General features: G+C 71.7%; 49 protein-coding genes (1 of these 49 only partly in view). 28 read left to right on the top strand and 21 right to left on the bottom strand.

Annotation, left to right across the window (positions count from 1 at the left end):
• Positions 1-7 precede the first annotated feature (7 nt).
• Positions 8-910: an aminoglycoside phosphotransferase family protein gene (locus ACFUJY_RS24645; protein WP_383303347.1), complete on the top strand. Its 903-nt coding sequence runs from the start codon at positions 8-10 to the stop codon at positions 908-910.
• Here the strand turns inward: ACFUJY_RS24645 and ACFUJY_RS24650 are convergent.
• Positions 907-1,293 (bottom strand): PLD nuclease N-terminal domain-containing protein, encoded by a 387-nt coding sequence (locus tag ACFUJY_RS24650; RefSeq protein WP_383303350.1) that lies wholly within the window; start codon positions 1,291-1,293, stop codon positions 907-909. The two genes, ACFUJY_RS24645 and ACFUJY_RS24650, sit on opposite strands and share 4 nt — an antisense overlap.
• Before the next feature lie 89 nt (positions 1,294-1,382).
• Here ACFUJY_RS24650 and ACFUJY_RS24655 point away from each other — a divergent pair, with 89 nt between their 5' ends.
• From ACFUJY_RS24655 to ACFUJY_RS24665, 3 genes are all read left to right on the top strand, one after another.
• Positions 1,383-2,840: a menaquinone biosynthesis decarboxylase gene (locus ACFUJY_RS24655; protein ID WP_383303353.1), complete on the top strand. Its 1,458-nt coding sequence runs from the start codon at positions 1,383-1,385 to the stop codon at positions 2,838-2,840.
• Positions 2,837-3,754, top strand: coding sequence for a menaquinone biosynthesis prenyltransferase MqnP (gene mqnP, locus ACFUJY_RS24660; protein ID WP_383303355.1), 918 nt, complete (start codon positions 2,837-2,839; stop codon positions 3,752-3,754). Before ACFUJY_RS24655 ends, mqnP begins: the two co-directional genes overlap by 4 nt.
• Positions 3,755-3,874: 120 nt before the next feature.
• Entirely contained in the window at positions 3,875-4,531 is a 657-nt protein-coding gene (locus tag ACFUJY_RS24665; RefSeq protein WP_383303357.1) for a UbiX family flavin prenyltransferase, read from the top strand.
• A gap of 197 nt (positions 4,532-4,728) precedes the next feature.
• Here the strand turns inward: ACFUJY_RS24665 and ACFUJY_RS24670 are convergent, their stop codons facing one another.
• A complete protein-coding gene (locus tag ACFUJY_RS24670; protein WP_199879188.1) occupies positions 4,729-4,866 on the bottom strand; it encodes a hypothetical protein in 138 nt (45 codons plus the stop codon).
• A gap of 132 nt (positions 4,867-4,998) precedes the next feature.
• Here ACFUJY_RS24670 and ACFUJY_RS24675 point away from each other — a divergent pair, with 132 nt between their 5' ends.
• The 6 genes from ACFUJY_RS24675 (at position 4,999) to ACFUJY_RS24700 (ending at position 10,339) form a co-directional block, all read left to right on the top strand.
• Complete coding sequence (locus tag ACFUJY_RS24675) at positions 4,999-5,454, top strand: Lrp/AsnC family transcriptional regulator (protein ID WP_383303360.1); 456 nt, start codon at positions 4,999-5,001, stop codon at positions 5,452-5,454.
• Between the two features lie 150 nt (positions 5,455-5,604).
• The gene (gene mqnE, locus ACFUJY_RS24680) at positions 5,605-6,768 is read left to right on the top strand and encodes an aminofutalosine synthase MqnE (RefSeq protein WP_383303363.1); all 1,164 of its coding nucleotides are present in this window, start codon (positions 5,605-5,607) and stop codon (positions 6,766-6,768) included.
• Positions 6,769-6,891: 123 nt separating this feature from the next.
• Entirely contained in the window at positions 6,892-7,416 is a 525-nt protein-coding gene (locus ACFUJY_RS24685) for a GNAT family N-acetyltransferase (RefSeq protein ID WP_383303365.1), read from the top strand.
• Between the two features lie 132 nt (positions 7,417-7,548).
• Positions 7,549-7,803, top strand: coding sequence for a DUF4229 domain-containing protein (locus ACFUJY_RS24690; protein ID WP_383303368.1), 255 nt, complete (start codon positions 7,549-7,551; stop codon positions 7,801-7,803).
• 412 nt (positions 7,804-8,215) lie between these two features.
• Positions 8,216-9,562 (top strand): dicarboxylate/amino acid:cation symporter, encoded by a 1,347-nt coding sequence (locus ACFUJY_RS24695; RefSeq protein WP_383303371.1) that lies wholly within the window; start codon positions 8,216-8,218, stop codon positions 9,560-9,562.
• Positions 9,563-9,718: 156 nt separating this feature from the next.
• The gene (locus tag ACFUJY_RS24700; RefSeq protein WP_383303713.1) at positions 9,719-10,339 is read left to right on the top strand and encodes a TetR/AcrR family transcriptional regulator; all 621 of its coding nucleotides are present in this window, start codon (positions 9,719-9,721) and stop codon (positions 10,337-10,339) included.
• Here the strand turns inward: ACFUJY_RS24700 and ACFUJY_RS24705 are convergent.
• Entirely contained in the window at positions 10,329-11,138 is an 810-nt protein-coding gene (locus ACFUJY_RS24705; RefSeq protein ID WP_383303374.1) for a MaoC/PaaZ C-terminal domain-containing protein, read from the bottom strand. The two genes, ACFUJY_RS24700 and ACFUJY_RS24705, sit on opposite strands and share 11 nt — an antisense overlap.
• 4 nt (positions 11,139-11,142) lie before the next feature.
• Positions 11,143-12,462 carry a 3-oxoacyl-ACP reductase gene (locus tag ACFUJY_RS24710; protein WP_383303376.1) on the bottom strand — a complete coding sequence of 440 codons (1,320 nt, stop codon included), beginning with the start codon at positions 12,460-12,462 and terminating at the stop codon, positions 11,143-11,145.
• A gap of 77 nt (positions 12,463-12,539) precedes the next feature.
• Between ACFUJY_RS24710 and ACFUJY_RS24715 the strand changes: the two genes are divergently transcribed.
• Both ACFUJY_RS24715 and ACFUJY_RS24720 read left to right on the top strand, forming a co-directional pair.
• Positions 12,540-13,817, top strand: coding sequence for an acetyl-CoA C-acetyltransferase (locus ACFUJY_RS24715; protein ID WP_383303377.1), 1,278 nt, complete (start codon positions 12,540-12,542; stop codon positions 13,815-13,817).
• Positions 13,818-13,992: 175 nt separating this feature from the next.
• Positions 13,993-15,900, top strand: a complete 1,908-nt coding sequence (locus ACFUJY_RS24720) for an AMP-dependent synthetase/ligase (RefSeq protein WP_383303379.1) — start codon at positions 13,993-13,995, stop codon at positions 15,898-15,900.
• A gap of 7 nt (positions 15,901-15,907) precedes the next feature.
• Here the strand turns inward: ACFUJY_RS24720 and ACFUJY_RS24725 are convergent, their stop codons facing one another.
• The gene (locus tag ACFUJY_RS24725; RefSeq protein ID WP_383303382.1) at positions 15,908-16,630 is read right to left on the bottom strand and encodes a helix-turn-helix domain-containing protein; all 723 of its coding nucleotides are present in this window, start codon (positions 16,628-16,630) and stop codon (positions 15,908-15,910) included.
• A gap of 262 nt (positions 16,631-16,892) precedes the next feature.
• Here ACFUJY_RS24725 and ACFUJY_RS24730 point away from each other — a divergent pair, with 262 nt between their 5' ends.
• The 3 genes from ACFUJY_RS24730 to ACFUJY_RS24740 are packed head-to-tail and all read left to right on the top strand — an operon-like array spanning position 16,893 to position 19,354.
• The gene (locus ACFUJY_RS24730; RefSeq protein ID WP_383303385.1) at positions 16,893-17,561 is read left to right on the top strand and encodes a hypothetical protein; all 669 of its coding nucleotides are present in this window, start codon (positions 16,893-16,895) and stop codon (positions 17,559-17,561) included.
• Positions 17,562-17,612: 51 nt separating this feature from the next.
• On the top strand, positions 17,613-18,581 hold the full coding sequence (locus tag ACFUJY_RS24735) for an ATP-binding cassette domain-containing protein (RefSeq protein WP_383303388.1): 969 nt from the start codon (positions 17,613-17,615) through the stop codon (positions 18,579-18,581).
• Entirely contained in the window at positions 18,578-19,354 is a 777-nt protein-coding gene (locus ACFUJY_RS24740) for an ABC transporter permease (protein WP_383303391.1), read from the top strand. Before ACFUJY_RS24735 ends, ACFUJY_RS24740 begins: the two co-directional genes overlap by 4 nt.
• Positions 19,355-19,378: 24 nt before the next feature.
• Here the strand turns inward: ACFUJY_RS24740 and ACFUJY_RS24745 are convergent, their stop codons facing one another.
• From ACFUJY_RS24745 to ACFUJY_RS24755, 3 genes are read right to left on the bottom strand one after another with little or no spacing between them, the layout of a single operon-like run.
• The gene (locus tag ACFUJY_RS24745) at positions 19,379-19,867 is read right to left on the bottom strand and encodes a hypothetical protein (RefSeq protein ID WP_383303394.1); all 489 of its coding nucleotides are present in this window, start codon (positions 19,865-19,867) and stop codon (positions 19,379-19,381) included.
• Positions 19,864-20,376, bottom strand: a complete 513-nt coding sequence (locus ACFUJY_RS24750) for an RNA polymerase sigma factor (protein ID WP_383303397.1) — start codon at positions 20,374-20,376, stop codon at positions 19,864-19,866. Before ACFUJY_RS24750 ends, ACFUJY_RS24745 begins: the two co-directional genes overlap by 4 nt.
• A complete protein-coding gene (locus tag ACFUJY_RS24755) occupies positions 20,366-20,869 on the bottom strand; it encodes a DUF3995 domain-containing protein (protein WP_383303400.1) in 504 nt (167 codons plus the stop codon). The genes ACFUJY_RS24750 and ACFUJY_RS24755 overlap by 11 nt, the downstream gene beginning before the upstream one ends.
• 285 nt (positions 20,870-21,154) lie before the next feature.
• Here ACFUJY_RS24755 and ACFUJY_RS24760 point away from each other — a divergent pair, with 285 nt between their 5' ends.
• The 3 genes from ACFUJY_RS24760 to ACFUJY_RS24770 all read left to right on the top strand — a co-directional run bounded on the left by ACFUJY_RS24760 (position 21,155) and on the right by ACFUJY_RS24770 (position 24,000).
• On the top strand, positions 21,155-22,357 hold the full coding sequence (locus ACFUJY_RS24760) for an MFS transporter (protein WP_383303403.1): 1,203 nt from the start codon (positions 21,155-21,157) through the stop codon (positions 22,355-22,357).
• 148 nt (positions 22,358-22,505) lie between these two features.
• Positions 22,506-23,336 (top strand): LLM class F420-dependent oxidoreductase, encoded by an 831-nt coding sequence (locus ACFUJY_RS24765; protein WP_383303406.1) that lies wholly within the window; start codon positions 22,506-22,508, stop codon positions 23,334-23,336.
• A gap of 67 nt (positions 23,337-23,403) precedes the next feature.
• Positions 23,404-24,000 carry a hypothetical protein gene (locus tag ACFUJY_RS24770; protein WP_383303408.1) on the top strand — a complete coding sequence of 199 codons (597 nt, stop codon included), beginning with the start codon at positions 23,404-23,406 and terminating at the stop codon, positions 23,998-24,000.
• Between the two features lie 11 nt (positions 24,001-24,011).
• Here the strand turns inward: ACFUJY_RS24770 and ACFUJY_RS24775 are convergent, their stop codons facing one another.
• Complete coding sequence (locus tag ACFUJY_RS24775; RefSeq protein ID WP_383303411.1) at positions 24,012-25,484, bottom strand: hypothetical protein; 1,473 nt, start codon at positions 25,482-25,484, stop codon at positions 24,012-24,014.
• A gap of 163 nt (positions 25,485-25,647) precedes the next feature.
• Here ACFUJY_RS24775 and ACFUJY_RS24780 point away from each other — a divergent pair, with 163 nt between their 5' ends.
• Both ACFUJY_RS24780 and ACFUJY_RS24785 read left to right on the top strand, forming a co-directional pair.
• The gene (locus tag ACFUJY_RS24780; protein WP_383303414.1) at positions 25,648-26,112 is read left to right on the top strand and encodes a hypothetical protein; all 465 of its coding nucleotides are present in this window, start codon (positions 25,648-25,650) and stop codon (positions 26,110-26,112) included.
• Between the two features lie 91 nt (positions 26,113-26,203).
• On the top strand, positions 26,204-26,644 hold the full coding sequence (locus tag ACFUJY_RS24785; protein ID WP_383303417.1) for a DUF4333 domain-containing protein: 441 nt from the start codon (positions 26,204-26,206) through the stop codon (positions 26,642-26,644).
• Positions 26,645-26,893: 249 nt separating this feature from the next.
• On the opposite strand, the gene ACFUJY_RS24790 is transcribed toward ACFUJY_RS24785, so the two are convergent.
• Together ACFUJY_RS24790 and ACFUJY_RS24795 are read right to left on the bottom strand one after the other, a co-directional pair.
• The gene (locus ACFUJY_RS24790) at positions 26,894-27,139 is read right to left on the bottom strand and encodes a DUF397 domain-containing protein (protein ID WP_383303419.1); all 246 of its coding nucleotides are present in this window, start codon (positions 27,137-27,139) and stop codon (positions 26,894-26,896) included.
• Complete coding sequence (locus tag ACFUJY_RS24795) at positions 27,136-28,002, bottom strand: Scr1 family TA system antitoxin-like transcriptional regulator (RefSeq protein ID WP_383303422.1); 867 nt, start codon at positions 28,000-28,002, stop codon at positions 27,136-27,138. The genes ACFUJY_RS24790 and ACFUJY_RS24795 overlap by 4 nt, the downstream gene beginning before the upstream one ends.
• Positions 28,003-28,134: 132 nt before the next feature.
• Here ACFUJY_RS24795 and ACFUJY_RS24800 point away from each other — a divergent pair, with 132 nt between their 5' ends.
• Positions 28,135-28,557, top strand: a complete 423-nt coding sequence (locus tag ACFUJY_RS24800) for an ATP-binding protein (protein WP_383303425.1) — start codon at positions 28,135-28,137, stop codon at positions 28,555-28,557.
• Positions 28,558-28,561: 4 nt separating this feature from the next.
• Here the strand turns inward: ACFUJY_RS24800 and helR are convergent, their stop codons facing one another.
• Entirely contained in the window at positions 28,562-30,748 is a 2,187-nt protein-coding gene (gene helR, locus ACFUJY_RS24805) for an RNA polymerase recycling motor ATPase HelR (RefSeq protein WP_383303428.1), read from the bottom strand.
• A gap of 257 nt (positions 30,749-31,005) precedes the next feature.
• On the opposite strand from helR, the gene ACFUJY_RS24810 reads away from it, so the two are divergent.
• The 3 genes from ACFUJY_RS24810 to ACFUJY_RS24820 all read left to right on the top strand — a co-directional run bounded on the left by ACFUJY_RS24810 (position 31,006) and on the right by ACFUJY_RS24820 (position 36,378).
• On the top strand, positions 31,006-32,385 hold the full coding sequence (locus ACFUJY_RS24810) for a serine/threonine-protein kinase (RefSeq protein WP_383303430.1): 1,380 nt from the start codon (positions 31,006-31,008) through the stop codon (positions 32,383-32,385).
• 36 nt (positions 32,386-32,421) lie between these two features.
• Positions 32,422-35,004 carry a bifunctional FO biosynthesis protein CofGH gene (locus ACFUJY_RS24815; RefSeq protein WP_383303433.1) on the top strand — a complete coding sequence of 861 codons (2,583 nt, stop codon included), beginning with the start codon at positions 32,422-32,424 and terminating at the stop codon, positions 35,002-35,004.
• 258 nt (positions 35,005-35,262) lie between these two features.
• A complete protein-coding gene (locus tag ACFUJY_RS24820) occupies positions 35,263-36,378 on the top strand; it encodes an ADP-ribosylglycohydrolase family protein (protein WP_383303436.1) in 1,116 nt (371 codons plus the stop codon).
• A gap of 12 nt (positions 36,379-36,390) precedes the next feature.
• Here ACFUJY_RS24820 and ACFUJY_RS24825 read toward each other — a convergent pair whose 3' ends face one another.
• From ACFUJY_RS24825 to ACFUJY_RS24840, 4 genes are all read right to left on the bottom strand, one after another.
• Positions 36,391-37,950 (bottom strand): sodium:solute symporter family protein, encoded by a 1,560-nt coding sequence (locus ACFUJY_RS24825; protein WP_383303439.1) that lies wholly within the window; start codon positions 37,948-37,950, stop codon positions 36,391-36,393.
• Positions 37,951-38,381: 431 nt separating this feature from the next.
• Positions 38,382-38,582: a DUF397 domain-containing protein gene (locus ACFUJY_RS24830; RefSeq protein WP_383303442.1), complete on the bottom strand. Its 201-nt coding sequence runs from the start codon at positions 38,580-38,582 to the stop codon at positions 38,382-38,384.
• A gap of 209 nt (positions 38,583-38,791) precedes the next feature.
• Complete coding sequence (locus tag ACFUJY_RS24835) at positions 38,792-39,649, bottom strand: helix-turn-helix domain-containing protein (RefSeq protein ID WP_383303444.1); 858 nt, start codon at positions 39,647-39,649, stop codon at positions 38,792-38,794.
• 246 nt (positions 39,650-39,895) lie between these two features.
• Complete coding sequence (locus ACFUJY_RS24840) at positions 39,896-40,618, bottom strand: GPP34 family phosphoprotein (protein WP_383303447.1); 723 nt, start codon at positions 40,616-40,618, stop codon at positions 39,896-39,898.
• Positions 40,619-40,796: 178 nt separating this feature from the next.
• Between ACFUJY_RS24840 and ACFUJY_RS24845 the strand changes: the two genes are divergently transcribed.
• The 3 genes from ACFUJY_RS24845 (at position 40,797) to ACFUJY_RS24855 (ending at position 45,976) form a co-directional block, all read left to right on the top strand.
• Entirely contained in the window at positions 40,797-43,352 is a 2,556-nt protein-coding gene (locus ACFUJY_RS24845) for a serine hydrolase (RefSeq protein WP_383303450.1), read from the top strand.
• Positions 43,353-43,553: 201 nt separating this feature from the next.
• Complete coding sequence (locus tag ACFUJY_RS24850) at positions 43,554-45,380, top strand: MFS transporter (RefSeq protein WP_383303453.1); 1,827 nt, start codon at positions 43,554-43,556, stop codon at positions 45,378-45,380.
• Entirely contained in the window at positions 45,377-45,976 is a 600-nt protein-coding gene (locus ACFUJY_RS24855; protein WP_383303455.1) for an ATP-binding protein, read from the top strand. The genes ACFUJY_RS24850 and ACFUJY_RS24855 overlap by 4 nt, the downstream gene beginning before the upstream one ends.
• A gap of 13 nt (positions 45,977-45,989) precedes the next feature.
• Here the strand turns inward: ACFUJY_RS24855 and ACFUJY_RS24860 are convergent, their stop codons facing one another.
• Together ACFUJY_RS24860 and ACFUJY_RS24865 are read right to left on the bottom strand one after the other, a co-directional pair.
• Positions 45,990-46,868 carry a GNAT family N-acetyltransferase gene (locus tag ACFUJY_RS24860; RefSeq protein ID WP_383303457.1) on the bottom strand — a complete coding sequence of 293 codons (879 nt, stop codon included), beginning with the start codon at positions 46,866-46,868 and terminating at the stop codon, positions 45,990-45,992.
• A gap of 50 nt (positions 46,869-46,918) precedes the next feature.
• Positions 46,919-49,030 (bottom strand): restriction endonuclease, encoded by a 2,112-nt coding sequence (locus tag ACFUJY_RS24865; protein ID WP_383303460.1) that lies wholly within the window; start codon positions 49,028-49,030, stop codon positions 46,919-46,921.
• A 162-nt stretch (positions 49,031-49,192) separates the two neighbouring features.
• Between ACFUJY_RS24865 and ACFUJY_RS24870 the strand changes: the two genes are divergently transcribed.
• On the top strand, positions 49,193-49,690 hold the full coding sequence (locus ACFUJY_RS24870) for an SRPBCC family protein (RefSeq protein ID WP_383303463.1): 498 nt from the start codon (positions 49,193-49,195) through the stop codon (positions 49,688-49,690).
• 344 nt (positions 49,691-50,034) lie between these two features.
• Here the strand turns inward: ACFUJY_RS24870 and ACFUJY_RS24875 are convergent, their stop codons facing one another.
• The 3 genes from ACFUJY_RS24875 to ACFUJY_RS24885 all read right to left on the bottom strand — a co-directional run.
• The gene (locus ACFUJY_RS24875) at positions 50,035-51,012 is read right to left on the bottom strand and encodes a hypothetical protein (RefSeq protein WP_383303466.1); all 978 of its coding nucleotides are present in this window, start codon (positions 51,010-51,012) and stop codon (positions 50,035-50,037) included.
• A 188-nt stretch (positions 51,013-51,200) separates the two neighbouring features.
• Positions 51,201-55,238 carry a hypothetical protein gene (locus ACFUJY_RS24880; protein WP_383303469.1) on the bottom strand — a complete coding sequence of 1,346 codons (4,038 nt, stop codon included), beginning with the start codon at positions 55,236-55,238 and terminating at the stop codon, positions 51,201-51,203.
• A 127-nt stretch (positions 55,239-55,365) separates the two neighbouring features.
• Positions 55,366-57,023, bottom strand: partial view of a hypothetical protein gene (locus tag ACFUJY_RS24885; RefSeq protein ID WP_383303470.1) — the 3' portion only. The gene runs 313 nt beyond the window's last position; 1,658 of the gene's 1,971 nt are visible here — the last part of the coding sequence; its start codon lies beyond the right edge, outside the window — the gene reads right to left on this strand; it ends in the stop codon at positions 55,366-55,368.

Here is a 57,023-nt window from a genome sequence, read left to right on the forward strand (position 1 = left end):
GCCGCACGTGACCATGCACGACGACCAAGTCGACGTGACCGCCGAGACCGTCGCGGCCCTGATCCGCGACCAGTTCCCCCAGTGGGCCGGCGAGGCCGTCCGCCCCCTGGCCTCCACCGGCACGATGAACACCATCTTCCGCATCGGCGACGGCCTCTCCGCCCGCTTCCCCCTGCACCGGGCCGGCCCCGCCGAAGCGCTGGCGGCCCTGGAACAAGAGACCCGGGCGGCCGCGGAGCTGGCACGGGCCACCCGCTTCCCCGTCCCGCAACCGGTCGCCCTGGGTGCGCCCGGGGCCGGTTACCCCATGCCCTGGGCCGTCCAGACCTGGCTGCCCGGGACCAACGCCTTCGACGCCGACCCGGCCGCGTCCGACGCCTTCGCCCGGGACCTCGCGGACTTCGTCGCCGGCCTCCGGGACGCCGGCACGGGGGGCCGCTCCTTCGGCGGCCGGGGGCGCGGCGGGGCGATCACCGACCACGACGGCTGGATGGCCACGTGCTTCGAGGAGAGCGAGGGCCTGCTCGACGCGGCCCCGCTGCGCGCGCTGTGGGCCGGCTTCCGGGAGCTGCCGCGCACGAGCCCCGACGTGATGAGCCACGGCGACCTGATCCCCGGCAACGTCCTGGTCCTGGGCGGCCGGCTCGGCGGCGTGCTCGACACCGGCGGCTTCGGCCCGGCCGACCCGGCGCTCGACCTGGTGGGCGCCTGGCACCTGCTGGGCCCGGGCCCGCGCGAGGTGTTCCGGCGGGCGCTGGGCTGCGACGACCTCGACTGGGAGCGCGGCAGGGCGTGGGCGTTCGAGCAGGCGATGGGCCTGGTCTGGTACTACGCGAAGAGCAATCCGCCGATGAGCGCCCTGGGCCGCCGCACGCTCGCCCGCCTCCTGGACCCGGCGGGCGCCGCCTAGGAGGCTTCCTCCGTGCCGTTCTCGCGGCGCTTCAGCTCCTCCTCGCGGCGGCGCAGGTCCGCCTCCCAGTCCTTGAGGAGCGCCTCGTCCTTCTTGTTCTCCTCCTTCAGCGACTTCAGGAAGTCCGGATTGTCGTCCGGAGCCACCCACTGCGAGCGGTGGTTGCTGTGCCACTCGGAGGGCGTACGGCCTCCGGCGGGCGGCTGCCGGACCTTGCCGGCGGCCAGCCACACGATCGGGCCGACGATCCAGAACAGCAGGATGATGAAGACCCAGGCGATCTTCGGCAGGTGCCTGGCCTCGTCCTCCGGGGTGTTCAGGCAGTCGATGAACGCGAAGATCGTCAGCGCCAGCGGCAGAAGGTAGATCAGGGCCCGGAGCATGGTGGAAAAGTCCCCCCGAGGAGAGTTGGCGGGGCATTCCCCCGCCCCGGTGACGGGCCCAGGGTAGCGGGTGGCCGATACTGGTCTTCATGGCTTACGACGATCTTCGATCCCTCCTCCGGGCTCTGGAGCGCGAGGGCGAGCTCAAGCGCATCAAGGCCGAGGTCGACCCGTATCTGGAGGTCGGTGAGATCGTCGACCGGGTGAACAAGGCCGGCGGGCCCGCGCTGCTCTTCGAGAACGTCAAGGGGTCCTCGATGCCCCTGGCCATGAACGTCTTCGGCACCGACAAGCGGCTGCTCAAGGCGCTCGGGCTGAAGTCCTACGGGGAGATCAGCGAGAAGATCGGCGGGCTGCTCAGGCCCGAGCTGCCGCACGGGTTCGTCGGGGTGCGGGAAGCCTTCGGGAAGCTCGGATCGATGGTGCACGTGCCGCCGAAGAAGGTGAAGGGCGAGAACGCGCCCGTCCAGGAGGTCGTCCTCACCGGCGACGACGTGGACCTGGACCGGCTGCCCGCGCTGTTCACCTGGCCCAAGGACGGCGGTTCCTTCTTCAACCTGGGGCTCACCCACACCAAGCACCCCGAGACCGGCATCCGCAACCTCGGGCTCTACCGGCTCCAGCGCCACGACCGGCGCACCATCGGGATGCACTGGCAGATCCACAAGGACAGCCGCAACCACTACCAGGTCGCCGCCCGGCGCGGGGAGCGGCTGCCCGTCGCCATCGCGTTCGGTGCGCCGCCCGCCGTCACGTACGCCTCCACCGCACCGCTGCCCGAGGACATCGACGAGTACATGTTCGCCGGGTTCCTCCAGGGCAAGCGGATCGAGATGGTCGACTGCAAGACCGTGCCGCTCCAGGTGCCGGCCCACGCCGAGGTGGTCATCGAAGGCTGGCTGGAGCCCGGCAAGACGCTGCCCGAGGGGCCGTTCGGCGACCACACCGGGTTCTACACCCCGCAGGAACCGTTCCCCGCGCTGACGATCGACTGCGTGACCATGCGGAAGCGGCCGCTGCTCCAGTCCATCGTGGTCGGCCGGCCGCCGACCGAGGACGGGCCGCTCGGGCGGGCCACCGAACGGTTCTTCCTGCCGCTGCTCAAGATCATCGTCCCGGACATCGTGGACTACCACCTGCCGGAGTCCGGCGGCTTCCACAACTGCGCGATCGTCTCGATCGACAAGAAGTACCCGAAGCACGCGCAGAAGGTGATGAGCGCGATCTGGGGCGCGCACATGATGTCGCTGACGAAGCTGATCGTCGTGGTGGACTCCGACTGCGACGTCCACGACCTGCACGAGGTGTCCTGGCGGGCCCTCGGCAACACGGACTACGCCCGCGACCTGGTGGTCACCGAGGGCCCCGTCGACCACCTCGACCACGCCTCGTACCAGCAGTTCTGGGGCGGCAAGGCGGGCATCGACGCGACGCGGAAGTGGCCCGAGGAGGGGTACACGCGGGACGGGGGCTGGCCGGACATGGTCGAGTCGGACCCGGAGACGGCGGCCCTGGTGGACCGCCGGTGGAAGGAGTACGGGCTGTGAGCGCAGCGGAAGCGACCCTGGGTCCGGGGCCCGCGCAACCCAGCAGCAGGGTGAAGGCGTTCCTGCGGCTCGTGATGATCGAGCACTCCGTCTTCGCGCTGCCCTTCGCGTACATCGCCGCCCTGACCGCGATGTTCCTCGACGGCGGGGAGATCCAGTGGGTCACGCTGCTGCTGGTCACGGTCGCGATGGTCGGGCTGCGGACGTTCGCGATGGCCGCGAACCGGATCATCGACCGCGAGATCGACGCCCGCAATCCGCGCACGGCCGGCCGTGAGCTGGTGACCGGCGCGGTGTCGGTGAAGTCGGCGTGGACGGGGGCGCTCGTCGCCGTCGTCGTGTTCCTCGGGGCCGCCGCCCTGCTGAACCCGCTGTGCCTGGCGCTGGCGCCGGTCGCGGTGGTCCCGATGGTGGTCTACCCGTACGGCAAGCGGTTCACGAACTTCCCGCACGCGATCCTGGGGCTCGCCCAGGCGATGGGCCCGGTCGGGGCCTGGCTCGCGGTGACCGGCAGCTGGTCGGGGGACGCGGTCATCCTGGGGCTCGCCGTCGGCATCTGGATCGGCGGCTTCGACCTGATCTTCGCCTGCCAGGACGTGCAGGCCGACCGGGCGCACGGGGTGCTGTCCTTCCCGGCGCGCTTCGGCATCCCGGCCGCCCTCTGGGGCGCGCGGGTGTGCCACGTGGTGACGACGGGCCTGCTGGTCTGGTTCGGCCTCGCCACGGACGCGGAGGTCTTCTACTGGATCGGCATGGTGATCGTCTCGGTCGCCTTCGTGTACGAGCACCGGGTGGTGCGGCCGCACGACCTGTCGCGGCTGAACCGGGCGTTCTTCTCGGTCAACGGCTTCATCGGCATAGCGCTGTTCGTGTGCGCGCTGCTGGACCTGTTGGTGCGCGGGCTCACGGTGTGAGCGCGCGCGGGGTGGTGGGGCGGCGCAGCGCGAAGGCCGCCACCACCCCGCCCACGGCCCTCGGACAGTTCCGGGTCCGGTGTGCCGGATAGGCTCGGGGGTGTGGATTCCCGGTCTTCAGTGAGTCAGCAGCAGCGTATGCCTTGGATTGTCGGGGTTTCCGGCGCTTCGGGCACGCCTTTCGCCGCCGCGGTGCTGCGTGGGCTGCTGGCGGCGGGGGAGAGCGTGGACCTGGTCGTGAGCCGGGCGTCGCGGCTGACGCTCCTGGACGAGACCGGGATCGCCTACCGGGACGCGCACTGGCGCGAGGACCTGGCGGCCTGGCTGGCGCGGGGTGCGGACGGCAAGCCGGAGACCTTCGACGTGGACCTGTCGGGGGTACGCCACTGGGCGGCCGGGGATCTGGCCGCGGGGCCGTCCTCGGGGTCGTACCCGGCGAAGGGGATGCTGATCGTCCCGGCCTCGACGGCGTGCGTGGCGGGGGTGGCGCTCGGGCTGTCGAAGGACCTGTTGCAGCGGGCGGCGAGCGTGACGCTCAAGGAGCGGCGGAGGCTGGTGGTCGCGGTCCGGGAGACGCCGCTGAGCGGGCAGACGCTGAAGCAGTTGGTGGCCCTGGACGAGGCGGGCGCGGTCGTGCTGCCCGCCTCGCCGGGCTTCTACGCGGGGGCGACGCACATCCAGGATCTGGTGGACTTCGTCGCGGGGCGGGTGCTGGACGCGGCGGGTGTGCCGCACCGGCTGTACCGCCGTTGGGAGGGGGAGCTAGGGGGTGGCTGACGAATCCCCGCGGCGTCGCGGCGTCTGGCACGCACGCTCGCCGCGTTGCCGAAAAGCCCTAGTAGCTCCGCTACGAGGACTTCCCGGCGCCTTGCGATCGCACGCACCAGACGCCGCTCCTTCTTCCACGGGGATTCGTCAGCCACCCCCTTGGCGGCTCCCCGGGCTGACCGGGCTCGACCGGGTGGTCCGGCGGGTCAGCGCTTCTTGGGCGCGCGCCGGGGGCCGCGGGTGCGGTCGACCCGGAGGGCGGCGGCGGGGTGGTGGGCACGCGAGCGGTTGGCCAGGTCCTGAAGCTCGCGCATTCGGGCGTAGGCCATCTCGATCGTGTACACGGTGTCGTCACTCCTGAAGATTCGTAAGCGATTTTTGGTTGTGCGAGAAGATTTGCAGGCTTCAATGCCCGCACGCCTTAGATTCTACACGTAGACTTGCGGTACTGCTGAACAATGGAAGGTTTCAGTCACATGGACGCGGTGGACAGGCAGCTCATCCAGGCCCTCCGGGAGAACGGCAGGGCCTCGTACGCCGAGCTCGGGCGGCTCGTCGGGCTCTCCGGGCCCAGCGTCACGGACCGCATCAACCGGCTGGAATCCGCCGGTGTCATCACGGGCTACCGCGCCACCGTCGACGCGGCCTCGCTCGGCCTCGGGGTCACGGCCCTCATCGGCATCTCGCTCTCCGACGCCGCCGACCACGAGGACGTGGCGCACCGGCTGAAGGACCTCGCGGAGATCGAGGACGCCTGGTTCATCGCGGGCGACGACTCGTACATGCTCAAGGTCCGCGTGGGCGACGTGGACGGGCTGGAGAAGACGATCCGCCGCCTCAGCTCCACCAAGGGCGTCTCGCGCACCCGTACCACCATCGTGCTCTCCACCAAGTGGGAGAACCGGGTCGGAGACCTCCCCGAGGAGGGCTAGCCCCCCTCCCGGCGAGCTTTGCCCCGTCGCGCCGCCCAGCACGCACGCTCGCCGCGTTGGACGACGCTCCTTGCGGGGCAAACATCGACGGTCGCGGCGCTAGGCGTACGGTGGGCGGGGTTCGGTACGGCGAGGAATTGAGGAGCACTGGTGGACGCGGGACTCAAGCGCGAACTGGAGCAGAAGGTCGAAGCCGGTGAGCGGCTGACCCGCGAGGACGGGATCGCGCTCTACGAGTCCGACGACCTGGCGTGGCTCGGCGGGCTGGCCCACCAGGTGCGGACGCGCAAGAACGGTGACGTCGTCCACTTCAACGTCAACCGCCACCTCAACATGACCAACGTGTGCACCGCCTCGTGCGCGTACTGCTCCTTCCAGCGCAAGCCGGGGGAGAAGGACGCGTACACGATGCGCATCGAGGAGGCGGTGAAGCTCGCCAAGGCGATGGAGGGCGAGAACCTCACCGAGCTGCACATCGTCAACGGGCTGCACCCCTCCCTGCCGTGGCGCTACTACCCCCGTTCGCTGAGCGCGCTCAAGGAGGCGCTGCCGCAGGTCTCCCTGAAGGCGTTCACCGCCACCGAGATCCACCACTTCGAGACCATCTCCAAGCTCTCCGCCTCGGAGATCCTGGACGAGCTGATCGAGGCCGGTCTCGAATCGCTGACCGGTGGCGGCGCGGAGATCTTCGACTGGGAGGTCCGTCAGCACATCGTGGACCACAACACCCACTGGGAGGACTGGTCGCGCATCCACCGGCTCGCCCACGAGAAGGGGCTGAAGACGCCGGCGACGATGCTGTACGGGCACATCGAGGAGCCCCGGCACCGCGTCGACCACGTGCTGCGGCTGCGTGAGCTCCAGGACGAGACCGGTGGCTTCCAGGTCTTCATCCCGCTGCGCTACCAGCACGACTTCGTGGACATGAAGGACGGCAAGGTCCGCAACAAGCTCCAGGCGCGGACCACGATGGCGACCGGCGCCGAGGCGCTGAAGACGTTCGCCGTCTCCCGGCTGCTGTTCGACAACGTCCCGCACGTCAAGGTGTTCTGGGTGATGCACGGCGTGCAGACCGCCCAGCTCGCGCTCCAGCACGGTGCGGACGACATGGACGGCTCGGTCGTGGAGTACAAGATCACGCACGACGCGGACAACTACGGCACGCCGAACAAGCTGACCCGTGAGGACCTGCTCGACCTGATCCGCGACGCGGGCTTCCGGCCGGTGGAGCGCAACACCCGGTACGAGATCATCCGCGAGTACCCGGGCCCGGACGCGGAGCGGCGCGAGTCGCCGCAGCCGATGCGGGTCTGACCCGGCGCGCGCCGCGCGCGCGACGCTGCACGTACGAAAGCTCCGGCCACCGTCCCCGGCCGGAGCTTTCTCGCGTTCCGGACAAGGGTTGAGCCCGCTGGCTGTAATGGTTAATCTGCGCCTATGGCTCTTACATTCGAGGTGGACCCGGCGTTCGACCGCCCGGTGCGCGACGGCATCGTCACGCTCTGGGCCGATGTCTCCAACGCGGGCGGCGCGGTGGGCTTCGTGCCGCCCGTGTCGGAGGACGACATCCGGCCGGAACTGCTCAAGCACCAGGTGGCCCTGACCGAGGGGCGGACCCGGCTGGTCGTCGGCTACGACGAGGAGGGGCGCGTCGCCGCCACCGCGTTCCTCACGCTCAACACGCACCGGCTGATGCGGCACTGGCTGTGGGCGTACACCGTGATGGTCCACCCCCGCCACCAGGGCAAGGGCTACGGCCGCGACCTGATGGCCGTCGTCGCGGACGCGGCGCGCGCGACCGAGGGCATCGAGGCCGTCCGGCTCACCTGCCGGGGCGGTACCGGCGCCGACCGCTTCTACGCCGCCTGCGGCTACAAGGAGGTCGGGCGCGTCCCCGGGGCGATCCGGGTGGCCGAGGGGGACGACCGGGACGACATCTTCATGCTGCTGCCGCTGGGCTGAGCGCCCGGGGCACGGCCCAGCGAATCGATCGATTGCGGGGCATGCTTCACTGGTCGGGCAGGACTGTCGTACGTAGAGAGAAGGCCAGCTGTGTCCGCTGCCAAGCCGAGCGCAACGATCCGGTACACCGCGATGCGTCTCAGCATCTTCGTCGGCTGCTTCGTCGTCGCCGCCATCGCCGTCCACTTCGGAGTGGTGCCGGCCGGGGTCGGCGGGTCGAACGTCGTCTGGGTCATCCTGCTCGCCCTGGTGCTGTCCGCGCCGCTGAGCTTCGTGCTGCTGCGCAAGCAGCGCGACGAGATGTCCCAGCAGATCGTCTCCTCCGTCGACCGTGCCAAGGCCCGCCTGGAGGCCAACCGCACGCGCGAGGACGGCGTGACCTCCTAAGGGGAACGTAAGCTTCCTCACACCCCGCACCTTTCTCCGCCGAACCCCAGCGCGGGAGCAGCCGCTCCTGTACTGGGGTTTTTCGTGTTCCCGGGCGGAGTTGGGGATTCCGGGCCGGCCGGGGGCGGGTGGGGAGCGCCCGGTCGTACCAAAGAAGACCTTTGAGGTTCTCAAAGTTCAAGTGTTAACGTGTTCGGCATGAAGACTGATGTGCGCCTCCGATCTGCCACGAGCATCCCGCTCGTGGAGCGCCTTCACGTCGATCTCTGCCGCTGTATGTCCGCGGTCTGTTGCCGCAACGTCTGATACCGGCACCATGCAGCGGCGCCGCCCCTGACGCGGGCGCCGCACCCCCGTCCCCCTCCGCACACCGTCCCCGTGCGTCCCGATGCGTCACATCTGGAGTGTGTCCGTGTCCGCGAACCCCGCGTCCACCGCCGAGAAGCCCGCAGGCTCCGGCTTCCGCATACCCAAGGTCCCGTTCTGGGCCCAGATCGTCGCCGGTCTGATCCTCGGCGTCCTGCTCGGCTGGCTCGCCCGCAGCCAGGACATCGACTGGCTGTACACCACGCTCGACAAGGTCGGCCACATCTTCGTCCAGCTGCTGAAGCTGGCCGTCGCGCCCCTCGTCTTCTTCGCGATCGTGGTGTCGATCACCAACCTGCGCAAGGTGAACAACGCCGCCCGGCTGGCCGGCCGCACCGTGCTCTGGTTCATGATCACCTCGCTGATCGCAGTGGCCATCGGCCTCGCGATCGGCCTGATCACCAACCCGGGCTCCGGCACCGGCCTCACCCCGAAGGACGGCAAGCTCCCCGAGCACGCCGGCTCCTGGCTCGACTTCCTGACCGGCATCATCCCGGACAACGTCATCACGCCGTTCGCCGAGCTGAACGTCCTCCAGATCGTCTTCATGGCCGCCGTCGCCGGTATCGCCGCCCTCAAGCTCGGTGAGAAGGCCCAGCCGATCCTCACCCTCAGCGAAGCCGTCCTGGAACTCCTCCAGAAGGCCCTGTGGTGGGTCATCCGCCTCGCACCCCTCGGCACCGTCGGCCTCATCGGCTACGCGATCGCCGACTACGGCTGGGACCTGATCGGCAAGTACGCGACGTTCACCGCCGACGTCTACATCGGCTGCGCCCTGGTGCTGTTCGTCGTCTACCCCGTGCTGCTCGCCACCGTCGCCAAGCTGAGCCCGCTCCAGTTCTTCAAGGGCGCCTGGCCCGCGATCCAGCTGGCGTTCGTCTCGCGCTCCTCGGTCGGCACCATGCCGGTCACCCAGAAGGTCACCGAGCGCCTGGGCGTCCCGAAGGAGTACGCCTCCTTCTCCGTCCCCTTCGGCGCCACCACCAAGATGGACGGCTGCGCCGCGATCTACCCGGCGCTGGCCGCGATCTTCATCGCCCAGATCTTCGACGTGCAGCTGGGCGTCGGTGACTACATCCTGATCGCGTTCGTCTCGGTCATCGGTTCGGCGGCCACCGCCGGTCTGACCGGCGCCACGGTCATGCTGACGCTGACCCTGTCGACCCTGGGCCTCCCGCTGGAGGGCGTCGGCCTGCTGATGGCCATCGACCCGATCCTGGACATGATGAGGACGGCGACGAACGTGGCCGGCCAGGCGCTCGTCCCGGTGCTCGTCTCGGCCCGGGAGAAGATCCTGGACCACGACGCGTACAACTCGGCGTCCGCCTCCCCGGTGGACGAGGACGAGGAGATCCGCGACACCGAGCCCGAGCGCGTCCCGGTCGCCGCCTGATCACACCCGGCATCACCCGAGGGCCCCTTCTCCCGTGCGGAGGAGGGGCCCTCGGCATGCGCGTACGACGGGGTCCGCGCGGGCCCGCGTACCCTTACCGAGGAGTAGTGCGCGGGGCGGGAGGGAGTCGACGTGGGTGCTGTGCGGAACAAGCGGATGCCGCGCGCCGTGCGCGAGCAGCAGATGATGGACGCCGCGGTGCAGACGTTCGGGCAGCGGGGGTACCGGGCCGCCTCGATGGACGAGATCGCCGAGCTGGCCGGGGTGTCCAAGCCCCTGGTCTACCTGTACCTGAATTCGAAGGACGAGTTGTTCACCGCGTGCATCCGGCGCGAGGCGCAGGCGCTGCTCGCCGCCGTGCAGGGGGGCGTCGAGCCCGGTCTTCCGGCCGACCGCCAGCTCTGGGAGGGGCTGCGGGCGTTCTTCACGCACACCGCGGAGCACCCGGACGGCTGGGCGGTGCTGTACCGCCAGGCCCGGACGCACGGGGAGCCGTTCGCCACCGAGGTCAACGTGATGCGCGAGGAGATCGTCGCGTTCGTGACCGGTCTGATCGGCGCCGCCGCCCGCGAGGCGCACCACGACCCGGCGCTCCCGGACCGGGACGTGGCGGGCCTCGCGCAGGCCCTGGTGGGCGCCGCGGAGGCGCTGGCCGGGTGGGCGAACGAGACCCCGGGCGTCTCGGCCCGGGAGGCGGCCGCCACGATGATGAACTTCTCCTGGGCGGGCCTGGAGAACCTGATGAACGGCCGCCCGTGGCAGGCGCCTAGCCCGTAGTCCCGGTCAGGTGCAGCCGCTCGCCGCCGCGCAGCTCGAACGCCGTGCCGTCGGTGGCGTACGTGACCGTGCCGGGGAGCAGGACCGGGGCCCGGAAGTCGGCCCGTACGGTGCGGAGGGCGGCCGGGTCGGGGGCTTCGGCCAGGCAGCGGGCGACGGTCCACATGCCGTGGGCGATCGCCCGGGGGAAGCCGAAGAGCCGGGCGGTCAGCGGGTAGAGGTGGATCGGGTTGCGGTCGCCGGAGGCCGCCCCGTACCGCCGCCCGAGGTTGCCGGGCAGCCGCCACTCGGCGACGGCGGGGAGCGGTGCGGAGGGCGCTCCCGCCCCCGGTGCCGCCGCTTCCGTGCGCGTCGCGTGCCGGGACAGATAGCCGCTGCGGGACTCCCACACCAGTTCGCCCGCGATGCGCGCCTCGGTCACCACGGTGACCTCGGTGCCGCGCCGGTGCGGGTTCAGCTCCGCCGCGTACACCGTGAGTTCGAGCGGGTCCTCCGGCTGGAGGGTGCGGTGGGCGGCGATGTCGATCCAGGTGTGGACGAGGCCGGTGACCGGGAGCGGGAAGTCGCGGCGGGTCATCAGCCGCATGGACAACGGGAACGCCAGGACGTGCGGGTACGTCACCGGCAGCGGCCCGGTCGCCGGGAAGCCGCAGATCGTTCGGTACGCGGCGAGGCGGCCGGGGGCGAGGGGCGCGGCGGGCAGCCCGAGACGGCCGGCGGGGAGCGTCGCGCCGGGGCGTCCGGCCCGCTTGAAGGGCGAGGTGACGGCGCCCCGGGCCAGCGAGAGGGTCAGGCTCATCGGGTCACGCCCCCAGCAGGCTCTGGCCGCAGACCCGGACGACCTGGCCGTTCACGGCGGCGGACGCGGGCTGGGCGAACCAGGCGGTGGTCTCGGCGACGTCGACCGGGAGGCCGCCCTGCGCGAGGGAGTTCATCCGGCGGCCCGCCTCGCGGATGAAGAGCGGGACGGCCGCGGTCATCTTGGTCTCGATGAAGCCGGGGGCGACCGCGTTGACCGTGACGCCGTGGTCGGCGGCGGCGCGCGGGGCCAGCGAGCGGACGAGGCCGATGACGCCGGCCTTGCTGGCCGCGTAGTTGGTCTGGCCGTTGTTGCCGGCGATGCCCGCGATGGAGGCGGTGGCGACGATCCGGCCGCCCCGGTTGACCGTGCCCGCCTTCAGCAGCGCGTCGGTGGTGCGCAGGACGCTGTCCAGGTTGACGTCGATGACCTGGGCCCAGCGGTCGGCGGCCATGTTGGCGAGCCGCCGGTCGCGGGTGATGCCGGCGTTGTGGACGAGCACGTCGAGACCGCCGGGCGCGGCGGCGGCGATGCGGTCGGCGGCGTCCTCGGCGGTGATGTCGAGGGGGAGCGCGGTGGCGCCGAGGCGGTCGGCGGTGCGCACCAGGTCCTCCTGCGCCTGCGGCACGTCCAGGCAGATCACCTGGGCGCCGTCGCGGGCCAGGACCGAGGCGACGGAGGCCCCGATGCCCCGGGCGGCGCCGGTGACCAGGGCGGTCCGGCCGGCGAGCGGGGCGGACCAGTCGCGGACCGGGTCGGGGGCGGCGTCGGTGACCTCGATGACCTGGCCGCTGACGTACGCGGACCTGGGCGAGAGCAGGAAGCGCAGGGTGGACTCGGCGGAGGCGACGGCGGAGGGGGCGATCCGGACCAGCTGGACGGTGGCGCCCTTGCCGATCTCCTTGCCGAGCGAGCGCGTGAAGCCCTCCAGGGCCTGCTGGGCGGCGGCCTGGTGGTGGTCCTCCGGCGAGGGCCGCACCCCGATGACGACGACCCGGCCGCCGGGGGCGAGCGAGCGGACGACCGGGTGGAGGGCGGCGTGCACCGCGCCCAGCCCGGCCGCGGTGTCGACGGCGGTCGCGTCGAGCACGAGCGCGGCTGGCCGGTCGGCGCGGGTGACGACCTCGAGGCCGGTGGCGGTGAGGACCGCGGCCACCTCCTCGGTGACCGCGGACTCGCCCGCGGTGAGGTGGAGGACGGGGCCGGTGAGCGTCGGCGTCTCCAGGGTCCAGCGGCGCAGCCGGGCGGGCTGCGGGAGACCGAGTTTCCGGGTGAGGAACTTGCCGGGTGCCGTGCCGGTCAGGTGCAGATAGCGGTCGGCCATTGTCCAGACTCCCTGCTCGGTCGTAGATTTTACTCTGGAGTAAGGTTACTTAAGAGTCAGGAGCTGGTCGAGATGAGTTGGTCGAGTTGATTCCCCTCGCACTCCCGCAGCCCCGCCGCGTCGCGGTCATCGGCGGCAGCCGCATCCCCTTCGCCCGCTCCGACGGCCCCTACGCCCGGGCCTCCAACCAGCAGATGCTGACCGCCGCGCTCGACGGACTGGTCGACCGGTTCGGGCTCCACGGCGAGCGCGTGGGCGAGTTCGCGGCGGGCGCGGTCCTCAAGCACAGCCGCGACTTCAACCTGGCCCGCGAGACGGTGCTCGGCTCGCGGCTCGACCCGCGCACCCCCGCGTACGACGTCCAGCAGGCGTGCGGCACGGGGCTCCAGGCGGTGATCGGCGCCGCGAACAAGATCATGCTCGGGGCGATCGACTCGGCCGTCGCGGGCGGCACGGACACCACCAGCGACGCCCCGCTCGGCGTCAACGACGAACTGCGCCGGCTGCTGCTCTCCGTCCGGCGCGCGAAGTCGGCCGGTGCCCGCGCGAAGGCCCTCACGGGCGTCCGGCCCCGGCACCTCGTCCCGGACATCCCGCGCAACGCCGAACCCCGCACCGGGCTCTCGATGGGCGACCACGCGGCGCGCACCGCCCGGCAGTGGGACATCGGCCGCGCCGAGCAGGACCGCCTCGCCGCCACCAGCCACCAGCGGCTGGCCGCCGCGTACGAACGGGGCTTCCTGGACGACCTCGTCGTCCCGTACCAGGGCCTGGAGCGCGACCAGAACCTGCGCCCCGGCTCCACGGAGGCGAAACTCGCCACGCTGAAGCCGGTGTTCGGCACGGACCGCCCCGGCGCGACGATGACCGCGGGCAACTCGACACCGCTCACCGACGGTGCCGCGACCGTGCTCCTGGCGAGCGAGGAGTGGGCCGAGGCGCACGGCCTGGAACCGCAGGCGTACCTCTCGCTGTACGAGACCGCCGCGGTGGACCACGTGAACGGTGAGGACGGGCTGCTGATGGCGCCCGCGTACGCCGTGCCCCGGCTGCTGGAGCGGGCCGGGCTCGGCATCGAGGACTTCGACCTCTTCGAGATCCACGAGGCGTTCGCCTCCCAGGTGCTGGCCACGCTGGCCGCCTGGGAGAAGCAGGGGCTCGCGCCCGTCGACCGGGACCGGCTGAACGTCGCGGGTTCGTCGCTCGCCACCGGCCACCCGTTCGCCGCGACGGGCGCCCGCATCGTCGCCACCCTCGCCAAGCTCCTCGCGGAGCGGGACGCCCCGGGCCGGGGGCTGATCTCGATCTGCGCGGCGGGCGGCCAGGGCGTCACGGCGATCCTCGAACGCGTGTGAGCGGGGCGCGGCGGGCGGCGCGGAGGAGGCCCGTTCTCCGGCGGTGTCCGCCGCGCCCCTTCCCGAAACCGGGGCTCTGCCCCGGACCCCGCGCCTCAAACGCCGGCGGGGCTGGATGTATCGCCGGCCGTTCCCCCCAGTGAACCCGCCCGTCCCCCTTGCCGAGGAGCCGCACGTGTCCACGCCACCCGCCCCTTCCCCCGCCGTCCCCGCCCTGGTCGAGCCGACCCTTGAGCGGGACGCCCGCGGCACCGTCCGGCAGGTCTCCGTACCGGCGTTCGCCCCGGCCGTCCGGCGCGGATCGCTCGCCGAGATCCCGTTCGACAACGCCCGCGAGGCCCCCGCCGAAGCCGTCCTCAGCCGCAAGCAGCCGGACGGCAGCTGGCAGGACGTGTCCGCGGCCGACTTCGCCGCCGAGGTGCTGGCCGTCGCCAAGGGCCTGATCGCGGAGGGGCTGCGCGCCGGCGACCGGATCGCGATCATGGCCCGTACGACGTACGAGTGGACGCTGCTCGACTTCGCGGCCTGGGCGGCGGGCCTGGTCACCGTGCCCGTCTACCCGACCTCGTCCGCCTTCCAGGCCCGCTGGATACTCCAGGACTCCGGGGCCGCGGCCTGCGCGGTCGAGACCGCCGAGCAAAGCCGGATCATCAGCCAGGAGCGCAAGCAGCTCGCCGGGCTCGCGCACCTCTGGCAGTTCGACACGGGCGCCCTCGGCCGGCTGAAGAAGCTCGGCGAGGATCTCCCGGACGACATCGTCGCCCAACGCCGCGCGACCCTGGAGCCGGAGACTCCGGCCACCCTGATCTACACCTCGGGGACCACGGGCCGCCCCAAGGGGTGCGTGCTGACCCACGGCAACTTCTTCGCCGAGGTCGACAACGCCATCGAGCTGCTGCACCCGGTCTTCAAGTCGGTGAGCAAGTACCCCGCGTCGACCCTGCTGTTCCTGCCGCTGTCGCACGTCTTCGGCCGGATGGTCGCGATCGGCTGCCTGCGCGCCCGGGTCCGCCTCGGCCACGCGCCGTCGATCAAGACGGAGGACCTGCTCGCGGACATGGCCGGTTTCAAGCCGTCGTTCCTGCTGGCGATCCCGTACGTCCTGGAGAAGGTCTACAACACGGGCCGGGCCACCGCCGAGAAGATGGGCCGGGCCTCCTCCTTCGACCGGGCCGCCCGGATCGCCCAGCGGTACGGGCAGGCCGTCGAGGCCGCCGAGCACGGCACCGGCCCCGGCCCCGGCCTCGGGCTGCGCGCCGCCCGGGCGCTGTACGACCCGCTGGTCTACCGCCGCATCCGGGCGGCGCTCGGCGGGCACGTCCGGTACGCGATCTGCGGCGGCTCCCCGCTGGGGCGGCGGCTCGCGGCGTTCTACGCGGGCGCCGGCATCGAGATCTTCGAGGGCTACGGGCTGTCCGAGACGACCGCCGCCGCCACGGTCACCCCGCCGCTCAAGCCCCGCCTGGGCACGGTCGGGTGGCCGCTGCCCGGCACCGCCGTACGCATAGCCGACGACGGGGAGGTGCTGCTCAGCGGCGGGCAGGTGTTCCAGGGCTACTGGGACGCCGGGCGCGGCGCGGCGGTCCCCGTGCTCGACGGCGGCTGGTTCGCGACGGGGGACCTGGGCGCGCTCGACGAGGACGGCTACCTCACGATCACCGGCCGCAAGAAGGACATCCTCATCACGTCGGGCGGCAAGAACGTCACCCCGGCCCCGCTGGAGGACTGGCTGCGCGCCCATCCGCTGGTCAGCCAGTGCATGGTGGTCGGCGACAACCGCTCCTTCATCACCGCCCTGATCACGCTGGAGGCGGACGGGCTCGCGCACTGGTGCCGGATGCGCAAGAAGCAGGACGTGCCGATGCGCGACCTCGTCCACGACGAGGAACTGCGCACCACGCTCCAGCGCGCGGTGGACGAGGCCAACCGCCTGGTCTCCCGCGCCGAGTCGATCCGCAAGTTCACGGTGCTGCCGGTGGACTTCACCGAGGAGGGCGGCCACCTCACACCGTCGCTGAAGCTGAAGCGGGACGCGATCGCGCGGGACTTCGCGGCGGAGATCGAGGAGCTGTACCGGAAGTGAGGCCCCGTCAGGGCTCCGGGTCCGGCGCCTTCGTGTGCAGGACGGCGCGCGCCTGCTCGGCGGCGCGCGCTATCGACTCGGAGACGAAGTCCAGGTAGCGGGCCATGTTCTGCAGGCGGGTGCCCGCCGCCGTGTCCGCGCCGAGGACGGGGACGCCCTCGCGGGCGGTCGCGGCGAGCTGGGCGGTCGAGCGGGCGCTCGCCATCATCGACTGGTGCATGATGTCGTCGTCGATGACATACCGCTCGCGGCGCCCCTCGCGCTCCCGGCGGACCATGCTCTGGGTCTCCAGGAACGCGACCGCCTTGGACACCGAGGCCGGGCTGACCTTGAGGTGCGCGGCGAGTTCGCCGGCGGTGAGGCTGCCGGTGTCGCTGAGGGTCAGGGCCGAGAGGACCCTCGACATCATCAGGGGCGCGCCCGAGGCCATCAGGACGGTCGTGAACGTCTCCTCGTACGCGCGGACCGCCTCGGCGTCCCGGCCGTGGGGCTGCGGGTCCGGGCTCGCGTCCCGGGGCGCGGGCTTCTTGCGGCGGTGGGCGCGCTGCTCGGCGGAGCGGTGGGCGACATCCGCGCGGTACCCGGTGGGGCCGCCGTTGCGCGTCACCTCGCGGGTGATGGTCGAGGTGGGGCGGTCCAGCTGCCGGGCGATCTCGGCGTAGGCCAGGCCGTCGGCCAGGCCCCGGGCGATCTGGCGGCGTTCCTGCTGGGTGAGCCTGCCTCCCGGCATCGCGTACTCCTTCGTGGCGCGGGCCCGGCCGTGCGGTGGCCGGTGGGCCGACTATAGCGTTCACCGACAGTCCATTGCAACGGATTACCGAGCGGTTGTTGCGTTAAGTCTGAGCTCATTGCTCCAACTTCTCTATTCTGACGTGCGGTTACGCGGCTTTGATGCAACAAGTGTGTTGCCGAGTCCCTAAACGCAACGTAGCGTTTCTCTCATCGGAAAGCGCGAGCCGCCCGGGTTCGCCGCACCGCAGAAGGAGCGCATCATGCCGAAGTTCGACACCCCCGCCGTCGTCACCGCCCACGTCGACATCTCGGCCGGCCACCTCCGGTTCATCGCCGCCGACCGCACCGACACCGTGGTCGAGGTGCTGCCCGCCGACGCCACCAAGAGCCGCGACGCGAAGGCCGCCGACCGCGTCGAGGTCACCTACGCCGACGGCGTCCTGGACATCCGGACCGCCACGGAGGGGCGCAACCGGCTCCTCGGCGAGACCGGCTCCGTCGAGATCACCGTCCAGCTGCCCACCGGCTCGCACGTCGAGGCCAAGGCCGGCGCCGCCGAGTTCCGGGGCGTCGGGCGCCTCGGGGACGTCGTCTTCGAGGGCGGCTACCGCTCCGTGAAGGTGGACGAGGCCGCGAGCGCCCGGATCTCGGCGCACGACGGCGCCGTCATCGTCCGCCGCCTCACCGGCCCCGGCGAGCTCAGCACCCAGCGCGGCGACGTGACCGTCGAGGAGGCCACCCGCGGCGAGCTGACCCTCAGCACCCAGGTCGGCGACATCACGGTCGTGGCGGCGCGCGGGGTCCCGGCCGTGCTCGACGCGGGCACCGTCGTCGGCCGCATCGACAACACGCTGAGGAACGACGGCACGCCCGGCCTGACCATCCACGCGACCACCACCAAGGGCGACATCACCGCCCGCAGCCTCTGATCACCCCCCCACCTCGTAGAAGAAGCCCGTAGAAGAAGAAGGAGCCACCCCATGACGAACCCGGCCATCACGGCGACCGGACTGCGCAAGGCCTACGGCGACAAGACCGTGCTCGACGGGATCGACTTCAGCATCCCGGCCGGAACGGTGTTCGCGCTGCTCGGTCCGAACGGCGCCGGCAAGACGACCGCCGTCAAGATCCTCTCCACACTCATCCCACCCGGCGAAGGGTCCGGCGCGATCGGCGTCGGCGGCCACGACCTGGCCACCGACGCGCAAGCGGTACGCGCCGCCATCGGCGTCACCGGGCAGTTCTCCGCCGTCGACGGTCTGATCACCGGCGAGGAGAACCTGCTCCTGATGGCGGACCTGCACCACCTGCCCAAGGCCGAGGGGCGGCGGGTCACCGCGGAGCTCCTGGAGCGCTTCGACCTCACGGACGCGGCGAAGAAGCCCGCGTCCACCTACTCCGGCGGCATGAAGCGCCGCCTCGACATCGCGATGACCCTGGTCGGGAACCCGCGCGTCATCTTCCTGGACGAGCCGACCACCGGGCTCGACCCGCGCAGCCGGCACAGCATGTGGCAGATGATCCGCGGCCTGGTCGGCGACGGCGTGACCGTCTTCCTCACCACCCAGTACCTCGAAGAGGCCGACGAACTCGCCGACCGCATCGCCGTCCTGCACAACGGGAAGCTGGTGGCCGAGGGCAGCGCCGAGGAGCTGAAGCGGATCGTCCCCGGCGGGCACGTCCGGCTGCGGTTCAGCGACCCGGCGGCCTACCGGGCCGCGGCGGCCCACCTCGGCGGCGACGCCGTCCGCGACGACGCGGCGCTGGCCCTGCAACTCCCCAGCGACGGCACGCAGAGCATCCTGCGCTCCATCCTCGACCGGCTGGACGCCGCCGGGATCGAGGCGGACGAACTCACCGTCCACACCCCCGACCTCGACGACGTCTTCTTCGCCCTGACCGAGACCGAAGCCGTCATCCCCGCCCCGACCAAGGAGTCCGTCCGATGAGCACCCTCTCCCTCGCCGTGCGCGACTCGTCCACGATGCTCCGCCGCAACCTCCTGCACGCCAGGCGCTACCCCTCGCTGACCCTCAACCTGCTGCTCACCCCGGTGATGCTGCTCCTGCTGTTCGTCTACATCTTCGGCGACACCATGAGCGGCGGCGCGGGCCGCGACGCGTACATCGCGTACATCGTGCCCGGCATCCTGCTCATGACGATCGGCTCGACCACCGTCGGCACGGCCGTGTCGGTCTCCATGGACATGAGCGAGGGCATCATCGCCCGCTTCCGCACCATGGCCATCCACCGGGGCTCGATCCTCTTCGGCCATGTGGTGGGCAGTGTCCTGCGGACGCTGCTGAGCGTGGTCTTCGTCGGGGCCGTCGGGGTGGCCATGGGCTTCCGCTCCACCGACGCCACCGTCCTGGAATGGCTCGCCGCCCTCGGCCTGCTCGCCCTGTTCGCCCTCGCCTTCACCTGGATCGCCGTGGGCATGGGCCTGGGCAGCCCCAACGCGGAGGCCGCCAGCAACAACGCGACCCCGCTGATCCTGCTGCCCCTGATCTCCAGCGCGTTCGTCCCGCTGGACTCGATGCCCGGCTGGTTCCAGCCGATCGCCGAGTACCAGCCCTTCACCCCCGCGATCGAGACCCTGCGCGGACTGCTGCTCGGTACCGAGATCGGCCACAGCGGCTGGCTCGCCGTCGGCTGGTGCGTGGGCCTCGCGGTCCTCGGCTACTTCTGGTCCAGGGCCCAGTTCGACCGCGAACCCAAGTAGGAAATCTTCGGCCGGCCGGGGTGGTCACCCCGGCCGGCCGACGCGTGCGTCCAGGCGGGCCAGCACCTTGCGGCCCGCCCTCCGCACGCCCACCGGCACCAGGGCCGCCCGTCCCGGCACCCGCACCCCGCCCGTGAAGGCGACCAGGGTGTGCCCGGGGCGGGCGGCCGACGGCGTGGCCGCGATGCCGATGAGCACGAAGCGGCTCTGCAGCCACAGCCAGCCGGGCCGCCGCACCCCGTGGAAGCGGGCGTGCATCCCGAACCGGCTGCGGGCCACCGCCTCGACCCGGTCGCCGTCGGCGCGGGCCAGCCGCAGCCGCCGCATATCGGGGACCAGGAGGGCCAGTTCACCGTCGATGTCGGCGAGCAGGGGCGCCACCTCGGCGTACGGCGCGGCGATCTCGCGGGTGGTGACGCGGGCGCCGGACACCCCGGCCGCGAGGACGCGGAGGCGGCGGACCGGGTCCAGGGGGGAGGCGTCGGGCCACTGGGGCGACGGGGTGCCGGTCATGACGTCCATGCCTTCCGGAAGGAGTCCCGGGCGCGGGACAGACGGGACTTGACGGTGCCGACGCGGAGTCCGAGCAGGGCGGCGGCGGCCCGCTCGTCCAGCCCCTCGACGTCGCGCAGGACGAGCACGGCGCGGTGCTCGGGGCTCAGCCGGGCCAGTACGTCGCCGATGTCGGCGGCCAGTTCGGGGTCGCCGCGCTGGGGCAGCGTCGTGAGGTCGGCGGGCACGGACCGGGACCCGCGCCGGGCGACCCGGACGGCCTCCCGGCAGGCGATCGCGCGCACCCACCCGTACAGCGCGGCCGGCTCCTTCAGTGAGCGCAGGCTCCGGAAGACGGCGACCAGGGTCTCCTGGACGGCGTCCGGCCCGTCGGCGAGCGCGATCGGGGCGCAGATGCGGCCGGCGTACGGGGTGAGGACGTCCAGCAACTCGTTCATGGCGAGCGTGTCGCCGCGCTGGGCGGCCCCCACCAGGCGTACCGCGCGGTCGCGGTCGGCGTCATCGGGCACGGGCGGCGGTGTCCTTCCCGGCCGCCGTGCGGGGCGCGGCGGCTTCCCTTCCGGCCGCCACCCGGAGCGCGGCGGCGGCGAGCAGCAGGCAGAGCGGTGTGTACAGGACCCGGTTGAGCAGCTGGAAGGTGTCCCCGGAGGCCGCGTCGAGCCCGGTGCGCAGCCCCACCGCCCAGCCGAGCCCGGCGATCCCGCGCAGTGCGGTGCCGCAGGCGACGGCGAGCGTACCGGTCTGGAGGAGCCGCCCGAGCCGGTGGGCGCGCCCCAGCCGCGCGCGGCCGATGACCACGGCCGCGCCGCCGGACAGGGCGGCGGCGAGCGGCAGTACGACGGGCGGGGTGAACGGGGCGTCGATGCCGAGCACGGCGTACGAGAGCGTCCGCGCGTCCCCGGCGGGCCAGGTGCTCCCGGTGGACCAGAACACGTGCAGCAGCGCGTCGGCGGTGAGGACGCCGGCGACGGCGAGGGCGGCGGCGCGGGTGGTGATGGCCATGGTGACTCCTCGGTGAGGGGGCGGCGGACGCCCGGATCACCCCACAGAGGAGCCGGGAGGCGGATTCGTTCCCGCGCCGCACCGACTTTATGTATCTCGCTCTCAAGCTTCTCGCTGTCAAGCATCTTGACATCAAGAGAACATCCGGGCAGGCTTCCCGGTCGATAGGTCTCTTGATGTCGAGATACTTGGGGGTACGGAGTGCGGCGCGTCCGGACGGGAAGCCGACAGGCGGGCCTGCTGGCCCAGTTGAGGAACCCGCCGGGCGGCAGGGATGCCCGGATCATGCTGCGCGCCCTGGCCGTCGACCGCACCGGCACCGGCCTGTGGGCGGCCTCCTCGGTCCTCTACCTCACCTTCGTCACCCACCTCAGCGCCCAGCAGATCGGCGTCCTGCTGGGCACGGCGGGCGTCGCCGGCATCGCGGGCTCCCCCCTCGCCGGACGCCTCGCGGGCCGCTTCCCGGTCCGCCCGCTGCTCATCGGCTGCCACCTGCTGCGCCTCGTCACGCTCACGCTGGTGCTGCTCTGCACGCGCTTCGAGGCGCTGCTCGTCGTGGTCGCGGTGACCTATCTGGGGGACAGGGCGGCCAAGACCCTGGAGATGCTGTTCGCCACCCGCGCCGCAGGCGAACGCCGCGCCGCCTACCAGGCGTTGTCGCGCAGTGCCGCCAACGCGGGCTACGGGCTGGGCGCCGGGCTCGCCGCGATCGGCCTGGCGGCCGGCACGACGGACGCGTACCGCGCGCTGATCCTCGGCAACGCGCTCTCCTTCCTCGTCGCCGCCGCGCTGGTGTGGCGTACGGGGGAGCCGGAGGGCGGCCCGGCGCCCGCCGGTCCCGCCGCCCCACGGCCCGTGTCCGCCAAGGGCCCCTGGCGGGACCGGGGCTACCTCCGCTTCGTGCTCCTCGACATCCCGATGAACCTGGACGACTCGGTGCTCGGCGTCGGCCTGCCGCTCTGGCTCGTCAACCGCACGTCAGCCCCGCACGCCCTCGTCCCGGCCTTCCTGGTCATCAACACCGTGCTGGTCGTCCTGCTCCAACTCGCCGTGTCCCGCAGGGCGGAGGGCCCGCGCAAGGCGGTACGGGCGGTGCTGCTGTACGGCGTCCTGCTCTTCGTCACCTGCGCCCTGCTGGCCGCGTCCACCGGCTGCGGCACCTGGACGGCGGCCGGGGCCCTGCTCGCGGCGGCGGTCCTGGTCACGATGGCGGAGCTGATGCGCTCGGTCAGCTCCTGGGAACTGGCCGTCCTGCTCGCCCCGCCGGACGGACGGGCCGCCTACCTGGGCGTGGCCGGCATGTCCCAGTCCATCCAGAAGTCGGCGGGCCCGCCGCTGCTCACGGGCGTGGTCATGGCCGCGGGCCCGGCGGGCTGGCTGGCACTGGGCGTGGCGGTGGCGGGAGTCGCCGTGGTGCAACGGCGCGGCTGCGAGGCGCGGTTGCGGGCGATGGAGGCCCGTGAGCCGGTGGCCGGGGCGGTTCCGTGATGAGGAGGGGGCATGCGAAGACACGCCGAAGCGCCTTCGGGGGCGGCCGGGCGACCACATACCCGGCCGCCCCGCATGTACGGTCTCGGCTTCGCGCCCCGGACCGCATACGTTGGCCTTCACGGGACAACGACGGAGGTGCCTTCGGATGCGGATCGCCACCACGATCTTCCTCACCGACGAGACGATCACCCCGGTGCGGCTGGCGCACCAGCTCGAACAGCGCGGGTTCGCCGGGCTGTACCTGCCCGAGCACACCCACATCCCGGTGAGCCGCGACAGCCCCTACCCGGCGGGCGGCGAGCTGCCCCGTGAGTACGGCCGCACCCTGGACCCCTTCGTCGCGCTCGCCCAGGCCGCCGCGGTCACCGAGCGGCTGACCCTGGGCACGGGCATCACCCTGATCGCCCAGCACGACCCCATCGACCTGGCCAAGCAGATCGCCACCCTGGACCACCTCTCCGCCGGCCGCTTCACCCTGGGCATCGGCTACGGCTGGAACGTCGAGGAGGCCGCCGACCACGGCGTCGAGTGGTCCACCCGCCGCCGCCTGGGCCGCGAGCGCCTCGCGCTGATGCGGGCGCTGTGGGCGGAGGAGCCCACCGCGTACGAGGGGGAGTTCGGCTCCGTCCGCGCCAGCGAGGCCCACCCGAAGCCGCACCGGCCGCAGGGCCCCCGCACCCTGATCGGCGGCGCGGCGGGCCCCAAGCTGTTCGACCGGATCGCGGAGTCGGCCGACGGCTGGCTGCCCATCGGCGGCCGGGGCCTGTCGGAGTCCGTGCCCCGCCTCCGTACCGCCTGGGCGGCGGCCGGCCGCGACCCGAAGGACCTCCACGTCGTCCCGTACGGGGTCCGCCCGGCCCCCGGCAAGCTGGCCCGCTTCGCGGACCTGGGCATCGAGGAGATCGTCCTCCAGCTGCCCCCGGCCCCGGAACCGGAGGTCCTGCGGACGCTGGACGCGTACGCGGCGTATCTGTAGGGGCCCGGCTGTCCGACCCCGCTGTTACGTTGGCGCACACTCTGCCTTCGACCCCGGAGAGGGACCCGTGGACGCCACCTACGACGAACGGCTCGCCGAGTTCGCCCGCGAGCGGCTGGACGGCCGGCCGCTTCCGGACGACCTGCGCGTCCTCCTGGTCGCGCAGTGGGAGGGCCGCAACGACCTCGGCCGCCTGCTCGACCTCGCATTCTTCGGGCCCGGCGAGCTCCACCCCCTCCTGGACACCGGCTACCTCAGCGAGGCGGAGCTGGCCGACCCGGAGATGCAGGCCGTCAACGCCGGGGCCGCGCGGATGGCGGCCTACCTGAAGCTGGTGGCCGAGGGCGGGAAGGGCTGGGTCGGCTACTGGCTCCACCCGGACGAGCCGGGCTGCCGCCCCATCGAGCTGGACACCGAGTTCACCCTCTGGCCCATGTCCGGCTCCACCCTGTCCGAGGGCGTCGCCGCCGAACAGGCCCATCTCCGGGACGAACCCGACGTGCGCCTCGCGTACGGGCGGCTGGCGGAGGAACTGGCCGCTTTGGGGCTGCCGTTGGGTGCGCGCGAGTACGACGCGCTGGACGACGGCGACTACGCGGTGGACCCGGAGAAGCTGATGGAGAACCTGGTCGAGGAGGAGCGCGCACGGCTCGGGCTGGGGTGAGGGGGCGCCGGTTACGGCACCAGTGCGTTCATGGTGGCGAGCGGCAGGGACGGGTTCGCGGCGGCCCTGGGGGCCAGTTCGGCATCGTCGAGCAGTTCGGTGAGCCGGGCCTGAGGGAGCCGGGGGTGCCGGGCCGCGTCCGCGCGGATCAGCGGGTCCGGGTCGCGGGTGAGCCGGGCCGCCGCTTCCGGGCCCAGCCGTGGGTCGAGCAGGGCGAGGCGGCGGACGGCCGGATCGTCGTCGTCCGCGAATCGGGCGAGGCCCTTCCGGGGGAAGGCGGGGCGGCGCGTGAGGTGCCACCGGTGGCGGCCGGTGTACTCCAGGAAGCTGCGGAGCAACAGCGCGGCGGGGGCGTCCGGATGGTTCTGGCACAGCAGTACCCGGACGCCGAGGTCCGGGTCGTCCGCGAGTTCTGCCACCAGGTCGGCCGGGAGCCCGGGGTCCCGGGCCGCCCGCCGCCGCAGGCACGGGTGCCCGGACAACGCGTCATGGCGCAGCTGCGCCGGGTCCGCGTACCGGTACCGGCAGTGTCCGTACTCCTCGTCCCCGGGCACCACGTAGTCGATCGCGGCCCGTTCCGCCTCGGTCAGCGCCGGATGGACGGAGAGGGCCAGGCGTACGCCCGGATCGGGGTCGACCGCGAGCGCGCCGCGCAGGGCGGGGGCGAGGTCGGAGCGCTCGGCGACCCGTATCCGTACCTTCGGGTCGGCGTGCCCGGCGAGGAGCGCGACGGTCTCGGCCGGTGTACTGGTGTTGCCCGCCACCTCCCACGCGCCGTCCGTGGCCAGGGCGGCGGCCACCACGTCCGGGGCCAGTGCGCCGTGCATCAGCAGGTCCGAGCGTGCGTGGCAGGGGCGGTCGGGCAGATCGTCCCGCACCGCGTCCGGGTCTCGGCGCCGTTCCCACCACCGCTGCATGCGGGCCGACACCTCCCGGACGCCCGGGTCCGGATCGGCCAGCAGCGCCGCCCGCGCCCAGGGCGCCTGCACATGCCAGTGCAGGCCGGCCGCCCTCTGCCGGACCTTTGCCAGCGGATGGGTGGCCGTGCCCCGCTGGAACTCCCGGGACATCTGGCGCACCAGCCCGTACCCGATCAGGTCGTCCTCGTACGTCTCGATGATTCGCGCGACGGTCCGGTCCGGCAGCGGTCTGACCGGACAGCCGTCCTCGTCCGGCAGGGGATTGTCGGCCAGATGCGCCCGGACGAACCAGTCGGGGTCGTCCACCAGCCGGGCCCGCTGCTCCGGTTCGGCGTGTCGGCTGCGGGCGAGGAAGCTCCGTGTGTACGGGTCCGGGTGCGCGACCACCGCGTCCACCACGGCCTCGGGCAGCGCCCGGTCCCGGCAGAGCACCATCCGTACGGCGGCCGACTCGCCCGCGAGCAGCCGCAGCAGGATGTCCTCGGGGGCGGCCGGGTTGAGCGCGAGGCCGGCGAGCCGGCGCTCGGCGGGGGTGGCGGACCGTTCGATCTGGTCAGGAGTCACGGCGGGATGATGCCACGGCTCCGGGCGCTCCGGGTCGGTTCCGGCGGGTCCTCGGCTGATCACGATGTGATCACTCGCCCTTCGCAACTTCCCCACATCTCGTTCGAGGTAATACGGTCACCTCACTCGATGAGGCATATGCCAAGACCTGTGGGGGGACTTCATGCCGAAGGCGTTGAACCGGCGCGCACGGATATGGATCGGCGGGGTGGCCCTGCTCGCCCTGGGGGCGGTCGGCTGTTCGGAGTCCGGGAAGGGGGAAGCGGCGGCGAGCGCCAAGCCGGTGCCCGCCGTCACCGTGACCGTCACGGCGACCGAGACCGCGACGCCCGCCCCGGCGCCCACGGTGACCGAGACGAAGACCGTGAAGGTCCCCGGGCCGACCGTCACGACGACCGTCACCAAGGCGGCCTCCTCCGGGACCCGGTCCGGGGGGAGCGGCGGTTCGTCCGGGGGTGGCGGCACCAAGGCCACCGGCACCTGCTCGATCCGCTCCAACGCGGGCAACTGCTACAGCGCCGGCCAGTTCTGCCGCAACAGCGACCACGGTGCCGTGACGACGAACGCGTCCGGTGCGCGGATCAGGTGCAGCCAGAGCGGAAGCTCCTGGCGGTGGACGTACGCCTGAGGGCCGGAATCCCGCTTCGGTCGCCCGTTCGGACCCCGGTGGTAGCTTGGCAGGCCAGTTCTTGGCGTGTACATCGATGCTTGGGGGACCCATGAAGCAGTCCGCACGGAGCCGGATGGTGGCCGGAGCGGCGGCCGGGACGCTCGCGCTGTTCCTCGTCTCGGGCTGTTCGTCCAGCTCCGGCGGCGACGAGCCCGTCAAGAAGGACAAGGTCACCGAGCAGGCGTCCGCCGACCCCCAGCCCAGCGATTCGGCCCAGCCGTCCGAATCGGCGGGCACGGACACCGGCGCGTCCGGCTCCGTCCCCAAGGCGGAGGTGGCCCGCCAGGGCAAGGCCGCCCTCGCCGCCCAGATGGGCAAGCAGCCCCACGCCTTCTCCTGCCCGGAGGACCTGCCCGCCGAGGTCGGCGCCACGGTCCGCTGCCAACTGGCCGGCGACGGCAAGCAGTACGGGGTGACGGTCACCGCGAAGTCGGTGGCCGGCGGCACGGTGCACATGGACTTCAAGGTGGACGAGACGCCGGGCGGCTGAGGGGCGGGCGGGCCCGGCGCGGTTCCGCCGTGGCCGGTGCGTCAGCGCCGCTCCAGGCCGAGCCGTGCGCGTACCTCGTCGTGAGGAACGGTCTCTGCGGCCCCTGAGGCCCGGCGGGCCTGGTACCGGGCGAGAGCCTGTGCGGCTTCCGTCTCTGCGTGTTCCTGCGGTTCCTTGCTCACGCGCCAAGTCTGTACCACCCCGGCTGGTGGACGGCGAGCGCCGGTTCGGGGCTCGCCGTCCGGCTCGTCAGCCCTGGCGTGCGTACGTGACGAACGCGGACCAGGCCGAGGGCGCCACGTCGAAGTGGGGGCCGGGGACGTTCTTCGAGTCCCGGACGTGGACGGCGGTCGCGCAGGACGCGACCTCGATGCACTCGCCGCCCTCGCCGCTGCTGTAGCTGGACTTGCGCCAGTCGTAGGCGACCTCGATGCAGTTGCCGCCCTCGCCCGTGCTGTAGCTGCTCTTGAACCAGTGGAGTTGCTCAGTGTTCATCGGTCTCCCAACATCTTCTCAATGAACGTCAGCGACTCCCTCGGGGAGAGAGCCTGCGCCCGCAGAATTCCATAGCGTTCGGTGAAGACTCGCACCTCAGCCGGGTCCGTGATCAGCCTTGCATACCCGTAGGTCTCGGTGTACGCGGCCTCTTGGCGCCCCTTCGGCGTGACGAGGGTGAACGACGTGTCCAGGCTGGGGTGCTCTGTCCGGTCGGTCGTCACCACCTGAAGCTCGACGTTGCGCATCTGCCCCACGGATAGCAACCGCTGCAGCTGGGCGCGGTGCACCGCCTCTCCACCAATCGGTCGTTGGAGAATGGTCTCCTCCAGGAGGAAGCTGAGCGTCGGTGCAGGCCAACGCTCGAAGAGCTGCTGGCGGGCCATACGGTCAGCCACGCGCTTCTCAATCGTCTGCTCGTCCAGCAGCGGACGCCGTTGGGTGAAGACCGCGCGTGCATACTCCTCCGTCTGGAGAAGGCCGGGGACCGCCTGAGTGCTGTAGATGTGCAGTGCGACTGCCTCCGCCTCCGTCCGCGCATAGTCTCGGAACCACCCCGGATGCCGCAGACGGGCCCGCTTCAGCGCCTCCCGCACCTCCTCCGCTGCCGCCTCCAGCAAGCCCCCCGTGCCGAGAGCCCGGTCCGCAAGCGTCAGGAACTCCACCTGCGGGGTCCGCACCCCCCGTTCCATCGCGGAGATCAGGTCCTCGCCGCAATGCGTCGCCGACGCAAGCTCCTTCTGGCTCATCCCCGCGCGTTCGCGCAAGAACTTCAGCTGACGGCCCAGCGCCCTGAACAGGTGCGCCGTGCCGTCCGATTCGGCCGGGCGCTCCGGCCGTTCCTCACGTTGTGTGCTCGTCATCTGCCCGTACCGCCTCTGTCCGTCCGGTCACGGCCGACGCCCCGTACAGCCGGTCGGGCGGGCCCGTACAGCATGGTGGAGTCGTGTGGTCACTCCTGGTCAGCGTACGAGCAGCCGGACACGCTGGGTCACATGAACGCCGAAATCACCCTCGCGGGTACCGACTTCGTCCAGCGCTTCAGCGCCACCCGGCGGGGCGCCCGTCTCGCCCGACGCCTCGCCGTGCAGCAACTCGACGCCTGGGGCGTGCCGTACGGGAGCGAGCTGTCCGACGACGTGGCGGTGGTCGTGGCCGAACTGGCCGCCAACGCCGTGCTGCACGGCCACGTCACCGGCCGGGACTTCGAGCTGCGCGTGCTCCGCGAGGCGGACGGGTTCCGCGTCGAGGTCTCGGACGCGCGCGGCGAGCGGCGGCCGGAGCTGTGCGCGGGCGGGCCCGCCGCCGCCGAGGGCGGGCACGGGCTGCGCCTGGTCGCGGCGCTGGCGGCGGAGTGGGGCGTCGCCGAGCGGGTCGTCGGCAAGACGGTGTGGGCGCGGGTGGCCCCGGGGCGTTGAGGCCCTACACCCCCGCCAGCACCACCAACTCCCGCGTAGCCCGGGTCATCGCCACGTACCGGTCCACCGCCCCGCCGACCCCCTCCCCGAAGGACTCCGGCTCGACCAGGACCACGAGGTCGAACTCCAGGCCCTTCGAGAGCGACGGGGTCAGCGCGCGGACGCGCGGCGACGGCGGGCGGAAGCCCGCCGGGGCGCCGATCACGCAGGCGGTGCCCTCGGGGTGGGTCGTCAGCCAGGTGCCGAGGACGGCGGGCAGGTCCGTGACCGGGCCCCGGCGCACGGGGATACCGCTGCTGCGGATGGAGACCGGGACGTTGGCGTTCGGCAGGGCGGCCCGGATCACCGGTTCCGCCGCCGCCATGATCTCCTCCGGCGTGCGGTAGTTGACGGTCAGCGCGGAGAGGGTGATCCGGTCGAACCCGACCCGCTCCAGCCGCTCCCGCCACGACTCCGTGAAACCGTGCCGGGCCTGCGCGCGGTCCCCGACGATCGTGAAGCTGCGCGAGGGGCACCGCTGGAGCAGCATCTGCCACTCCGCGTCGGTCAGCTCCTGCGCCTCGTCCACCACCACATGCGCGAACGGCCCCGCCATCGCGTCCGGTTCGGCGGTGGACAGCGCGTCCGGGTCGAGCAGCGTGTCCTGGAGGTCCCGGCCGCGCAGCATCCCCACCGCGCCCTGGCTCTCGTCGATCTCCGCGTTCTCCAGGAGGCTGTCGATCGCCTCGGCCCGGCGGGCCCGCTCGGCGGCGGCCGTCGCCTCGTTGCGGCGCCTGCGGCGGGCCGCGTCCGGGTCGCCGAGCCGCTGCCGGGCCGCGTCCAGGACCGGCAGGTCGGAGACCGTCCACGCCCGGGGCTCGGTGCGCTGGAGCGCGGCCACCTCGTCCCGGGTGAGCCAGGGCGCGCACGTCCGCAGGTAGGCCGGGACGGACCACAGGTCGCCGACCAGGTCCGCCGCCTCCAGCAGGGGCCACGCCCGGTCGAAGGCCGACATCAGCTCGCGGTCGCGCAGCAGCGCCTGCCGGACCAGGTGGTCCGGGACCTCCTCGTCCTGCCGGTCCGCGTGCTTCTCGGCCAGGATCGTCAGGACCTCCTCCAGGACCGCGTCGCGCGCCTCGTTGTGCGGGACGCCCGGCGCCGACTCGAACGCCACCGCCCACTCGGCGGCGGTCAGCCGGACGTCCGCCCAGGGCGTCGTCACGGTCAGGCCCTGGGACGGCGGCTCTTCGTAGAACGCGACGGCCGCCTCGACCGCCCGCACCAGCTCCGCCGACGCCTTCAGCCGGGCCGCCTCCGGATCGGCCTCGGGCACGGCCGCCGCGCCCTCCGGGACGAGGTCGCGCAGGGTGCACGTACGCACCCCGTCCTCGCCGAGGCTCGGCAGCACGTCGGCGACGTACCCCAGGTACGGCTGGTGCGGGCCGACGAAGAGGACGCCGCCGCGCCGGTGTCCGAGGCGCGGATCGGCGTGCAGGAGGTACGCGGCGCGGTGCAGGGCGACGACCGTCTTGCCGGTGCCCGGGCCGCCGTCCACGACCAGCGCCCCGCGCGAACCGGCCCGGATGATCGCGTCCTGGTCCGCCTGGATCGTGCCCAGCACGTCCCGCATCCGGGACGAGCGGTTGGTGCCCAGGCTGGCGATGAACGCCGACTGGTCGTCCAGCGCGGCGTGCCCGGCGAAGGCGTCCGGGGCGAACACCTCGTCCCAGTAGTCGCTGACCCGCCCGCCCGACCAGCGGTAGCGGCGGCGGGTCGCCAGACCCATCGGATTGCCGTGCGTCGCCCCGAAGAACGGCTCGGCGGCCGGGGAGCGCCAGTCGGTCAGCAGCCGGCGGCCCTCGCCGTCCGTGAGGCCGAGCCGCCCCACGTACACCGGCTCGGAGCCGTCCGCCCCGGCCATGTGGCCGAGGCACAGGTCCAGGCCGAAGCGGCGCAGGGTGCGCAGCCGGGCGGTCAGCCGGTGGATCTCCGCATCGCGGTCCAGCCCCTGCCGGCCAAGACCGCCGGGGGCGCGGCGGGCGGTGTCGAGGGCGGCGGTCAGTTCGGCGACGGTCTCCTCCAGGCAGCGCGCGATCGCCGCGAAGTGCCGCTCGTCACCGGCGATCAGGGCCGGGTCCGCCTTGGCCGCGGCGCGGTCGCCGGTCAGCGCGAAGGCGCTCGTGGTGAGGGTGGGGGAGGGGGTGGGACGCATCGGTTCGGGCACTTCCTGAAACTCCCAAATGCCGCGGGTGGCTGGCTGAGGTCAGCGATTCTGCGGGACGAGGGGGGCCTTGCGGCAAGGCCCCCCTTGCGCTATACGTTGAGAGTGGCCGGAGGTGACTGTCCCTCCTCGGCCGGCCGGTGAACACCCCCGGCGACCCGCCCCCTCTCCCGCCTCGCCCGACGTGCCGCGTATTGGCAGGCACACGGCATACTGGGCCGCCGGATCACGGGGGGAGCGCCGAGCGCATGGCGTACGGAACGGACGGGGCGGGCCTGCCCGAGAAGGTCGGCGGCTACGCCGTGGAGCGGGAACTCGGCGCCGGTGGCATGGGTGTCGTCTATCTGGCGCGGTCCCGGGGCGGGCGCGCGGTCGCCGTGAAGGTGGCCCGCTCCGAACTGGCCGCCGATCCGCACTTCCGCGAGCGGTTCCGGGCCGAGGTCGAGGCGGCCCGGAGCGTCGGCGGGTTCCACACGGCACCGGTGGTCGACGCGGACCCCGACGCACCCGCGCCCTGGCTGGCGACGGCGTACATCCCCGGGCCCACGCTCGCCGCGCTCGTGGAGGCCGAGGGGCCGATGGGCGAGGCGCGGCTGCGTCAGCTGGGCGCCGCCCTCGCCGAGGCGCTGGCCGCGATCCACCGCTGCGGGCTCGTCCACCGCGACCTCAAGCCGGGCAACATCATCATGGCCGCGGACGGGCCGCGCGTCCTGGACTTCGGCATCGCGCGGGCCCTGGAGTCGACCCGGCTCACCGCCACCGGGGTGGCCTTCGGCACGCCGGGGTTCCTCGCCCCCGAGCAGGCGCAGGGCCTGGACGTCGGGGCCCCGGCCGACGTGTTCGCCCTGGGTGCCGTGCTCGTCGCGGCGGCGGGTGGCAGTGCGTTCGGGGCGGGGACGCCCATGGGGCTGATGTACCGGTCGGTGCACGAGGCGCCGGACCTGGGCGCGGTGCCGGAAGGCGTCCGGGACGTCGTCGCGTCTTGCCTGGCGAAGGAGCCCGGCGAGCGCCCCACCCCGGAGACCCTGCTGGACCTGTTCGCGCCCGGGGCCCCGGCGGACGTCCCGGCCACCGCGACCCCGCCGGGCAGTCCCGCCCACCCGGCCACCGCATCCCGGTCGCAGTACGCTTACCCGCCCCTCGGCGCGGCCCCCACGCCCCCCGCGCCGCCCGCGTATCCCCCGGCCTCCGCGAGCCCGTCCCCGTACCCGCCGATGGCCGCGGCCCCGTCCCCCTACGGCCCGTCCCCGTACGCCCCCTCCCCCTATCCGCCCGCCGCCGCGGTCCCCAACAACCCGTACGCGCAGGGGCCCGCCGCGGGCGGCCCGTGGCAGCAGGCGCCCGCCGAGCCCGTCACCGACATCGGGTTCGTCGGGGTGGGCACCGACAGTTCGCTGGTGATCGACGCGCTGGGGATCGAGTTCCAGGCGGCCAACGGCCTTGAGCTGCAATTCGCCTGGGCGGACATCGGCCGGATCGAGTACGCCGTGCGGGGGCCCAAGCTCCTCGTGGTCACCGTCCGCCTGCGCGCCGGGGCCGCCCACACCTGGACGCTGACCGCCCGCAACCGCTCCCGCCTGCGGGAATGGACCCAGGACCTGCCGCTGATCCTGGAGTACTACGCGTAAGCGGAGCGCCCGCTACCCGCTCGTATGCTCGGAGGCATGACCGATCCTCAGAGCGCACCCCCCACCACCAACTCGATGCGGCGCGCGCTGAAGCGTGCGCGTGACGGTGTCGCCCTCGACCGGGCGGAGGCCGCCGTGCTGCTGCAGGCGCGCGGCGACGACCTGACGGATCTCGCGGCCTCCGCGGCCCGGGTGCGCGACGCGGGGCTGGAGGCGGCGGGGCGGCCGGGGGTCATCACGTACTCCCGCAAGGTCTTCATCCCGCTGACCCGGCTCTGCCGCGACACGTGCCACTACTGCACGTTCGTCACCGTGCCGGGCAAGCTCCGCCGGGCCGGGCACGGCATGTTCCTGTCGCCCGACGAGGTGCTGGCCATCGCCCGCGAGGGCGCCGCGATGGGCTGCAAGGAGGCCCTGTTCACGCTCGGGGACCGGCCGGAGGACCGCTGGCCGGAGGCGCGCGAGTGGCTGGCGGCCGAGGGGTACGACGACACCCTGGCCTACGTACGCGCCATGGCGATCCGGGTCCTGGAGGAGACGGGCCTGCTGCCGCACCTCAACCCCGGGGTGCTGAGCTGGACGGACCTCCAGCGGCTCAAGCCGGTCGCGCCCTCCATGGGCATGATGCTGGAGACGACCGCGACCCGCCTCTGGTCCGAGCCCGGCGGCCCGCACCACGGCTCCCCGGACAAGGAACCGGCCGTGCGGCTGCGGGTGCTTGAGGACGCCGGCCGGTCCAACGTGCCGTTCACCACGGGCATCCTGATCGGCATCGGCGAGTCGTACGAGGAGCGCGCGGACTCCCTCTTCGAGCTGCGCCGGACCGCCCGCGCCTACCACGGCGTCCAGGAGGTCATCGTCCAGAACTTCCGGGCCAAGCCCGACACCGCGATGCGTGGGATGCCGGACGCGGAGCTGGAGGAGCTGGCCGCCGCGATCGCCGTCGCCCGGCACATCCTCGGCCCGTCCGCCCGCATCCAGGCCCCGCCGAACCTGGTCGACGCGGAGTACGCGCTGCTCATCGGCGCGGGCATCGACGACTGGGGCGGGGTGTCGCCGCTGACCCCCGACCACGTGAACCCCGAGCGCCCCTGGCCGCACATCGACGAACTCGCCGCCCGCACCGCCGAGTCCGGCTTCACGCTCCGCGAACGGCTCACCATCTACCCGGAGTTCATCCAGCGCGGCGAACCCTGGCTCGACCCCCGGCTGCTCCCGCACGTCCGGGCGCTCGCCGACCCGGAGACCGGCCTCGCGAAGGAGGACGCGATCCCGGAGGGGCTGCCCTGGCAGGAGCCGGACGAGGGGTTCAACGCCTCCGGCCGCACCGACCTGCACCGCACCATCGACACGGAGGGCCGCACCGGCGACCGCCGCGACGACTTCGACGCCGTGTACGGGGACTGGGAGGCGCTGCGCGAGGCGGCGGCCCCCGGGATGGTGCCCTCACGGATCGACGGGGACGTGCGCGCGGCGCTGAGCCGGGCCGCCGACGACCCGACGAAGCTCACCGACGACCAGGCGCTCACGCTGCTGCACGCCGACGGGCCGGCCCTGGACGAGCTGTGCCGGATCGCGGACACGCTGCGGCGCGACGTGGTCGGCGACGACGTCACGTACATCGTCACGCGCAACATCAACTTCACCAACGTCTGCTACACCGGCTGCCGCTTCTGCGCCTTCGCCCAGCGCCGCACCGACGCCGACGCGTACACCCTCTCGCTCGACCAGGTCGCGGACCGGGCCGCGCAGGCGTGGGACGTCGGCGCGGTCGAGGTCTGCATGCAGGGCGGCATCCACCCGGACCTGCCCGGCACGGCGTACTTCGACATCGCGCGGGCGGTGAAGGAGCGGGTGCCCGGCATCCACGTCCACGCGTTCTCGCCGATGGAGGTCGTCAACGGGGCCACCCGAACCGGGATGTCGATCCGGGACTGGCTGACCGCCGCGAAGGAGGCCGGCCTCGGCTCGATCCCGGGCACGGCGGCCGAGATCCTGGACGACGAGGTCCGCTGGGTCCTCACCAAGGGCAAGCTGCCCACCGCGACCTGGCTGGAAGTCATCAGGACCGCCCACGAGGTGGGCCTGCGCTCCTCCTCGACCATGATGTACGGCCATGTCGACCAGCCCCGCCACTGGCTGGGCCACCTGCGCACCCTGGCCGCGCTCCAGCAGGAGACCGGCGGCTTCACCGAGTTCGTGACGCTGCCCTTCATCCACACCAACGCCCCCGTCTACCTCGCCGGGATCGCCCGCCCCGGCCCGACCGACCGCGACAACCGCGCCGTCACCGCGATGGCCCGCCTCCTCCTGCACCCCCACATCACCAACATCCAGACCAGCTGGGTCAAGCTCGGCACGGAGGGCGCGGCCGAGATGCTGCGCTCGGGCGCGAACGACCTGGGCGGCACCCTCATGGAGGAGACCATCTCCCGCATGGCCGGGTCGGGTTACGGCTCCTACCGCTCGGTCCGCGACCTGGAGGCCATCGCGGAGCTCGCCGGCCGCCCGGCGAAGCCGCGTACGACGCTGTACGGAGAGGTCCCGGAGGAGCGGGTGGCGGCGGCCGGCGCGTCCGACGGGCACCTGCCGGAACTGCTGCCGGTGCTGGGGGACTGAGGGGGCGCCGGACCCGCCGGCGGATCGGCGCCACCGGGACCAGGAGGTCGCCGGGGGCGATGTCGCCGTGGCACGCACCGGGTCGCGGTGCCCCCGGCGGCGCGGGCGGCTTCCCGGACCGCCCGCGCCGCAACGGGAATCCGATGCGCCTCGGAGCCGTACAAAGCCCTTGGTCCCTGCACCCGTTCGATTACAGTGCTGCGCAGTTACCGCACAGTCGCACAGGGGAACGAAACCACGGCATACGGGAGTGGCGCGGTGAGCACAGGGATGTTGGCCGTCTGGGGCCGGGTCGAGCAGCAGGACTTCCGCAGCCGGGTACGCGGCACCCTCCTCGGCGGCGCCGTCGGGGACGCGCTGGGCGCCGGCGTCGGCGCCCTCACCCTGGAGGAGATCCGCGCCGCCCACGGCCCCGACGCCGTCACCGACTTCGTACCCGCCCACGGCGCGCGCGGCACGGTCACCGCCGCCACCCAGCTCACCCTGTTCACCGTCGACGGGCTGATCCGCGCCCAGGTCCGCCGTGACACCGGAGCCTGGCACCCGCCCACCGACGTGCACCGCGCCCACCTGCGCTGGGCCGCCACCCAGCACGACTGGGGGCCCGACGAGCGCCGCGCGGACAACGGCTGGCTCGCCGCGCAGGAATGGCTCTACGAACGCCGCGACCCCACCCGGGAATGCCTGGGCGGCTTCGGCGACGCCGTCATGGGCACCCTGGACCGGCCCAAGTACCCCGCCGCCCACGACGCCGCCGCGCTCACCCGGTCCGCGCCCTTCGGGCTGCTCGTCGGCTGGGAGCCGCAGCTGGTGTTCCAGCTCGCCGTCGAGTGCGCCGCGCACACCCACGGCCACCCCACCGCCCTGCTCTCCGCAGGTGCCTTCGCGGTCGTGGTGCACGGGCTGGCGCGCGGCGAGACCCTGGACGGCTCCGTGCAGCACGCGCTGGGGCTGCTCGCGGACCACCCGGGCCATGAACCCGTCACCGAGGCGCTGCGCCGCGCTCTCGGCGCCGTGCGCCGGGGCATCCCGGGGCCCGCGCTCATCGAGTCCCTGGGCGTCACGGACTCGGCCGAGGAGGTGCTGGCGGTCGCGGTGTACTGCGCGCTCGTCGGGGAGGACGTGCGGCACGGGCTGCGGCTGGCGGTGAACCACGGGGGCCCGTCCGCCGCGACCGGGGCGCTGTGCGGGGCAATGCTGGGCGCGATGCACGGGGAGACCGCGCTGCCCCCGGCCTGGCTCGCCGAGCTGGAGGGGCGGGCCACCCTCCTCGAACTCGCCGACGACTTCGCCATGGAGATGACCCAGGGGTCAGCCCTGCACAGCCCGGGCGGCGCCGCCCCGGGCTGGCTGGCCCGCTACCCGCGCGGCTGACGGGCGGCGGCGCTACTCCTTCGCCCCCTCGGCCACCGCGGCCTCGCCCGGACCGGCCTGGGCGGGCACCGCCGGACCGTCGCCGTCGGTGTTGATCCGCTCGATCAGCGCGTCGCGTTCCGGGGTGTCCTCCGGGCGTACGAAGCCGATCACCACGTACAGCACCAGCGAGATCGCCAGCGGCAGCGCGACCTGGTACTGGAGCGCCACCCCCTCCTTCACCGAACCGTCCAGGTCGTAGTTGGTGAAGTAGAACGCCAGCAGCCCCGCCGCCCAGCTGACGAGCGCCGCCGTCGGACCCGACTTGCGGAAGCGGCGCAGCAGTCCCAGCATGAACGGGATCGCGATCGGGCCCATGAGCCCGGCGACCCACTTGATGACGACCGAGATGATGTCCTTGAACGTCGGCGAGTTGATCTGCGTCGCCAGCGCCATGGACAGCGCGAGGAAGCCCAGCGTGGACAGGCGCGCGGCGAGGAGCCCGGCCCGGCTGCTCCACTCGCGGGCGGCCTTGGAGAAGACCGGGGCGATGTCCCGGGTGAAGACGGCCGCGATCGCGTTGGCGTCGGAGGAGCACATGGCCATCGTGTGCGAGAAGAACCCGACGACGACCAGGCCCAGCAGCCCGTGCGGCAGCAGCTGTTCGGTCATCAGCGCGTAGCTGTCGGAGGCGTCCGGCTTCTGCGCGTCCACCAGCAGCGGGGCGCACCACATCGGGAAGAAGAGGACCGTCGGCCACACCAGCCACAGCACGGCGGACAGCCGGGCCGAACGGGTCGCGGAGGCGGCGGAGTCCGTGGCCATGTAGCGCTGGGCCTGGTTCCACATGCCGCCGTTGTACTCGAAGGTCTTGATGAACAGGTACGCCAGCAGGAACGTCACGGTGTACGGGCCGGCCGTCGGGTCCGCGTGGCCCTCGGGCAGCTTGTCCCAGACCGTCCACAGGGTGCTGAAGCCGTCCAGTTCGTGCATCGCGGTGACGAGCATCGCGAGTCCGGCGAGCAGCTGGATGACGAACTGCCCCAGTTCGGTGAGCGCGTCGGCCCACAGACCGCCGACCGTGCAGTAGACGGCGGTGATGATGCCGGTGATGAAGATGCCCTGGGTGAGGGTGATCCCGGTGAAGACGGACAGCAGCGTGGCGATGGCGGCCCACTTGGCACCCACGTCCACGATCTTCAGCAGCAGTCCGGACCAGGCCAGCGCCTGCTGGGTGGGCACGTTGTAGCGGTTCTTGAGGTATTCGAGCGGGGACGCCACGTACAGCCGCGAGCGCAGCCGGTTGAGGCGGGGCGCGAAGAGCTTCGCGCCGATGCCGATGCCGATCGCGATCGGCAGCGACCAGGTGACGAACGAGGTGACGCCGTACTGGTACGCGATGCCGGCGTAGCCCGTGAACATCACGGCGCTGTACCCCGACATGTGGTGCGAGATGCCGGACAGCCACCAGGGCATCCTGCCGCCCGCGGTGAAGAAGTCGCTGACGTTGTCGACACGCTTGTGGGACCAGAGCCCGATCGCGATCATCACGCCGAAGTAGCCGATGAGCACGACCCAGTCGAGACTGTTCATATGTCCCCTCCCGGGGTCCGCCTTGTGAACGGGGTGCGCACTTCGCCAGTACGGCCGCTCAGCGGCGCCCCGTGCGGGAGCGGGGACTTCGGGGATTGAACCGCCTGCGCGGCACCTCGGTCAAGGACCCTTCAGGTCATAGATGTGAACGCAGATCAGCAAGAGGAACGATTTTACTCGTTCTTGACCCACGGAAGCGTTGTCGTGAACGTGACGGCGGCCACACGATGAGCGGGCGCTTCGCCAGGCTGTGAGCGCAGGGAAGCACGAAGAAGACCGCACGGGATGCGGGTCCCGTGCGGTCGAGAAGGAGGGGAACTGCCAGAGAATCCGGCCCGGAAACGGCGAAAGCCCTCTCGGCCAGGACGGCGGGCCGGTCGAGAGGGCCTGGTGCGGGCCGCGGCGCGAGCGCGCGGCCGGGTCGCGCGGTGTCAGAAGCCGGCGGTGCGCGAGACGTCCACGACGAAGGCGGACCAGGTCTTCGCGGAGAAGCCGAGGACCCCGCTGCTCACGCTCTTCGAGTCGCGGACCAGCAGCGCGTGCCTCTCCGCCGCCTTGACCTCCACACAATTCCCATTCGCGGAATAGGAGGACTTGGTCCACTCCGTCAGTGCGTTCTGCCGAATCGCCATAATGACTCCGATGGTTGTGCCGGTCGTTGGGCGGTGCGCCCAGCCGCTGCGCCCAGCGACTTGTGAGGGACGCTACGCCGCAACATCATCGGGCGTCAGTGGCGTTCACTCGTTCGGATGACTTACGCCTCGGCGGCCTTCCGGCACTCCTAGGCGGAGGTGTATCTTCCGCGCCGCCCCGGGGAACCCCGTGGCGGGCGCGGAATTCGTCACGCTCCGCAGTTCTCCGCCGCCTGGAGAATGTACGCCCGGGACTGCTCGGCGCTCAGCGCCTTCGCGCGCAGGTGTTCGTACATCACCGCGTAACTCTGCACATCGGGAGCCTTTTCCAGATACAGGTCGCTGGTGATGCCTTCGAGATAGACGACGCTCGCGTCCATGTCCTCCTGGAATTCGAGGATCGTGTAACTCCCGTACATTCCCGGGTGCGCCCCGACGGTGTACGGCAGCACCTGGAGCGTCACGTGGGGGAGCTGGCTCAGCTCCGCCAGGTGCCTCAACTGGTCCGCCATGATCTGCGGGTCGCCCACGACACGGCGCAGCACGGCCTCGTCGATCACGGCCCAGAACCGCAGCGGTTCGACCGGATCGGTCAGGCGGTCCTGGCGCTTTATGCGGATCTGGATGCGCTTGTCGATCTCGGTGGGCGTGGCCTCCGGCCACATCCCCTCGATCGCCGCCTGCGCGTACTCCCGCGTCTGCAACAGGCCGGGGACGATCAGCGACTCGTACACCCGCAGGGACGCCGCGTCGGTCTCCAGCCCGATGTACACGCTGTACGGGATGTCCCCGAACGCGTGCCACCAGCCCTGCTGGCGGGAGTCCTTGGCCATCTGCATCAGCGAGTCGACCAGGCGGCGGTCCTCGACCTCGTACACCCCGCAGAGATCGCGGACGTCGCGCTGGCTGATGGAGCGGCGGCCGTTCTCCAGGCGGCTGATCTTCGACTGCGAGACCAGCAGCCGGTCCGCCACCTCCTCGGCGGTCATTCCCTTGACCTCGCGCAGTCGGCGCAATTCCTGTCCCAACCGGCGTCGCCTGACGGTGGGATTGACGTTGGACGGCACGGAAACGGCACCTCCGGCTATGTAGCTGTGCGTATCTACTGCTGAGCAGATTGCCACCCCCGGGCCCGGCCCCGCTGGGAAACGGCCACACACAGCGGCGCGGGGCAGTCGGTGGTACCGACTGCCCCGCGCCTGGTGCGGCTCCCGGACCGGGTCTGGCTGACGACGGTGCGGCGATGTTCGGTTGTCGAAGTGGTGATGGTGATGCGGGTGGTGACGGTGGTGCTTCGTGGTGCGGTCGCGGTCCTAGTGGGCCGCGGTGTGCGCCATGCTGCCGCGCCGTGACGGCGACGGCACTTGCGGTTGCAACGGAACGCCGGCCGCCTGAGCGCGGCGCGGTTGTGCGACCGCCCCGTTCTGCACGTCCATCACGGCGTGCGCCACGAGGCCGCCCATCGGGTCGTGCCTGATCAGGTCCCGGAGCCGGGAGCGCGATGAACGCCCCTCGTTCCCGGGGTACAGGTGCTTGCCGAGTCCGACCGCGTGGGCCAGTGCGGCGAGCGCCGCGGTCCGCGGGTCCGGCGGTACACCGGTGCGGATCGCACTGTCCAGCCTGGCCCTGATGTCCCGGCTGATCGCCGTGTCCGTCGCCTGGTAGCGAGTCGTCGGCAGCACTCCGCACATCTGGCCCGCGACGGCATGCACCATGCCGCACCGCTCCAGATGAGCGAGGTAAATCTGGCGGAGCCCCAGCCGGGGTCCGCCGATCCAGTGGACCGCCCGGACCGGACTGCCACGCCTGCGCAGCAGTTCCAGTGCGGAGTCCAGGGTCGGATCTCCTGTCGGCCGTGGCATCACCACGGCGATACGATCCCCGTCTGGGGCTATCCGTCCTGCCAGGGCCAGCTCCACTAGCTGGGCTCCGGCGAGGCCGAGGTCGAGCGACTGCGGCTGCGCTGTGGTACCCGTGGTCGGGTCCAGAGCGAGCAGCAGAAGCTCCTCCGGAATTGTTCTGCGGCTCCTGCCCATCCATGCCTCCCCGCGTGGATGTCTGACAGGGTGACCCCTCTCACATCTGTCTGTCGAGGGTGCCTGGTGGCTTTGTACGGGAACCAGTAGGTATGTCGTTCTCGTCTAGCAGCCCGGCCAAGGGTTCACACGGGACACTGGTAGACGGTTCGGACAGCGCGGGGGTTCCCCGCGCCGCATGGAGGAGGCATCGGTGGCGGGCGAGTCCCCCGACAAGTCGGAGCAGCAGCAGTCGTCGGGAACGACTCGGAACGAGCGCGATCCGCGGCTCGACGTCTTCCGTGAACGGACGGGTGGGGACTCCGGGACGGGAGCCGGCCCGGAGGGCGGTGCGGACTCCGGTACGCGCTCCGGCCCGGGAGCCGGTGCGGAGGTGGAGCCCGCGTCCGTGGATGCCGCCGGGGAGCCGGGCGCCGGCCCGGACGAGGACGCGGGGGCGGCTCCGGAGGCCGCCGACGGCACTCGGGGCGCGGAGAGCCGTGCGGAGGGCGCGGGCACGCCCCCCGAGGGCGCTGAGAGCGCTCCGAAGGCCGCTGAGGCCCCGGAGGCCGCTCCGGACGCCCCGGAGGCGGCCACGGACGCCCCCGAGGGCGCGGAGCCCGCAGCCGACGCGGAGGCTGCCCGGCCCGAGGAGGGCGACGCGCGCCTCCGGGCGGCGGTGGCGGCCTGGGTGTCGACGGGGGACGAGAGCGAGAAGGACACCGCCGAGGCCGACGCCCCGGAGAAGCCCCGCGCAACCGCTTCCCGCGGCGAGACCGACGAGACCGCAGACGAGACCCCGGACGAGAAGCCGCAAGCCGCCGCGCAGCAGCCGGAGCCGGAGCCCGCCGCGAAGCCGGCGCCGCAGTCCGAGCCCGCCGCAGAGCCGGAGCCCGACCCGCAAGCCGCCGCGAAGCCGGAGCCGCAGTCCGAGCCCGAGGCCGCCGCGAAGCCGGCCCCGGAGCCGGACCCGGAGTCCGGGCCCGCCGAGACGGATGCGCCCGACGCCGAGGCGAAGGCGCCCGTCGGCGCCGAGGCGGACGCGCCCGACGCCGAGGCGAAGGCGCCCGTCGGCGCCGAGGCGGACGCGGCCGACGACGAGGCCCCGGGCGGGAAGGCCTCCGCCGCCGGGGCGGAGAAGCCGGCCGGCGGCGAGGGCGCCCCGGGCGCGAAGGCACCGGCCGCCGAGGCCCCCGTCGACCAGCCCACCGCCGTCTTCAAGGCGCCCCGCCTGCCCCAGGTCGATCAGCCGACCACCGCGCTGAAGATCACCAGGTCGCCGTCGGGACAGCCGCTCACCGCCGAGACCGAGTCGCTCGCCGAGCGCACCAGCCGGTTCGTACCGCTGCGCTCCGACGACGTACGCCCGGCGCAGACGCCCGCCCCGCGCCGGCCCGAGAGCCCCGCGCCCGGGGCCGGCGCCCCCGCGGCCCTCAGCGGTGCCGAGCGGACCCGGCAGCAGCCGATGCCGCCGAAGCCGCCGCTCGACCTGCTCGCCGAGCTGACGAACACCCCGCCGCCGCCGGAGACCCCGGTCCGCACGGCGGTGCGCAGGGTCAAGATCTGGACACCGCTCGTCGTCCTCCTGCTCATCGTGTTTGCGATCGTGCAGATGGTGCGCCCGCTGCCGGACCCGTCGCTCGCGATGACCGCGAAGTCGACGTACAGCTTCGACGGCGGCGCCCCGAAGCTGCCGTGGCCCGACCAGGGCCAGGGCTACATGGCGGCCACCGGCCTCGGCAAGGTCGACTCCTTCGGCGAGCAGAAGCCCGTGCCGATCGCGAGCGTCGCCAAGGCGATGACGGCGTACCTCGTCCTCAAGAGCCACCCGCTCAAGCGCGGCGAGAACGGCCCGGACATCAAGATCGACGCCAAGGCGGAGGCGGACGGCAAGCTCTACACCGAGGGCGAGTCCACGCTGAGCACGGTGAAGGAGGGCGACATACTCACCGAGCGCGACGCGCTGGCCGCGATCATGATCCCCTCGGCCAACAACATCGCCCGGCTGCTCGCCCGCTGGGAGGCGGGTTCGGAGAAGGCGTTCGTCGCGAAGATGAACGCCACCGCCGACGAACTGGGCATGAAGAACACCACGTACACCGACCCCTCCGGGCTCACCGCCTCCACCGTCTCCACGGCCGAGGACCTGGTGAAGCTCGGCGAGAAGCTGGTCGAGTTCCCGGCGCTGATGGACATCACGCGGCTGCCGGAGTGGAAGGACCCCTCGGGTCACACGTGGCGCAACTACAACACCCTGGTGCCGTTCGACGGCGCCCTGGGCATCAAGACCGGTTCCACCTCCAAGGCCGGCGGCAACCTGCTCTTCGCGGCGCACAAGATGATCGACGGCACCGACCAGCTGATCGTCGGCGCGATCCTGGGGCAGTACGACGACCTCTCGATCATCGACGAGGTGAACCGGGTCAGCAAGAAGGTGATGCTGGCCACGCTCGACCTGCTGGAGGGCGCCAAGATCGTCAAGAAGGGCGACGTCGTCGGTGAGGTGGACGACGGCATGGGCCACACCACGCCCGTCGTCGCGACGAAGGACGTCGAGGCGGTCGGCTGGTCCGGCCTCACGGTCAAGCTGGAACTGACCGACGACGGCAAGACCATCCCGCACGAGGCGGTGGCGGGTACGCACGTCGGCACGCTCACCGTGGGCGAGGGCCGGAGCCAGGTGAAGGTCGCGGTCGCGCTCCGGGACGACCTCGCGAAGCCGTCGTTCGGCGACAAGCTGACCCGCGTCGGCTGAGCACGGACGCGGGCGGGGCGCCCACCCGGCGCCCCGCCCCACCGCTCCCGGGCGGGCCGCCTTCCCGTACGCCGGAAGGACCCCGCGTGTTAGCGTCCCGGGGGCAACGCGCGGACCCCGGAGCGCGTCTTTCGGCCCATGAGACCCGAGCAGGAGAGCCGGCCGAAACCACGCGTCCGGGAAGGGACGGGGAGAGACGCAGTGACCACTGCCGAGCCGACACGGGCGGACGCCGACACCGCCGGCACGGACCCCGCGCGGGCGAAGCGCCGCGGCGACGGCGAGGACACGTCCCGGGCGCCCGGCCGGTTCGACGGACTGAAGCAGCGCGTCCTGCGCCACCCGGTCCTGCTGACGACCGCGGTCGCCGCGGTCGCCCACATCCTGTGGTTCCTCTTCTTCGCCAACAGCGGCGGCGACATCGCGGCCCAGGACGCCTGGGCCGAGTTCGTCGGCCGGCACCCCGGCACGGCGTACAACCTCGCCTGGTACGGGGGCATGCACCCCGTCTCGTACAGCGTCGTCTCGCCGTATCTGATGTCCCTGCTCGGCGTGCGGACGACGATGATGATCGCCGGCACGGTCTCGGCCGGGCTGACCTCGCTGATCCTGTACCGGGTCAAGGCGGTCCGCAATCCGCTGGCCTGCTCGATGGCGGGCGTCTTCGCGTACCTGTGCAACGCGCTGTCCGGCCGGGTGACGTTCGGGCTCGGCATGATGTTCGCGGCCGGTGCCGCCGCCGCCGTGTTCTGCTGGCCGTACCGGTGGCGCTACAAGCGGTGGGCGAAGGCGGCCGTCGCCGCGCCGCTCGCCGGGCTCGCGACGGCCGGCAGCCCGGTCGCGGGGCTCTTCCTCGGCGTCGTCGCGGCCGCGCTGTTCCTGAACAAGCGGCGCCCCGGCGCGTACGCGCTGGGCCTCGCGCCGGTCGCGGTGGTCGCGCTGTCCGCCTGGCTGTTCCCGTTCTCCGGCACCCAGCCGATGTCGGTCGCGACCCTGTCCGGGCCGTTCGTCTTCGCCTGGCTCGTCTTCTTCCTCGTACCGTCCGACTGGAAGACCGTACGCACGGCCTCGGCCGTGTACGGGGTCGGGACGCTGCTCACGTTCCTCATCGACTCGCAGATCGGCTCCAACGTCTCGCGGATGGCGATGCTGTACGCGGGCGTCGTCCTGCTGGCCGCGCTCCCCTACACCGCGCCCCGCTCGCGCCGGTGGTACGCGCTGGTCCTCGCGTTCGTCTCGCTGAACGTCTGGATCGGCTTCAAGGGCATCGACGACATCGTCAGGACCGCCCCCACCGCCTCCTGGACCCGCTCGCTGGCCCCCCTGGTCAACCAGCTCCAGAAGGTCGGCGCCGAACGCGGCCGGGTCGAGGTCGTCCCGCCGAGCAGCCACCGCGAGGCGTCCGCGCTGCCGCGCTCCGTCAACCTGGCCCGGGGCTGGAACCGCCAGGCCGACATGAAGCGGAACCCGCTCTTCTACGACGACACCCTGGACCCCATCAACTACCGCCAGTGGCTCGACCGCTGGGCGGTGCACTACGTGGTGCTGCCGCAGGGCGATCCCGACTACAGCGGCGCCCGCAAGGAGGCCGAACTCGTCGGCAAGGGCCTCTCCTATCTGAAGCTGATCTGGTCCAACGAGGACTGGCGGCTCTTCGCGGTGGACAGCCCGGTCCCGCTGGCCGACCCGCCGGCCACGGTGGAGCGCGCGGGCGAGGGCGAGCTGACGATCCACGTCAAGAAGGCCGGCCGGGTCCTGATCCGCGTCCCGTACTCGCGCTGGCTCGCCGTCGTGGACGAGGACGGCAACGGCGTGGAACGCCCCCAGGAGACCGAGGCGTCCAAGCAGCGGGCGGACGAGAGCACCCCGAGGACCTTCGTCAACGAGAACGGCTGCCTGAACAAGGTGGCCGAGGACGAGGACGGCGACGAATGGACGGAACTCGTGGCCCCGCGCCCCGGCACCTACCGCCTGGGCGCCCCCTACCAGCTCCCGCCGGGAACCCCGTGCCCGGACGAGCTGCGGTGACGGACGCGGTACGCGCCGCCTGGCGGAACACCACGCACGACTGGGCCGCCGAGGTGGACCACGCCCACCTGGAGGCGGTCCGCCGGGCCCCCGGGACGTACGCCCCCGGCGGGGTACGCCACCTCGTCCTGGAAGTCCTCGCCTACGCGGCGGACGAGGCGGAGGCCACCGGAGCCGGCCGCGCCCTCGTCACGCTGCACACGGACGGCTCGGTCTCCGTCACCGACGACGGCCGGGGCACCGACACCCGCCGCGACGCGGCGGGCCGCCCGGTGAAGAAGCCCGTCATGGCCACGAAGGACCTCCGCTTCTTCGACGCGCCCGACGCCCCGCTCCTGCCCGACGGCCACCCGCGCCGGGGCATGTCCGTCGTCGCCGCGCTCAGCGACCGGCTGATCCACACCAACCGCCGCGCCGACGGCTCCTGGACCCAGCGCTACGAGCACGGCGTCCCCGTGACGGACCTGGACCCCGTCCCGGACGACGGCACCACGGGCACCCGGGTCCACTTCCGCCCGGCCGCCGGCCTGACCGCGGCCACCGGGACCGGGCTGACCGACTGGCCGCCGCACCTCACCGTCGAGGTGCGGCGCTGACCAGCGTGCCGGATCACCGGGGCACCACCGCCGCTCCCGCCAGGTCGTACACCGCGAAGTCCGTCACGGGCCGGTAGCCGACGCGCTGGTACACGCCGTTGCTCGTGGGGTTGGCGAGGTCCGCGAAGAGCAGCACCTCCGCCGCGCCCTCGGCGAGCGCGGCCCGGGAGGCGTGGGCGGTGGCGGCGGCCCCGAAACCCCGGCCCCGCAGCTCGGCCGGGGTGTAGACGTGGGCGACCCGGATCTGCCCGGCGACCGGCGGGGTCAGCGCCGCCATGGAAACGGGGACGCCGTCCGGGGTCTCCCAGAGGGTGACGCGGCGGTCGGCGATCCGCGCGTCGGCCCAGGCTCCGGGGTCCCGGTGGCCGCCGCCACCGACGGCCCGCACGAACTCCACGTACCACCGCGCGACCAGCTCCCGGTCCCGCGCCTCCGCGATCCGGCCGCGCCCCTCCGGAGCGGGTTCCGGCCATCGGAGCTCCCCGAGCCGGTAGAGCCGCAGGCGCTCGTGGAGCCGGACCCCCGCGCCCGTGCGCGCCCGCCACGCCTCGGCGAACGCGGCGGCGGTCGCCTCGTCCGCGTTGACCCCGGGGACGGGGTCGCCCACGGCATGCAGATGGGCGGCCAGCGAACCGGCCTCCCCAGGCGTGAGGGGCGTGACGATCAGCCGGTAGGGCGGCGTCCGGAAGTAGGCGGCGCGCACCTCGCCGCCCCGCTCCAGCACCCCGAAGACGGGCGCCTCGTCCCCGTACGCCTGGGGCCCCCGCGTGCGCAGCCCCTCGCACACGGTCAGGGTGACGGTGTGCAGAGCGGGCCGCGACCGCAGGAAGTCCCCGGCGCGGGCGAGGAAGGAGTGAACGTCCGGAACGCGAAGCCAAGTTGAGGAATCCATGGCACATCCTCCCGTGACGGGAGAGGGGAGCGCCCGTGGTTTTCGGCTGCCTACTCGACGTCGATCCCGTACTCCGCGACCAACTCCTCCAGGCCGCCCCGGTACCCCTTGCCGCCGGTGACGAACTCCCAATCGCCGTTGGCCCGTCGGCGGAACGAACCCAGCACCAGCGCGGTCTCGCCGGGCCGGCCGTCCGAGACGTCCAGCTGGTCGAGCGGGGCGCGATCGGCGTCGAGCAGCCGTATCCCGGCGTCGGTGAAGCCGGACAGGTCGGCGTCCGGGTTGGCCACGGGGTCGACCGCGGCGATGATCACCAGCCGGTCCGCGCGCGCCGGGAGCGCGTCGAAGCCGACCCCGATCGCGGCCTTGTCGGGTGCGACGGGGATCAGCGCGCGGACCGAGCCGTCCGGGGTGCGCGGGTTGTTGAAGAACACGAAGTGGTCGTCGTCCAGCACGCGGTTGCCCCGGCAGACGAGCGCGCACACGTCCAGGGCGACCGACCCCGACCAGTACATGCCGAGCACGTTGTGGTCGTCGTCGCGGCTGCCGCCGGCGCGGCGCTCGCCGTCCGGCGCGATCCGCGGGGCCGGGACCGGCCGCTCCCCGCCACCGCCCAGGCGCCCGCGCAGCCCGTGCCGGTGCAGCAGATCGACCAGCTCGGAGCCCGGGACCAGCTCCAGCGGCTTGCCGTTGGCGAAGGTGTGCGAACCGGGGCCGAACGTGGAGGTGGTGACCAGCACGCCCTTGTTGGCGCCGGTGTCCTGGACCGTCCCGTACAGATCGCGGACGGCCGTCGGCGGCACGGTGTTCCGGTAGCGCTTCACCTGGACGACGATCTTGCCGCCGCGTATCGGCGTCGGGTCCAGCGCGTCGACGTCCACGCCGCCGTCGTTGGAGCGCTGCGTGGTGACGGCCTGCATGCCCATCGCCCGGAAGAGCTCGGCGACCAGCGCCTCGAAGGCGAGCGGGTCCATCTCGTACAGGTCCGGCTCCTCGTCGCCGCCATGGGTCACGACCCCGTTGCCGACGTCCTCGGGGACCCGGCCGGGCCGCACCGCCGCGTACTGGTCGGGACGCGTGGACAGCTGCCCGCGCAACCCGTCCACCAGGCAGTTCACCGCGTTGACCTGCTCCAGGTGCAGCTCGGCGAAGTCCGCCCGGGCCGCCATGACCGTGCCGAGGAACATGGGCACCCGCCGCCCGGTCACCGGGTCGTGGTCGTCCACGAAGCCGTTCAGCGCGACCGACTCCAGGGCCCCGAACTCGTCGGCGGCGAAGAGATCGCGCAGGACGAGCAGCAGGCACTGGGCGAGCACGTCCCGGTACAGGGCCCGGCGCTGCGTGACCGGCCGGGGCGACTCCTTCTCCTGATCCGCGTTGATCAGGTACCGCACGGACTTCGCTTCCGGGACGACGTCGTACCGGGGCAGCTCCCAGTTCAGCACCAGCTGCCGCGCGCCCGAGTCGTACGCCGCCGACACCTGCCGGGGCAGCTCGTCGGGCCAGCCGGTGGAGGCGTAGAGCGCGGCGGAGAAGTACGCCACGGCCGCCTCGGCGTCCCGGGCACGCAGTCCGGCGGTCATCTCCGCGATCCCGGCGTTGTGGAGCCGGATCTCCGCCAGCCGCGCGTCCGCCCACTCCTGGTACTGCCGCTGGTACGTGGCGAACTGCGCCTGCCGCTGCGCCTCGGCCGCCTGCGCCGCCTGCCGGTCCCGCTCGAACCGGGCCCGCGCCTCGGCCTGCGCCTGGGCCCGCCGCCCCGCGGTCCAGCCGCCGCCCTGCGCCTCGTACCGTGCGGGGTCGGGCATCGGCACGGGCTGCGCCAGCGGCCCCGGCGCGAACGGCTCGACCCGCTCCGCCCGCGTCAGCGCCGAGGCCCGGAACGCCGGCGCCCGGCACCCGGCCGCCAGCAGCCCCTGCAACGCCTCGACGCGGGCGTCCAACTCCCGCGTACGCCGCCGCGCCTCGGCCTCACGCTGCTCCCGGTAGGCGGCCTTCCGCTCCCGCTCACTGGCCCGCCGGCTCCGCTCGACCTCCCGCTGATACGCCAGCTGCGCCCGCTCCTGCTCCCGCCGATGCCGGGCTTGCGCCTCCTGCTGCCGCTGCTGCTGCCGTTGCGCCTCGGCCCACACGGCAACCAACCCATTGGAGCGACGACTCATCCCGCCCAGGCCCTCCCCACAGCAGTGATGCCGCAACTTTAATGCGCGAACGGGCCCGCGGCCCACGAAGTCGGCGGGTTCGGGGGGAAGTTGGAGAAGCCGAAGGTGCGAGGATGACGCGAGGACGACCCCGCCCGTCGCGTGGACCTCATGGAGGCTCTGATGCCGCTCGCTCCGCTGCCGTACATCGACGAGCACGCGACGGTCGTCGAAGCGCCGGCCGAGGCCGTCTGGCAAGCCCTGAGCGAGACCCTGGACCACGCCTTCGCGGGCCCCGGCGCGACCGCCTACGCCCGCCTGGTCGGCGCCACCGACCGCACGGCCTCCGGCCCCCGCCCCCTGACCGAGGGCGCGACGCTGCCCGGCTTCCGCGTGACCGCCGCCACCCCTCCCCGAGAGCTGACCCTCTCGGGCCGCCACCGCTTCTCCACGTACACCCTGACCTTCCGCCTGGAAGCGCTGACCCCGACCCGCTCCCGCCTGCGCGCCGAGAGCCGAGCCACGTTCCCCGGCCCGACGGGCGGCGCCTACCGCCTCCTGGTCATCACCACGGGCACCCACGCACTGGGCATGCGCCGCCTCCTCGGAGCGATCCGCCACCGCTCCGGACAGCCCCCGAACGCGAGCGGCCCCGGACCACGATCGGTCCGGGGCCGCTGACACGGTGCCCCCGGCAGGATTCGAACCTGCGACACCCGCTTTAGGAGAGGGATCGAATCCTTGCCGGGTAGTGCCCGAGCCTGCTGCGTGGTGCTGTCCGGCCTGGTCAGCGCCACGCGGCTTGGTACTCGGTCCTGCTCGTGGCGCCTTGTGCCTGACCGTCCGCTCACGCATTGCGCACGCATGGAAGAGGTGTGAGGTCCCGCTGCCTCGGCGACGGCCGAAGGGCATATCTTGGCCGCCACCGACGACTGCCAGGGCCCGGAGGACCAACTGGGCGGCACCTGCGATTGAGGGTTGCGGTCGCTCGGTGCTGGTCGGAGGAGACAGAGGGCTGCCGTGCGTCAGGCGGGATCGTGTTCCTTCCAGGCCAGCACCTGGGCCGTTTCCAGGGGCCAAAGGTGGTCTCTGTTCTTGTCGGGGCGTCGAGTCTCGGCCTCCTGCACGTACTGCTCATGCCAGCGCAACTGTTCCCGGTGGAGCCCGGGGCGGGACAAGCGTCCGATGGCGGGATGACAGGCCGCGATCACCTGCGCGAGGACGAGTGTGGTCTCGGCGTCACATGAGGGATCACCGGGGCGGTCGTGCGGGATGCCGTACCACTCGGCGACCGCTTCTAGGGTGCGCCCACCGGGGCGGAATGGTTCGGCGTGTCGGTCCAGGACCAGCGGGTCGCAGATTGGCGACAATCCGTTGGCCAGGCGCTGGGACAATGGTGTGAGTCCATGCCGGAGCAGTTCGGTCTCCAACGTAGTGAGCACGAACGGAGCGTGCCAGACCACTAGCGGTTCCTTGGCTGCCAAATGTTCGGCTAGCGCAGTCGCCAGTTCTTCCAATGCCTGGGAGGCAGGCTTCCCGCAGGCACGTGCGTGCTCCACCGAAATGCTGTGATTTTTGCGAGGTGCGACGGAGACAGGTCCGGAACCAGGGGCAATGAGCCAGGACTGGTCCGTTCCGTCAGTAATGCGCACGACCGCGCTGAGAATGCGGTCGACGCCGTAGCGGTTGCCAGTTGTCGCGATGTCTAGGGCCATGAGACGGCGTCGATGCCAGCCCGGATGGTGGCGGCGGGGCGGCGGCGCCGGCTCACGGACGTGTTCGCGGTGGTAGACGTCCCATCCGCCGAAGCCGGTATCCACGAGCACTCCGAGCCTTGCCGGAACGATCGATCCGCAGACCTCGCACTCTCCGTCTCTCTGGTTGGAGCGCAATGCGGAGGCATCCGATGTGGTGCCGTCCCTGTCGGGTGTCGGTGCATGAGCCGGGTGGTAGACCACCCAGTCGCCCCACACGCTCCGGAGCAGCACGCCAGCCTCGGCCACGACTTCCGCACCGCACCGGGCGCAGCGGCCAGCGTATTGGTTAGCCCGTACCGAACTGTTCACTACCTCACCTCAATGGTGATCTAACACCGGAGTAGAGCGTGGTACATGCTTCTTGGATCGACATGAGTAGGGCACTGACCCGGCGCGATGTCGTCGTGGCCGGCAAGCATTGGGCAGTGTCGGATTCATGGTGTTCCACCGTTGGGTCCGGCGAGGAGTCGCGCAGCACGATCGGGATCGAGGTCCCATTGCAGGGTGACCGTCATCACGCTGTCCAACAGTTGGTAGTCGTCCGTTGGATGACCGGTGATGCCTTGAGCGATCGACGTCGCGAAGTTCGTTACGTCCGCATCTCGGAGAGCTGAGTCCTCAGCGAACTCGGCCTCCACCCTGCGAGCGAGGGAGTTGAGGAAGTCCATGACCTCGTCGATGACCGTGTCCACGGGGCGGAGTCTCGCGATGGTGCGGTGCGCCTGCTGGAACTGCCCCGCGGCTTGATCCGCGATGCTCTGGTGCAGCGCATGGGGCTCTCGCAGAGCCGTCAGATACGCCAGGCCGGAGAGAGTCTGGAGAGACTGGTGCGCACCGATAACAGCATCGGTGAGAGGAGTCGGATGGGCCCCAGGTAGTGCCCTGCTCCAGGCATCAAAGAGGTCGATTCCAGGCCACAACGTCGTCTGGAGTTGGCGCGCGAGAAGCCTGATCGGTCTGCCGTCGACGAAGGGCACGAGCAGGACTGCACTGCGATTGCCCTGCGGCACGAGATGGTGACGCATCAGAGCGCTCAGCTGTTCCAGCGCTGCTGGCCATCGAGTGAGCTCGTCCAGCTCCACGCCTACCGCCAACTCAGTGGCAGGCCAGTACGTCGCGTCGGCAGCCGGGAGCGGCCGAGCGTAGACCTGAACAGAGAGCCCTGCGGCCTCGGCATCTGCCTGAAACCTGTGCTGGGCGGCGACTGCTCGTGCGTCGGCGGTTCTGCTGGCGAGTTCTGCCGCCCGGGCGAGCGCGCGCGTGGAAGGCCCGGACCGCGCTGCCGTCCTGAGTTTCCTCTCGTCCAGGGTGCCCCAGGCCAATTCCGCCAGGACCGCGTACAGGTCGGCAAGGGATTCTTCCAACCGATCAAGGACGGCTGGTGGTTCTTGACCGATCAGGTGCCAGCGCTCCTGGTCCCGCACGTTGGTCACGCAGTCCCGCAGGGTGTCGCGGACGTAGCAGGCCAATGCTCCGCGTTGCTGTGGGTCGATGATTCGCCGTGTGAGGTTGTCCGCGATTCCGTCCACGAGATGTTGGAGGTTATCCACCCCACCGCCTGGAGCAGCGTCGTCGGCGGACATCGCAGACAGGGAGGCGGTGTCGACTGGCAATGTGAGAGCTGCGGCCTGCTCGCGCAACGCCGCTTGCGCCGCGAGAAGTTTGGCGATGTCCTGAGGACGGCTGCGTCCGGTACACCAAATCCGGGTGAGATCCGTCAGGTACTTGTACAGCATGGGAAGCATGGTGCTTCCCGCAGATGCCCGACTCGTCCAGTCACCGGTTCCGGCCGCAGTCGTGGCTATCAGAGCCTGTGCGCGAACCCACGCTATCTGGACGGGTGCACGGTCGTATTGGCGTGATATGCGAATGATTCCACTCGTGAAGTCGCCGAAGGTAAGAGGGATACCGCCGGGCAATAGATTCTGGACGTCCTCGCTTTCGCAGTGCGGAAGACAGCGAAGCAGGATTTGGCCGAACGCTCGGGTCGACGGTTCCATGTCCGGCTGGGCCAGATCGGACACGTGCAGCAAACGGGCGTACGCAACCGGACTACCATCTCGCTCCATCACGGACAGCTCGGTGATCCACGGAAAATGGGACTTGAGCCTTGTCAGGACGGCTTCCTCTCCGCCTACGAGCTCAAGCAAACCCACGGCCAGGGTCAATGACACCGCTCGCGCTGCCGTGAGGAGGTCTCCCAGTATCTCGACCGATGCGTCGGCCAGCAAACGGGCGAACGGGGAGCTTGCGAGTGCCGACGGCCAGCCCGTGAGGTCGAGATTGATTCCAGTGAGCACCGCCAGGAACCGCTGAGCCTCAGCTGGCTCCCCGCACAGCGCGAGCCCTCGCACCAACGCGGACGTTCCCAAACGCTCGGCCAACATGTCACGTAGAGGCGAGTCGAGTGGGCCAGTCGTAGAGATCTCGGCCATAGCCAGAGCAATCTCGGGTTTCAGGTTGGGCAGTGGATCCCCGCCCAACAGGGCGAGTTGCAGGAGGGTACGACGAAGAGCGGGCGCCACCTCGTGCCGGTCGAGGATGCGCGCCCAGTCAGCGGCATATCGGCCGAAGTCAACCAGCCGCAGTGCCTGGAGAGCACCAGCCGTCGCAACCACCCCGGGCCTGTGTCCGAGCTCGATCGCGATCTGCTGCAGTACGACGGAGTCCAGGCTGGGACGTTCGCTGAGAACGCTCGCCACGAACGGCTGGAGTTGCGCGTCCGTCAGTATCCGCATCACGGCGCTGACGGTCTCGCCCAACATCGGCGGCGGCACCGCGTGCACAGCATCGGCCAGCCTGCCAGAGCGCAGCTGATGAAGCCCGGACAGGTGACCCGTCTGCTCATGAACGAGATGCTCGTCAACCAGACGGGACAGTGCCGCTCGCAGTTCTACGTCCTCGATGCCGAGTTGCTGCTGGAGCGCCCGGATCGAGAGGTTGGCACCCCACCGATGGGCTACTGAAACCCTGGCCAGAATTTCGATCTCCGTCTGTCGCCCTTCGATAACCCGTCGGTCGATCTGCTCCGACAGAACATCCGAAAGCCGCTGTCCCCGCGTAAGGAGGTGAGTGAACTCCAGAGTCAACCCACCCGCTGCTTCGTATGCCTCTTGCCAGTGTGCGGCTTTCGTGACCCCGGACGCGGACAACCCGGCGTAGAGCTGCTGGGCGACCTCTTCATCGAGCGTGACTGTGATCCGGGTGCAGTCGGCCCGGCTGCGAAGCAGTAGCAGATCCTCGCTCCGAGCCGAGCCCAAAAGCAGGACGCCGGGAATGGGCGCGAGTGCACGGTGCAGGGCGTCCCACGCCTCTGCCGCTCCTATCCCGATGCCGTCTACCACGAACCCGACCGGTGAGCGCGTCGAGGGCTTCAACGCTCTGGCGAGCCGTACCAGCGAGGGGATGTTTTCGTTCCGCAAGAGCCTGACCCGATACCAGAGGACGTGCCTGGTCACATAGGCGGCCGTCCACATAATCGTCGACTTGCCGACCCCGGACGGGCCGGTGACGAGGATGTTCTCCCCACAGTCGATCGCCTTCGCGACCTGACCAGTCAGAGTCGGCCTGGGGGCGGGCAGCCCGGCGGCGATGTGGCCGGGCTGCACATCGATGCCTTCGAAGAAACCAGTCGGCCGAAGCGGCCGGTCGAAGTCCACGGGCTCGCAGATACCCGCCGCCAGCGCTTCTTCCAGCGATGCGCGATCGATGGTTTCCGCGACTTCCTGCGCGATGCGCTCGATGCTCGTCCGGCTGAGCCCGGCCGCCTTCGACAGGCTCATCTCCGCATTGATGTCAGCGTGGCCCGCCACAGCGTCGCGCATGGCCAGCACGACCGGCTCCGCTGCTGCCGGCAGCAGCCCGAATCGTTGCACCACTGCGGTGCAGGTCTCATCCGCCGCGATACGCCACGGCAGCACGTAGAGGCTGACAGTGGAGCACCAAGCGTCGATCTCCTCCCTGCTCAGACCGGCCTGAGCAGCCTTCGTGTCAAGTTCGCGCAGCACCGGATGATCCGTCGAGAGATCACCCAATGGGCTGCCCCATTGCGTAAACCACTCACCGTTCACAGGGCGTTCAAGAACGAGCACAGGTCGACCGGCCACTTCCGCCTGTTCACGCTTCGCGTGTGCCTTTGTCATGGTGATGAGATGCTCGGCAACGTCGGAAGCGGTGAAGTCACCGACCCGTTCCTGACGTGACTTCACCTGGACGTGCCAGGGCGTCTGGCCTTCACAGGAGAGGTCTTCAAACCCTTCGGGAACGATGCGATCGACGACGAGACCGCCGGACAGTACGCGGCCGCACAGCCACGCTCCGACGGCGTCCTGGTAGTGGAAGCCGCGGCCGGCCCGTGCGCCCGAGCGCGTCTTCGTCCACAGGTGCCCTGCGGGTTCGTTGCCCGGATCGTTCTGTTGCGTAGGCGCGGCGGGCCGCAGTCGTCCTCGCTGCCGTTGGTTCTTGCTGGCCATGCAGGAAGCATGACAGTTCAGCCGGATAGCCGAGGCGAATTATCCAGGCGGGGCTCTGCACAGAGAGACCTCTGGAGGCGGAAAAGATCATGCGGGGACATTAAGCGCGGCTGCAGTCCTCGACCGATCAGCCCTGCGTTGGCGTGGCACCTAGATGGAGCCACTGGCGTCCCAGCCCCTCCAGTCGCTGAAGCACAGTATGAGCGGAAGCGATTGCTCGGTATCCGCGACTCGACCTCTCCACGACCGCGAGACGCGCTGATGCCAGAAAGGCGAGTGTGCTCGTCACGTCGTCCGCGTCCACGCGCTCCCCACGAGTACGAAGTTCACGCCTGAGGTCGGTTACTTCGAGCCATGCACCTTCGTGCAGCGGATCTCCGGCTTCGATGAGGAGGATGTCGAGCAGAACACGTTCAAGCTGAGCGTGACGAAGCTGATCCTGTCGAGCTTGGCAAAGCAGGTCGTCGCGTTGGTCGGCAGGCATAGCAGGGTCGATGAGTGGGTGAAGAGAGGCGGGGGTGAGAGGGGTGAGCGCCTGCGCCCGGACGGCTTCGCCCAGAGTGCCGGTATAGACAAGGGCGATTGAGGGATCGTCGTCGGCTTCTTCCTGCAGCCTGGGATCGAAGCCAGGTCCGACGAGCAGGGTGAGGTCGGCACCGACTTTGGCTCGATGGAGCGGAAGACGTGAGAGGGACTGGTGGACGACGCGCCCCTTGGCGGACGTCTTGGCTTCGACGGTGAGGACGCGACGGTACACGCCCACGCCAATACGGACCACACCGTCGGCATGACCCTGACCGCCGATGTGATGTCCTGGCATACCGAGGTAGGAGAGGGCCGCGATGACTGCCCGCTCTAGGCGCTCGGGAGATGAACTTTCGTATGCTGCCGACTCAATTTCCGTAGCCAGCGCTTCACCATGCGCAGCAGCTGCTTTCAGCTCGGGCATGACGGCGGCCTCTGGAGGCACCGTTGAGTCCAGCGGGGACATGCACGGGGTGGCCGCCCGGAAGGCGCGGCCCAGAGCTGTGACACGGTATGTGGTCCACGAAGACTTGGCCACTAGGCCGCAGGCCAACAGCAGATCCAGACGGGCCTTGACCGCGGTGGCGTGCAGTTGGCGATTGCCAGAGGGCGTATACACATGTGCCCGATCGGCAAGGCCGGCGGCGGTCGCAGGCGTCACGTTATCGAGTTCGTGCAGGATCTCCGCGAAGTAGAGGATGTGGCCTTGAATGATCCGGGCCAGGTCGAGGGGCTCGTTGCTTACCACCCAAGCGGCGCCTGCCTCCGTGGCCGCCCAACTGGTTGACGAATCACGGCGAATCAGGCCCAGTGCTTTGGCCGCTTCCCGGGCACTCTTCGCACTCGACGGGGTCTTGATGCCTGGGAATGCCTCTTGGAGCAGGGCGGTGAACGAATTGTCAGTGATGGAGGGGATGACTGCCTCCGTAAGGAGTCGCAGCGCCTCCAGCCGACCATCGTTGTCCTGCCGTCCCGGCACGTAGAGGACTGAAGCGTGAGGGCGGTCTTGCAGGGCTTGCTGATTGAGCCGCTCGAGCAGCATGGCCACGGCTGGCGGGGGTGTCGGTAGGTCGCTCGGCTCGTCGTCGATCTCCTGATTGCCAGGGACGAGTAGAGGATGGATTCGCTGCCCCGTTGCGGTCAGATGCACCTGTCCGTCGAACAGATCGGCCAAGCCGAGGGCCCGCAGCCAGTTCGTCCGGTCGCGGACCGGACTAGGTGAGTCCCACGGGAGCCCGAAGCGTCGTGCAGTGTCCACTA

It is taken from the genome of Streptomyces sp. NPDC057249 (genome assembly GCF_042669245.1).
Classification (GTDB): domain Bacteria; phylum Actinomycetota; class Actinomycetes; order Streptomycetales; family Streptomycetaceae; genus Streptomyces.

Bases quoted from the DNA above. Each gene is read 5' to 3' on its own strand.
- ACFUJY_RS24860 (WP_383303457.1), bottom strand. From the start codon at position 46,868: ATGGATTCCTCAACTTGGCTTCGCGTTCCGGACGTTCACTCCTTCCTC.
- ACFUJY_RS24810 (WP_383303430.1), top strand. From the start codon at position 31,006: ATGGCGTACGGAACGGACGGGGCGGGCCTGCCCGAGAAGGTCGGCGGC.
- ACFUJY_RS24755 (WP_383303400.1), bottom strand. From the start codon at position 20,869: ATGGCCATCACCACCCGCGCCGCCGCCCTCGCCGTCGCCGGCGTCCTC.
- ACFUJY_RS24845 (WP_383303450.1), top strand. From the start codon at position 40,797: ATGGAGGAGGCATCGGTGGCGGGCGAGTCCCCCGACAAGTCGGAGCAG.
- ACFUJY_RS24745 (WP_383303394.1), bottom strand. From the start codon at position 19,867: ATGACCGGCACCCCGTCGCCCCAGTGGCCCGACGCCTCCCCCCTGGAC.
- ACFUJY_RS24780 (WP_383303414.1), top strand. From the start codon at position 25,648: ATGCCGAAGGCGTTGAACCGGCGCGCACGGATATGGATCGGCGGGGTG.
- ACFUJY_RS24725 (WP_383303382.1), bottom strand. From the start codon at position 16,630: ATGCCGGGAGGCAGGCTCACCCAGCAGGAACGCCGCCAGATCGCCCGG.
- ACFUJY_RS24675 (WP_383303360.1), top strand. From the start codon at position 4,999: ATGGACGCGGTGGACAGGCAGCTCATCCAGGCCCTCCGGGAGAACGGC.
- ACFUJY_RS24825 (WP_383303439.1), bottom strand. From the start codon at position 37,950: ATGAACAGTCTCGACTGGGTCGTGCTCATCGGCTACTTCGGCGTGATG.
- ACFUJY_RS24870 (WP_383303463.1), top strand. From the start codon at position 49,193: ATGCCGCTCGCTCCGCTGCCGTACATCGACGAGCACGCGACGGTCGTC.
- ACFUJY_RS24815 (WP_383303433.1), top strand. From the start codon at position 32,422: ATGACCGATCCTCAGAGCGCACCCCCCACCACCAACTCGATGCGGCGC.
- ACFUJY_RS24840 (WP_383303447.1), bottom strand. From the start codon at position 40,618: ATGGGCAGGAGCCGCAGAACAATTCCGGAGGAGCTTCTGCTGCTCGCT.
- ACFUJY_RS24650 (WP_383303350.1), bottom strand. From the start codon at position 1,293: ATGCTCCGGGCCCTGATCTACCTTCTGCCGCTGGCGCTGACGATCTTC.
- ACFUJY_RS24685 (WP_383303365.1), top strand. From the start codon at position 6,892: ATGGCTCTTACATTCGAGGTGGACCCGGCGTTCGACCGCCCGGTGCGC.
- ACFUJY_RS24880 (WP_383303469.1), bottom strand. From the start codon at position 55,238: ATGGCCAGCAAGAACCAACGGCAGCGAGGACGACTGCGGCCCGCCGCG.
- ACFUJY_RS24735 (WP_383303388.1), top strand. From the start codon at position 17,613: ATGACGAACCCGGCCATCACGGCGACCGGACTGCGCAAGGCCTACGGC.
- helR (WP_383303428.1), bottom strand. From the start codon at position 30,748: ATGCGTCCCACCCCCTCCCCCACCCTCACCACGAGCGCCTTCGCGCTG.
- ACFUJY_RS24700 (WP_383303713.1), top strand. From the start codon at position 9,719: ATGCCGCGCGCCGTGCGCGAGCAGCAGATGATGGACGCCGCGGTGCAG.
- ACFUJY_RS24705 (WP_383303374.1), bottom strand. From the start codon at position 11,138: ATGAGCCTGACCCTCTCGCTGGCCCGGGGCGCCGTCACCTCGCCCTTC.
- ACFUJY_RS24765 (WP_383303406.1), top strand. From the start codon at position 22,506: ATGCGGATCGCCACCACGATCTTCCTCACCGACGAGACGATCACCCCG.
- ACFUJY_RS24740 (WP_383303391.1), top strand. From the start codon at position 18,578: ATGAGCACCCTCTCCCTCGCCGTGCGCGACTCGTCCACGATGCTCCGC.
- ACFUJY_RS24655 (WP_383303353.1), top strand. From the start codon at position 1,383: ATGGCTTACGACGATCTTCGATCCCTCCTCCGGGCTCTGGAGCGCGAG.
- ACFUJY_RS24760 (WP_383303403.1), top strand. From the start codon at position 21,155: ATGCTGCGCGCCCTGGCCGTCGACCGCACCGGCACCGGCCTGTGGGCG.
- ACFUJY_RS24790 (WP_383303419.1), bottom strand. From the start codon at position 27,139: ATGAACACTGAGCAACTCCACTGGTTCAAGAGCAGCTACAGCACGGGC.
- ACFUJY_RS24785 (WP_383303417.1), top strand. From the start codon at position 26,204: ATGAAGCAGTCCGCACGGAGCCGGATGGTGGCCGGAGCGGCGGCCGGG.
- ACFUJY_RS24690 (WP_383303368.1), top strand. From the start codon at position 7,549: ATGCGTCTCAGCATCTTCGTCGGCTGCTTCGTCGTCGCCGCCATCGCC.
- ACFUJY_RS24865 (WP_383303460.1), bottom strand. From the start codon at position 49,030: ATGAGTCGTCGCTCCAATGGGTTGGTTGCCGTGTGGGCCGAGGCGCAA.
- ACFUJY_RS24795 (WP_383303422.1), bottom strand. From the start codon at position 28,002: ATGACGAGCACACAACGTGAGGAACGGCCGGAGCGCCCGGCCGAATCG.
- ACFUJY_RS24730 (WP_383303385.1), top strand. From the start codon at position 16,893: ATGCCGAAGTTCGACACCCCCGCCGTCGTCACCGCCCACGTCGACATC.
- ACFUJY_RS24710 (WP_383303376.1), bottom strand. From the start codon at position 12,462: ATGGCCGACCGCTATCTGCACCTGACCGGCACGGCACCCGGCAAGTTC.
- ACFUJY_RS24830 (WP_383303442.1), bottom strand. From the start codon at position 38,582: ATGGCGATTCGGCAGAACGCACTGACGGAGTGGACCAAGTCCTCCTAT.
- ACFUJY_RS24800 (WP_383303425.1), top strand. From the start codon at position 28,135: ATGAACGCCGAAATCACCCTCGCGGGTACCGACTTCGTCCAGCGCTTC.